The 57,671-nt window shown below is 43.9% G+C and carries 50 protein-coding genes and 1 tRNA gene (2 of these 51 only partly in view); 20 read left to right on the top strand and 31 right to left on the bottom strand.

What is annotated here, in order from left to right; all coding sequences use genetic code 11:
• Positions 1-634, bottom strand: the 5' portion of a protein-coding gene (locus NQ544_RS11105; RefSeq protein WP_006848083.1) for an endonuclease/exonuclease/phosphatase family protein. 464 nt of this gene lie to the left of the window's left edge; the window shows 634 of its 1,098 coding nt (coding positions 1-634); it begins with the start codon at positions 632-634; its stop codon lies beyond the left edge, outside the window.
• 6 nt (positions 635-640) lie between these two features.
• Complete coding sequence (locus NQ544_RS11110) at positions 641-1,579, bottom strand: rhomboid family intramembrane serine protease (RefSeq protein ID WP_006848084.1); 939 nt, start codon at positions 1,577-1,579, stop codon at positions 641-643.
• 228 nt (positions 1,580-1,807) lie between these two features.
• Here NQ544_RS11110 and NQ544_RS11115 point away from each other — a divergent pair, with 228 nt between their 5' ends.
• A complete protein-coding gene (locus NQ544_RS11115) occupies positions 1,808-2,083 on the top strand; it encodes an HU family DNA-binding protein (protein ID WP_006848085.1) in 276 nt (91 codons plus the stop codon).
• A gap of 107 nt (positions 2,084-2,190) precedes the next feature.
• Here the strand turns inward: NQ544_RS11115 and NQ544_RS11120 are convergent, their stop codons facing one another.
• The 9 genes from NQ544_RS11120 to xerA all read right to left on the bottom strand — a co-directional run bounded on the left by NQ544_RS11120 (position 2,191) and on the right by xerA (position 9,584).
• Positions 2,191-2,994 carry a gluconate 5-dehydrogenase gene (locus tag NQ544_RS11120; RefSeq protein ID WP_006848086.1) on the bottom strand — a complete coding sequence of 268 codons (804 nt, stop codon included), beginning with the start codon at positions 2,992-2,994 and terminating at the stop codon, positions 2,191-2,193.
• A 238-nt stretch (positions 2,995-3,232) separates the two neighbouring features.
• Positions 3,233-3,303: transfer RNA gene (locus NQ544_RS11125), tRNA-Gln, on the bottom strand.
• 66 nt (positions 3,304-3,369) lie between these two features.
• On the bottom strand, positions 3,370-4,671 hold the full coding sequence (gene tyrS / locus NQ544_RS11130) for a tyrosine--tRNA ligase (protein ID WP_006848087.1): 1,302 nt from the start codon (positions 4,669-4,671) through the stop codon (positions 3,370-3,372).
• A gap of 63 nt (positions 4,672-4,734) precedes the next feature.
• Entirely contained in the window at positions 4,735-4,986 is a 252-nt protein-coding gene (gene yidD / locus NQ544_RS11135) for a membrane protein insertion efficiency factor YidD (protein ID WP_040553354.1), read from the bottom strand.
• The gene (rnpA, locus tag NQ544_RS11140; protein ID WP_006848089.1) at positions 4,986-5,429 is read right to left on the bottom strand and encodes a ribonuclease P protein component; all 444 of its coding nucleotides are present in this window, start codon (positions 5,427-5,429) and stop codon (positions 4,986-4,988) included. The genes yidD and rnpA overlap by 1 nt, the downstream gene beginning before the upstream one ends.
• Positions 5,430-5,450: 21 nt before the next feature.
• A complete protein-coding gene (locus NQ544_RS11145) occupies positions 5,451-6,200 on the bottom strand; it encodes a uroporphyrinogen-III synthase (RefSeq protein ID WP_006848090.1) in 750 nt (249 codons plus the stop codon).
• Between the two features lie 6 nt (positions 6,201-6,206).
• Complete coding sequence (locus tag NQ544_RS11150) at positions 6,207-7,232, bottom strand: DUF4271 domain-containing protein (protein WP_006848091.1); 1,026 nt, start codon at positions 7,230-7,232, stop codon at positions 6,207-6,209.
• Between the two features lie 3 nt (positions 7,233-7,235).
• A complete protein-coding gene (metK, locus tag NQ544_RS11155) occupies positions 7,236-8,510 on the bottom strand; it encodes a methionine adenosyltransferase (RefSeq protein WP_006848092.1) in 1,275 nt (424 codons plus the stop codon).
• Between the two features lie 117 nt (positions 8,511-8,627).
• On the bottom strand, positions 8,628-9,584 hold the full coding sequence (gene xerA, locus NQ544_RS11160) for a site-specific tyrosine recombinase/integron integrase (RefSeq protein WP_006848093.1): 957 nt from the start codon (positions 9,582-9,584) through the stop codon (positions 8,628-8,630).
• Between the two features lie 124 nt (positions 9,585-9,708).
• Here xerA and aroQ point away from each other — a divergent pair, with 124 nt between their 5' ends.
• On the top strand, positions 9,709-10,143 hold the full coding sequence (aroQ, locus tag NQ544_RS11165) for a type II 3-dehydroquinate dehydratase (protein WP_006848094.1): 435 nt from the start codon (positions 9,709-9,711) through the stop codon (positions 10,141-10,143).
• 29 nt (positions 10,144-10,172) lie between these two features.
• Positions 10,173-10,811 carry an O-methyltransferase gene (locus tag NQ544_RS11170; RefSeq protein ID WP_006848095.1) on the top strand — a complete coding sequence of 213 codons (639 nt, stop codon included), beginning with the start codon at positions 10,173-10,175 and terminating at the stop codon, positions 10,809-10,811.
• Positions 10,812-10,908: 97 nt separating this feature from the next.
• Here NQ544_RS11170 and NQ544_RS11175 read toward each other — a convergent pair whose 3' ends face one another.
• The 11 genes from NQ544_RS11175 to pckA all read right to left on the bottom strand — a co-directional run bounded on the left by NQ544_RS11175 (position 10,909) and on the right by pckA (position 22,470).
• A complete protein-coding gene (locus NQ544_RS11175; protein WP_006848096.1) occupies positions 10,909-12,138 on the bottom strand; it encodes an FtsX-like permease family protein in 1,230 nt (409 codons plus the stop codon).
• 86 nt (positions 12,139-12,224) lie between these two features.
• Positions 12,225-12,560, bottom strand: a complete 336-nt coding sequence (gene rbfA / locus NQ544_RS11180) for a 30S ribosome-binding factor RbfA (protein WP_006848097.1) — start codon at positions 12,558-12,560, stop codon at positions 12,225-12,227.
• A 31-nt stretch (positions 12,561-12,591) separates the two neighbouring features.
• On the bottom strand, positions 12,592-13,428 hold the full coding sequence (gene murI, locus NQ544_RS11185) for a glutamate racemase (protein ID WP_006848098.1): 837 nt from the start codon (positions 13,426-13,428) through the stop codon (positions 12,592-12,594).
• Positions 13,425-13,979, bottom strand: coding sequence for an OmpH/Skp family outer membrane protein (locus NQ544_RS11190; RefSeq protein ID WP_006848099.1), 555 nt, complete (start codon positions 13,977-13,979; stop codon positions 13,425-13,427). Before NQ544_RS11190 ends, murI begins: the two co-directional genes overlap by 4 nt.
• 114 nt (positions 13,980-14,093) lie before the next feature.
• Positions 14,094-14,579 (bottom strand): OmpH/Skp family outer membrane protein, encoded by a 486-nt coding sequence (locus tag NQ544_RS11195; RefSeq protein WP_006848100.1) that lies wholly within the window; start codon positions 14,577-14,579, stop codon positions 14,094-14,096.
• A gap of 92 nt (positions 14,580-14,671) precedes the next feature.
• Positions 14,672-15,184: an OmpH/Skp family outer membrane protein gene (locus NQ544_RS11200; RefSeq protein ID WP_022121518.1), complete on the bottom strand. Its 513-nt coding sequence runs from the start codon at positions 15,182-15,184 to the stop codon at positions 14,672-14,674.
• Between the two features lie 11 nt (positions 15,185-15,195).
• Positions 15,196-17,832, bottom strand: a complete 2,637-nt coding sequence (locus tag NQ544_RS11205) for a BamA/OMP85 family outer membrane protein (protein WP_006848102.1) — start codon at positions 17,830-17,832, stop codon at positions 15,196-15,198.
• A 51-nt stretch (positions 17,833-17,883) separates the two neighbouring features.
• Entirely contained in the window at positions 17,884-18,636 is a 753-nt protein-coding gene (locus tag NQ544_RS11210) for an isoprenyl transferase (RefSeq protein ID WP_006848103.1), read from the bottom strand.
• Positions 18,633-19,349: a type IX secretion system protein PorG gene (porG, locus tag NQ544_RS11215; RefSeq protein WP_082231245.1), complete on the bottom strand. Its 717-nt coding sequence runs from the start codon at positions 19,347-19,349 to the stop codon at positions 18,633-18,635. The genes NQ544_RS11210 and porG overlap by 4 nt, the downstream gene beginning before the upstream one ends.
• Positions 19,304-20,668 carry a DUF6242 domain-containing protein gene (locus tag NQ544_RS11220; protein ID WP_006848105.1) on the bottom strand — a complete coding sequence of 455 codons (1,365 nt, stop codon included), beginning with the start codon at positions 20,666-20,668 and terminating at the stop codon, positions 19,304-19,306. Before NQ544_RS11220 ends, porG begins: the two co-directional genes overlap by 46 nt.
• 200 nt (positions 20,669-20,868) lie before the next feature.
• Positions 20,869-22,470, bottom strand: a complete 1,602-nt coding sequence (gene pckA / locus NQ544_RS11225; RefSeq protein WP_006848106.1) for a phosphoenolpyruvate carboxykinase (ATP) — start codon at positions 22,468-22,470, stop codon at positions 20,869-20,871.
• 359 nt (positions 22,471-22,829) lie between these two features.
• Here pckA and upp point away from each other — a divergent pair, with 359 nt between their 5' ends.
• Entirely contained in the window at positions 22,830-23,489 is a 660-nt protein-coding gene (gene upp / locus NQ544_RS11230) for a uracil phosphoribosyltransferase (RefSeq protein ID WP_006848107.1), read from the top strand.
• A 747-nt stretch (positions 23,490-24,236) separates the two neighbouring features.
• On the opposite strand, the gene NQ544_RS11235 is transcribed toward upp, so the two are convergent.
• Positions 24,237-25,898, bottom strand: coding sequence for a nucleoside kinase (locus NQ544_RS11235; protein WP_006848109.1), 1,662 nt, complete (start codon positions 25,896-25,898; stop codon positions 24,237-24,239).
• Positions 25,899-26,069: 171 nt separating this feature from the next.
• Between NQ544_RS11235 and NQ544_RS11240 the strand changes: the two genes are divergently transcribed.
• Both NQ544_RS11240 and NQ544_RS11245 read left to right on the top strand, forming a co-directional pair.
• A complete protein-coding gene (locus tag NQ544_RS11240; protein ID WP_006848110.1) occupies positions 26,070-27,779 on the top strand; it encodes a Na/Pi cotransporter family protein in 1,710 nt (569 codons plus the stop codon).
• A 358-nt stretch (positions 27,780-28,137) separates the two neighbouring features.
• Positions 28,138-29,391, top strand: coding sequence for an ATP-binding protein (locus NQ544_RS11245; RefSeq protein WP_006848112.1), 1,254 nt, complete (start codon positions 28,138-28,140; stop codon positions 29,389-29,391).
• 83 nt (positions 29,392-29,474) lie between these two features.
• Here the strand turns inward: NQ544_RS11245 and NQ544_RS11250 are convergent, their stop codons facing one another.
• A complete protein-coding gene (locus NQ544_RS11250; RefSeq protein WP_006848113.1) occupies positions 29,475-30,047 on the bottom strand; it encodes a hypothetical protein in 573 nt (190 codons plus the stop codon).
• Between the two features lie 361 nt (positions 30,048-30,408).
• Positions 30,409-31,677: a serine/threonine protein kinase gene (locus NQ544_RS11255; RefSeq protein ID WP_006848115.1), complete on the bottom strand. Its 1,269-nt coding sequence runs from the start codon at positions 31,675-31,677 to the stop codon at positions 30,409-30,411.
• 125 nt (positions 31,678-31,802) lie between these two features.
• Between NQ544_RS11255 and NQ544_RS11260 the strand changes: the two genes are divergently transcribed.
• The 8 genes from NQ544_RS11260 to NQ544_RS11295 all read left to right on the top strand — a co-directional run bounded on the left by NQ544_RS11260 (position 31,803) and on the right by NQ544_RS11295 (position 41,876).
• A complete protein-coding gene (locus tag NQ544_RS11260; RefSeq protein WP_006848116.1) occupies positions 31,803-32,798 on the top strand; it encodes an NAD-dependent epimerase/dehydratase family protein in 996 nt (331 codons plus the stop codon).
• Between the two features lie 154 nt (positions 32,799-32,952).
• Positions 32,953-33,894, top strand: coding sequence for a phosphatase PAP2 family protein (locus tag NQ544_RS11265; RefSeq protein ID WP_050758628.1), 942 nt, complete (start codon positions 32,953-32,955; stop codon positions 33,892-33,894).
• A 53-nt stretch (positions 33,895-33,947) separates the two neighbouring features.
• Positions 33,948-35,282 carry a tRNA (N6-isopentenyl adenosine(37)-C2)-methylthiotransferase MiaB gene (gene miaB, locus NQ544_RS11270; RefSeq protein ID WP_006848118.1) on the top strand — a complete coding sequence of 445 codons (1,335 nt, stop codon included), beginning with the start codon at positions 33,948-33,950 and terminating at the stop codon, positions 35,280-35,282.
• A 124-nt stretch (positions 35,283-35,406) separates the two neighbouring features.
• Positions 35,407-37,260, top strand: coding sequence for an ABC transporter ATP-binding protein (locus NQ544_RS11275; protein ID WP_006848119.1), 1,854 nt, complete (start codon positions 35,407-35,409; stop codon positions 37,258-37,260).
• 41 nt (positions 37,261-37,301) lie between these two features.
• On the top strand, positions 37,302-38,225 hold the full coding sequence (locus NQ544_RS11280) for a lysophospholipid acyltransferase family protein (protein WP_006848120.1): 924 nt from the start codon (positions 37,302-37,304) through the stop codon (positions 38,223-38,225).
• 51 nt (positions 38,226-38,276) lie between these two features.
• Positions 38,277-40,001 (top strand): ATP-binding protein, encoded by a 1,725-nt coding sequence (locus NQ544_RS11285; RefSeq protein ID WP_006848121.1) that lies wholly within the window; start codon positions 38,277-38,279, stop codon positions 39,999-40,001.
• 22 nt (positions 40,002-40,023) lie between these two features.
• Positions 40,024-40,779 carry a lipopolysaccharide kinase InaA family protein gene (locus tag NQ544_RS11290; protein WP_006848122.1) on the top strand — a complete coding sequence of 252 codons (756 nt, stop codon included), beginning with the start codon at positions 40,024-40,026 and terminating at the stop codon, positions 40,777-40,779.
• Positions 40,780-40,820: 41 nt separating this feature from the next.
• Positions 40,821-41,876: a glycosyltransferase gene (locus NQ544_RS11295; protein WP_006848123.1), complete on the top strand. Its 1,056-nt coding sequence runs from the start codon at positions 40,821-40,823 to the stop codon at positions 41,874-41,876.
• Here NQ544_RS11295 and NQ544_RS11300 read toward each other — a convergent pair.
• A complete protein-coding gene (locus NQ544_RS11300; RefSeq protein WP_006848124.1) occupies positions 41,869-42,846 on the bottom strand; it encodes a glycosyl transferase family 90 in 978 nt (325 codons plus the stop codon). The genes NQ544_RS11295 and NQ544_RS11300 overlap by 8 nt on opposite strands.
• A 455-nt stretch (positions 42,847-43,301) precedes the next feature.
• Between NQ544_RS11300 and NQ544_RS11305 the strand changes: the two genes are divergently transcribed.
• Positions 43,302-44,357, top strand: coding sequence for a glycosyltransferase family 4 protein (locus tag NQ544_RS11305; RefSeq protein WP_006848125.1), 1,056 nt, complete (start codon positions 43,302-43,304; stop codon positions 44,355-44,357).
• Between the two features lie 50 nt (positions 44,358-44,407).
• Here NQ544_RS11305 and NQ544_RS11310 read toward each other — a convergent pair whose 3' ends face one another.
• Positions 44,408-45,109, bottom strand: coding sequence for a glycosyltransferase family 32 protein (locus NQ544_RS11310; RefSeq protein WP_006848126.1), 702 nt, complete (start codon positions 45,107-45,109; stop codon positions 44,408-44,410).
• 246 nt (positions 45,110-45,355) lie between these two features.
• On the opposite strand from NQ544_RS11310, the gene NQ544_RS11315 reads away from it, so the two are divergent.
• Positions 45,356-46,996 (top strand): DUF6056 family protein, encoded by a 1,641-nt coding sequence (locus NQ544_RS11315; RefSeq protein ID WP_006848129.1) that lies wholly within the window; start codon positions 45,356-45,358, stop codon positions 46,994-46,996.
• Between the two features lie 120 nt (positions 46,997-47,116).
• Here the strand turns inward: NQ544_RS11315 and NQ544_RS11320 are convergent, their stop codons facing one another.
• Together NQ544_RS11320 and NQ544_RS11325 are read right to left on the bottom strand one after the other, a co-directional pair.
• Positions 47,117-47,869: a lipopolysaccharide kinase InaA family protein gene (locus NQ544_RS11320; protein ID WP_006848130.1), complete on the bottom strand. Its 753-nt coding sequence runs from the start codon at positions 47,867-47,869 to the stop codon at positions 47,117-47,119.
• Positions 47,870-47,924: 55 nt separating this feature from the next.
• Positions 47,925-49,073, bottom strand: coding sequence for an AAA family ATPase (locus NQ544_RS11325; protein WP_006848131.1), 1,149 nt, complete (start codon positions 49,071-49,073; stop codon positions 47,925-47,927).
• 697 nt (positions 49,074-49,770) lie between these two features.
• On the opposite strand from NQ544_RS11325, the gene NQ544_RS11330 reads away from it, so the two are divergent.
• A complete protein-coding gene (locus tag NQ544_RS11330) occupies positions 49,771-51,069 on the top strand; it encodes a hypothetical protein (RefSeq protein WP_006848132.1) in 1,299 nt (432 codons plus the stop codon).
• A gap of 88 nt (positions 51,070-51,157) precedes the next feature.
• On the opposite strand, the gene NQ544_RS11335 is transcribed toward NQ544_RS11330, so the two are convergent.
• A complete protein-coding gene (locus NQ544_RS11335; protein ID WP_006848133.1) occupies positions 51,158-52,303 on the bottom strand; it encodes an AAA family ATPase in 1,146 nt (381 codons plus the stop codon).
• A 226-nt stretch (positions 52,304-52,529) separates the two neighbouring features.
• Between NQ544_RS11335 and NQ544_RS11340 the strand changes: the two genes are divergently transcribed.
• On the top strand, positions 52,530-52,802 hold the full coding sequence (locus tag NQ544_RS11340; RefSeq protein ID WP_228023654.1) for a hypothetical protein: 273 nt from the start codon (positions 52,530-52,532) through the stop codon (positions 52,800-52,802).
• Positions 52,803-52,808: 6 nt separating this feature from the next.
• Entirely contained in the window at positions 52,809-54,350 is a 1,542-nt protein-coding gene (locus NQ544_RS11345; RefSeq protein WP_006848135.1) for an LTA synthase family protein, read from the top strand.
• 149 nt (positions 54,351-54,499) lie between these two features.
• On the opposite strand, the gene NQ544_RS11350 is transcribed toward NQ544_RS11345, so the two are convergent.
• Positions 54,500-55,252, bottom strand: coding sequence for a transposase (locus tag NQ544_RS11350; protein WP_006848136.1), 753 nt, complete (start codon positions 55,250-55,252; stop codon positions 54,500-54,502).
• Positions 55,253-55,435: 183 nt separating this feature from the next.
• Here NQ544_RS11350 and NQ544_RS11355 point away from each other — a divergent pair, with 183 nt between their 5' ends.
• On the top strand, positions 55,436-57,671 hold the 5' portion of the coding sequence (locus NQ544_RS11355) for a TonB-dependent receptor (RefSeq protein WP_006848137.1). It continues 173 nt past the right edge of the window; 2,236 of the gene's 2,409 nt are visible here — the first part of the coding sequence; the start codon lies at positions 55,436-55,438; its stop codon lies beyond the right edge, outside the window.

The following is a 57,671-nucleotide window of genomic DNA, read 5'->3' on the forward strand; positions in this document are numbered from 1 at the left end:
TGAGAAGGACCTCTCTATCTTTCACTTTCAGACGATACGCTACACTCATATTTCCTTTCGATTCATAAGGAATTCGCTCTTTCGAAAGAATGGGGTATTTACTGAGCAACATAAGACAATTTCCGCCATTCACGTGCATCGTTGTATCCTGATAAGCATACATAGGCTTGAGCATACTATCTATCTGTTCAATATTCCGGGAAGTAGGACATGCTTCCTGCAGACAAACAATATCAGCATCCTGCTCCTGCAGATAAGCAATACAGATATTAGTTCCTTCGGCATCCTCTGTCTGTGCACCAAAATTCCAGGTATTATATGATAGAACTTTGATACAACCTTTTGGAGTTTCGCCAGAAAAGTTGATTGGCATATACTTGCGGACAGGAACAAAACAGATCAAGAAGCCTAAGAATGGAATAATGGCATACTTAGACCGGAAGAGCAACCAGAAAAGCAAAAAACCTAAGTTAACTATAAGAAAAACCGGGAAAAGTAAGCCAAGATTAGCCAATGCGGCGAACTTTTCCGGCTGAAAAAAGTCAGAAAAGCCCACCAGCAACATGATGATGATAGTTGCCACATTAGCACCAGCTACCATCTTATATGTAAATTCCTTAAATCCTTTAAACATTGTTTCCTACTTATTACTCTGATCAAAGAGCATCTGCTTTTCACTCTGAGTCAAGCTATCATAACCGCTTTTCCTTATCTTATCCAAGATTCTATCTATCTCTTCCTGAGATACGACCTTTTCATTGGTCTTACATTCAGCATCCTGTTCATAAGTCTGATTATAAGATTCATTCTTGGTATAAGTAAAATGCGTTCTACCTGCCCGACGCTTTCCACCGAACATACCTTTCAACTTATCGAATGCATCAGCAGAATTAGACTGATAGTAACCATTACCAATCTGCTTACGCCAATAACGGATCAGGAAGAATCCAAAGACCATACCTCCCAAATGGGCAATATGAGCCACACCGTCATCAGAGAGAGAGAATGTTGAAACCAATTCAATGACAGCATAGCCTATCACGAAGAATTTAGCTTTAATAGGAACTGGCAACGGGAAAATGAAGAGACGCTCGTTTGGATAAATCATACCAAAGGCAAGCAATATGGCATAAATAGCTCCTGAAGCACCCACGGTAGTCCATAGGTTCAGATATTGCTCCATTGTTATTCTGGCACCATTAACACTAACATAATCATAAGCTGCCATATCCTTTGCCACATAGGTAATATACTGTGCAGCTTCCTGGAACAAACCTGCTCCCACTCCACACACTATGTAATAAAAAAGGAATTTCTTTGGTCCCCAAACTCTTTCAACCACACAGCCAAACATCCATAAGGCAAACATATTAAAGAGAATATGCTGGAAACCACCATGCATAAACATGTAGGTAACTAACTGATAAATATGGAAATCGGATGCCAGGAAGAAATGAAGCCCAAACATATCTGTCAGGCCAGAACCGCCACCCATACTCTTGTCCATCAGCATGCATGCCAGGAATGCTACTACATTCACTATCAGCAAATTCTTTGTTACAATTGGAATATTGCGCATAACTTTATTTCTATAAACAGTTTAATAATCTGACTAATATTTGCATTTTGGCGACAAAATTACGAAAAATATCCGTGAAAACACCAAAAAATAGACTTATTACACTTAAATTTCAATAATTTCATCACTTTTCTGCTTTTTTTATTTGAACTTTCACAAGAAAAAGCTATATTTGTAAACGAATTCAACTAAGAAACAACAATATTATTCATTTAATAACGAAAAATTATGAACAAGACAGAATTGATTGACAAGATTGCAGCAGGTGCTGAGATTACAAAGGCACAGGCTAAGGCCGCTCTTGAAGCTACAACAAACGCATTGAAGGAAGCCCTCATTGCAGGTGACAAGATCCAGTTGGTAGGTTTCGGTACATTCAGCATTAACGAGCGTCCTGCTCGTGAGGGTATCAATCCAGCTACTAAGGAGAAGATCCAGATTGCAGCTAAAAAGGTTGCTAAGTTCAAGGCTGGTGCTGAGCTTGCAGATGCAATCAACAAATAATTGTAAAGATTATTTTAATTACAAATATAGGGCAGTCCTTTATGGCTGCCCTATATTTTTTTATTCTATTCAAGTTTATTCAAATTTAAATCTTCATGTTTGATCCTTTATTTTGGCTGCTTTCCGATATATGCCAAGATACCACCATCTACGTAGAGAATGTGACCATTCACTGCATTAGAAGCATCTGAAGCCAAGAAAACAGCAGGACCTGCCAACTCTTCGGGTTCCAACCAGCGACCTGCAGGAGTCTTTGCACAGATAAAGCTGTCGAATGGATGACGGCTACCATCAGCCTGACGCTCACGGAGAGGTGCTGTCTGAGAAGTTGCGATGTAACCAGGGCCCAAGCCATTGCACTGGATGTTGTACTCACCATACTCTGAGCAGATGTTACGTGTCAACATCTTCAAGCCACCCTTGGCAGCTGCGTATGCAGAAATTGTCTCGCGGCCCAGCTCGCTCATCATAGAACAGATGTTGATAATCTTACCATGACCCTTCTTGATCATACCAGGGATAACTGCCTTAGATACGATGAAAGGTGCAGTGAGGTCAATGTCAATAACCTGCTTAAAGTCATCTACAGACATCTCTGTCATAGGAATACGCTTGATAATACCTGCGTTGTTTACCAAAATATCAATAACACCAAGTTCCTTCTCGATGTCAGCTACCATGTTTTTCACCTGTTCCTCATCTGTTACATCACAGATATAACCCTTTGCCTCAATACCCTTTGCTTTGTAATCTGCAAGAGCCTGATCCATGTGGTGCTGGCTGCGGCAATTGAAAGCAATCTTAGCACCAGCCTTGGCATAAGCCTCAGCAATAGCGAAACCGATACCGTATGCGGCACCTGTTACGAGGGCAACCTTACCCTCCAATGAGAATAGTTTGTTAAAGTCCATACTTTTATTTTTTATAAATTGTTTGATTTGTTACGAGGGCAAAGATACAAAATAATTTTGAATATCACCCTAAATCAATACGAAAGATGCACCCTTTTTACTTATTTTCTCATTTTATTGCCTACTTTTCATCAAAATTGACCTATAATAGATGCAAAGAGCTTGTTGTATCCGAACTTTATTATAAACAAAATAACCCTCCAAATCCGCAAAGACTTGAAGGGTTATTTATGACCTGTTGTCCCAGGCGGATTCGAACCACCACTGACAGAACCAAAAACTGTAGTGCTACCATTACACCATAGGACAAGCAAATCGAATGCAAAGGTAGTGGATTTTTTCTCCACTACCAAATATTTTCAATACTTTTAACGATTACTTAACGGTAATCAAGAAGTAGTTCTTCTTACCTTTCTGAACCAAAAGATACTTACCGTCAATCAGGTCATCAGCAGTTACAACCTGATCGAAAGCAGCGAGTTTCTCCTTGTTGAGTGAAACGCCACCACCCTTAACGAGCTTGCGCATCTCGCTCTTGCTTGGGAAAATCTGCATGCCCTCCTGATTGAAGAGATCTACAGCAGTTCCACCGAGCAGGTTCTTGTCGAGGTCGTAGTGAGGAACATTAGCGAATACATCATTCAATGTAGCCTCATCGAGCTGCGCCAAGTTCTCCTTGGTTGCCTTACCGAAGAGGATGTTGCTGGCTGCGATAGCCATATCCAAATCCTCCTGAGAATGAACCATTATGGTAACCTCCTCAGCCAAACGCTTCTGAAGTACACGGCGGCCTGGGTCCTGCTTGTGCTCCTCTACGAGAGCATCAATAGTCTCCTTATCGAGGTCGGTAAAGATCTTGATATACTTCTCTGCGTCGTCATCGCTTACGTTCAACCAGAACTGGTAGAAAGCGTAAGGAGTAGTGCGGTTACGGTCCAACCAGATGTTACCGCTCTCTGTCTTACCGAACTTCTTACCGTCTGCCTTGGTAATCAATGGGCAAGTGAGGCAGAAGCACTCTGCATCGTTACCCAATGTACGGTGAATCAGCTCAGTACCGGTAGTCATGTTACCCCACTGGTCGTTACCACCCAACTGGAGACGAACACCATACTTCTCATACTGATAGAGGAAGTCGTAGCCCTGGAGCAACTGATAGGTGAACTCAGTGAAAGACAAGCCGTCGCGAGCCTCACCGTTCAAGCGCTTCTGCACGCTATCCTTCGCCATCATGTAGTTTACAGTGATATGCTTACCAACCACACGAGCGAAATCGAGGAAGGTGAAGTCCTTCATCCAGTCGTAGTTGTTCACCAACTCTGCCTTGTTAGGCTCATTGCCATCGAAGTCGAGGAACTTAGATACCTGCTTCTTGATAGCTTCCTGGTTATGATAGAGAGTCTCTGAATCGAGAAGATTGCGCTCCTGGCTCTTGCCAGAAGGGTCGCCAATCATACCCGTGGCACCGCCGACGAGGAGATAAGGCTTATGGCCACAACGCTGCAAGTGGCGCAACATCATGATACCACAAAGGTGACCGATGTGCAGAGAGTCTGCAGTAGGGTCGGTTCCGAGATAGGCAGACACCATGTGGGTGTTGAGATATTCCTCAGTACCTGGCATTATCTGCGCCAGCATACCACGCCATTTCAATTCTTCAACAAAATTTTTTGCCATAGAATATGATTTTTTATTATATTATATAATATGTATAAGGGGCCCAACAATACAGTCGGAAACTTACGGTACGGGATCATAACCCGAACCACCCCAAGGATTGCATCTTAAGATGCGCCAAACAGCCAAAGCCAGTCCCTTAAAGGGACCATGCTTCAGGATGGCTTGTCTCGCATACTCTGAGCAAGTGGGCTGAAAGCGACAGGAAGGTGGCGTATAAGGAGTAATACACTTCTGATAAAACAATATCGGCAGTATAAGAATCCATACCAACACCTTTCTCATGCCATGTGCTATCATAAAGAGAATCTTCATCATAAACTGCTCTCTTTCATAACTGTTTCAGATTGCATCTCCTTGATATTATCAACCAATCTTTCCAAAAGTTTAGTCATTTTGGTTGAAACCAGCTTTGAAGGCTGCAATTGTTCTGTTTGCCAAACAAAAGCCACAAGCAATTGTTTTCCAACATAATTCTGCATACAAGTCTCCAGCTCTTGTTTTTGATAACGAAAAGCTTCACGTATCTGTCGCTTTACCCGATTGCGTTTTACTGCGTGCTTAAAATAACGCTTTGATACACTGATAAGAACTTGAACAGAAGGGGCTTGCTCATCTTTCTTGTCAACAAGAAGAAACACCATTCTCATTGGCCATGCCGTCATTGCTTTAGCACCACCTCCAAAGAGCTGTTCTATAAGTGTCAGTTTACATAGATGCTCTTTCTTTCCGAATGTTTTATTTCTGTCTGTTGACATATCTATTCTATTAAATATTTCCTATTTATTATGACGTTTCAGATAATCTGCCAAGGCACCTGTCATAGATGGAAAAGCTTTATTAGGAGCCTCCAGATCAAGGCGTAAGCCCTCTTCTTCAACCGTTTTTGCTGTAGCAGGACCAAAAGCGCCAACAGCGATATTCCCTTGTTCAAAATTAGGGAAATTCTTCTTCAGAGCCTTTACACCTGTTGGGCTAAAGAAAAGCATCATATCATAATCGAAGTTCTTGATTTCCTCTTCTGAGAAATCATTGCTTACAGTACGATACATTACACATTCTGTATGATTGAGTTTTTTCTCATCAAGCAAGTTGGCAATATCATCATTATGAACACTGCTTAATGGTACCAGATATTTCTCGGTTTTATGTCGAGCCATCTGTCCCATCAACCCATCAATTTTACCTGTATCACCAAAGAACACCTTACGCTTGCGATACTGAACATACTTTTGGATGTAGAGAGCGATAGTCTCTATCACACAGAAATATTTCATATCTTCAGGAATTGTGATACGCATCTCCTTAGCTAATTTAAAGTAGTTGTCTACTGCATGACGAGATGTAAATACGACAGCAGTATAGTCAAGCAAATTTATTTTCTGCTGACGGAATTCTTTAGAAGAGAGTCCCTCTACCTTAAAGAATGGACGGAACACGCATTCTACTCCATATTGAGCCTGGATATCGAAGTAAGGAGACTTCTCACTTGCAGGTTTTGGCTGAGAAACTAAAATTTTCTTTATCATTTTGTCTTAAAAGTTTATTTTCAAATAATGACTGATTAACACAAGTCCACCCCAAAGAGCGAACAAGGGTATCACTTCAAGGGCACAAAAGTACAAAAATATTTGCAGAAACACGCCATTTCTTCTAAAAAAGATAATGTAAGCCTTCAAAAAAGCCAATAATTTAACTAATCCAAGGATAGTCAACGTGTATATCACTGCTATTTGCAATGGAAAATCGAAATACGACAAAAGCATCACCATCGGGAACAAGGCCACTCCTTGACATGATATAAGGAACAAGTATGCCTTGAGCCATTGTACATTTTTTTTCTTTTCAAAGAATAGCCAACCAGAAATCACATAGAGGAACGCCTTCAACAAGAAATAGCCCCCCATACAACCAGCATATATACTGATTACCTGATATTGGTCTACGATAAACGTATCGCTGATAGATGCTTTCGAATAAATGAAATACCCGATTGCCAGCAAAAGACAGGTCTGCAACACGAAGAAGAACTGGTATCTTACTTCAGAACTGGTCTCCGTCACCTCTGTTGTACCGATGCGTGGAGTACGGAAGAAGGTTTTTGCCTGGCGTATAACAAAATGCTTAGATTTAGAGAATGCTATACAAGCCAAGAGAAAACAGACCAACAGCAATGAAGTAATAAAGCTATCACCAGCTACCGTATAGGGAACAGGATCACCTGCCACCCCTAAGCGTCCACCCTTTAATTCCGGATGAAACAGAGAATCTTTTGAAAAGAATGACTCACGATAATATTGTGGCAAACTTACATCCCTAAAACTCTTACCTGCCTTATGTCCTGGCAAGTGTAATGTATCCGGCATCTCGCTCCAATGAATCTCACTGGGCTTGATATGTGCCCTAATCATGGAGTCCTGCTGAGCTGGCGTTGCATTCTTAGGCAGCCAGCTCAACACCTCTTTGGGTGTGAGCTGGCTGCTATGTTGCCTGAGCACTTGCTGTTGCGATTCAGCCTCAAGTGCGGCATCTGTCTGTATCGAATCTGCCTGTTGCACCATTCCTTAAAGTCCGAAAACTTTCTTGATTTCGTCTACCTTATCTAATTTTTCCCATGTAAAGAGTTCTACCTTCACAGTTTTAGCCTCATGATATCGGCTGGTGAAGGTTTTCTCTACTATCTCATTCTTACGTCCCATGTGTCCATATGCCGCAGTTTCCTGGAACATTGGCTGGCGCAATTTCAACTGGCGCTCGATTGCTTTAGGACGAAGATCAAACATTTCTGCAATTTTCTTTGCAATCTCGCCGTCAGTCATATTCACATGGCTTCTACCGTAAGTATTTACATAGATACTAACCGGTTCTGCCACACCGATAGCATAACTTACCTGAACCAACATTTCATCTGCAACGCCGGCAGCAACCATATTCTTTGCAATATAACGGGCAGCATAAGCAGCCGAACGGTCAACCTTACTGCTATCCTTTCCTGAGAAAGCACCACCACCATGAGCGCCCTTACCTCCATAAGTATCTACAATGATCTTACGACCGGTAAGCCCTGTATCTCCATGAGGACCACCAATCACGAACTTACCTGTAGGGTTTACGAAGTACTTGATGTCATCATTGAAGAGAGCCAACACCTTATCACTCAGGTGAGTCTTTACTCTTGGAATCAGGATATTGATTACATCCTCACGAATCTTTGCCAGCATAGCATCATCATCGTCCTCACCATTTGCCTTCTTGATGAAATCATCATGCTGGGTAGAAACTACGATGGTATCGATGCGCTGTGGGATATTATCGTCTGAGTATTCGATAGTTACCTGGCTCTTAGAGTCAGGACGGAGATAAGTCATCACCTTGCCCTCCTTGCGGATATCTGCAAGTACACGCATGATGAGCTGAGCCAAGTCGAGTGATACCGGCATATAATTTTCGGTTTCCGTTGTAGCATAACCGAACATCATACCCTGGTCGCCTGCACCCTGATTCTCATCCTCCTCACGACTTACACCGCGGTTAATATCATCGCTCTGTTCATGAATAGCAGTAAGCACACCACAAGAGTCGCCGTCAAACTGATATTCGCTCTTGGTATAACCGATTTTCTTGATAGTCTTGCGGGCAATGGTCTGCAAATCAACATAAACGTTAGAGCGAACCTCACCCATGATTACTACCTGACCAGTAGTACAAAAGGTTTCGATGGCGCAATGAGCGTGGTCATCGTAAGCCAAAAACTGGTCAAGCAATGCATCTGAAATCTGATCAGCCACTTTATCTGGATGTCCTTCAGAAACTGATTCTGATGAAAAAAAATATGCCATATTTTCTTACTTTATTTCTATTAATTATTGATATTCATTATTTTGCGGCTGCAAAGTTACTCATATTTTTTCAGATTTTGTCATATTCCTATATAAAAAACGTCAATTCCTTGTGCTTTATCTGTTATTCGGGCATCTTTTGTCTGTTTTATCAGAATCAAGCACTTGGTTTTCTTCACTATATTTGATATTTCGAGGATGATGTTCCAAGATAGCTCTGCGCAAATCTGAAGTTTCAAGATGAGTATAAATCTCTGTGGTTCCAATATCTTCATGCCCCAACAAGGCCTGAATTACCCTCAGATCGGCTCCACCTTTCAACAAGGCTGTAGCAAAACTATGGCGTAAAGTATGAGGAGAAATGGTTTTCTTGATTCCTGCATCATAAGCCGCATTTTTTATCATGATAAGTATCATATTGCGTGTGAGATGAGCACCTCTACGATTCAAGAAGACATAGTCTTCCTCACCTGGCTTGATTGTCATCAGATTCCGGTCTATATACCAAAGATTGATTTCTTTCAGAGCCTTACCAGAAATAGGAACGATGCGTTCCTTGTTACCTTTACCTATGACCCTAATAAACTTTTCTTCTTCAAACACATCGCTTTTCTTTAGATTCACAAGTTCCGAAACGCGAAGGCCACAGGAGAACAGGATTTCTATAATCGCCTTATTACGCTGTCCCTCCCATTTTTCCAAATCGATAGCCGCTTCAAGCATGTCAACCTCTTCTACAGATAAATACTCCGGCAAATGCTTTCCTATTTGGGGAGAAACCAGCAATTCGGTCGGATCGTCTTTTATATAATCATCAAGCACCAGATACCGGTAGAAAGAACGGATTCCGCTCAAAATCCGAGCTTGTGAACGAGCAGAAACACCACGATCATGCAAACTTGCAGAAAAATTCTCCAAGTCTTCCAATTTCATTTCCGTCAGCACCAAATTGTTCTTATCAGCATACTCCAAGAGAAAATTCAAGTCATGGTAATAGGCATCCAACGTATTTTTGGAGAAATTACGCCCCAACTTGAGGTATCTCATATAGTTCTTTATAATTTCATTCCTCATTTTTTGTCTGTTTCCTTAATTTATTGTATCTTTGCATCGTCTTTGCATAAGACAGGAGAGTACAAAAGATCTCTGCCGCAAAGATACGAAAAAAATATGGATTACGATTAAAAATCAAGTAAATATGAAGATACAAATTATTAATGGTCCAAACTTGAACCTTCTTGGTGTAAGAGAACCCGGTATTTATGGTAGCAATTCTTTCGAGAGTTATCTGCCTAAGCTGAAAGCGAAATTCCCTGATATTGAGATAGAGTACTTTCAGAGCAACATTGAAGGCGAGTTAATCAACAAGCTGCAGGAAGTAGGTTTTTCCTATGATGGTGTAGTACTCAATGCTGGCGCCTATACTCATACCAGCATCGCCTTGCAGGATTGTATTCGCAGTTTGAAATGCCCTTGCGTTGAAGTACACATCTCTAATGTGCATAAACGTGAAGAGTTCCGCCATCATTCATATATTTCCTGTGCTTGCCTGGGCGTAATCTGCGGTTTCGGTCTGGCTTCTTACGAACTTGCCATTTCAGGAATCTTAGCACAGAAAGAAACAGAAGAGTAAGATTTCCGTTACTCTAAATCTATCAGATTATGACAGAGACTGAACTCATAGACAAATATATCTGCCAGCATATAGAGCCTGAAGGCGATTATCTGTATCGTCTTTACCGCGCCACCAATATACATACTATCCATGGACGTATGGCTAGCGGCCATATTCAGGGCAGACTTCTCAAGATGCTTGTAGAGATGATTCGCCCGAAGAATATTCTGGAAGTAGGCACATTTAGTGGATATAGTGCTATCTGCCTGGCCCAGGGATTGCAGGAAGGTGGAAAACTCTACACTTTCGAAATCAATGATGAGATGGAAGATTTTACCCGTCCCTGGATAGAAGGTTCGAATGTTGCCGACAAGATTGACTTCCGCATCGGTGATGCCAACATAGAAGCGCCCCAACTAGGCGTAAAATTCGATATGGCTTTTGTTGATGGCGATAAGCGTACCTATATAGAAACGTATGAAATGGTTATGAGCATCCTGAACCCTGGAGGCTACATCCTTGCAGACAATACTCTTTGGGATGGTCACGTCATCGATCCTGCCTACGACCGAGACCACCAGACTCAAGGCATTCGGGCTTTCAATGATTTAATAGCAAAAGATCCTAGGGTAGAGGTTGTTATCTTACCACTACGCGATGGTCTTACACTCATCAGGAAAAAATAAAAAATCAATTAGAACAAGAAATGGCATGAATCCCCCATGAAAGATTCATGCCATTTCTTTTAGTATATGCACCCAAGTATAAGAAATTATGTAGGTTTTAACTCAACAGCCTTTTACTCAGCGCTCTTACTGGATACCATACAGCAAGCCAACCTACAGCAATTACAGTAACGAAGATAATGGCAACATCTGAGTAATGGACACTTACCGGATAAGCATCAACAATAAAGGAGCCTTCAGAATCTCCCAGACGTACAAATCCATATTGCTGCTGCAAAAAGCAGAGGAGCAAGCCCAATCCAATACCGATAACAGCACCTATCACAGCTATCATTCTACCTTCAAAAAGAAATACTCTGGTAATCTGCTTATCGTTAGCTCCAAGATTACGAAGAGTCACTACATCATTTTTCTTATCAATAATAAGCATAGAAAGCGACCCGATGATATTGAAACATGCAACAACTAAGATAAAGGTCAGGAAGATATAAGCAATCATCTTCTCTATCGACATAATTTTAAAGGTATCTTCCTGTTGTTCAAATCTGTCAAGCACTTTATATTTATTACCAGCTATCTGCTGCATCTCAGCCTTTACAGCATCCAGATTGCTACCTGGTTTCAAGCGTAATTCCAAATCAGAGAGCATACCTTGCTGTCCAAAGAGATTACGGGCAAATGAAATAGAAGTGATGATGTAGTTTTTATCATACTTAGCCTGTTTGACGGCAAAAAGTACGCCAGGAGAGTTGAGCGAGTCAACAACAAAGCCATCACCTGGGTTAGTCATATCCAGCTGTCCTTCCTTTTTAGGAGCATAGATTTTCAGGAAACCATCCCATTGTGCTCCTATGCCTAAATTCTGGGCAAGACGGATACCTACTGTTCCATATTCCAGATTGGCAGCATGCAAGGAGAAGGAGCCATCACCATATAAAATATCTGTAATATGAGAAAGTTCTGCAAAATTATCATCTACACCCTTGATTTTCACCATAGCCTGATGATCATTATAGATTGCAAGAGCTTGATCTTCTACGGTTTCTGTTGCAACATCTACCTGCGGCAAAAGACGAATCTTAGTAAGAATAGGATCATCTGCAGGTGCAGTCTTTCCCTCAACAGGCACAACCTTGAGTTGTGGGTCAAAACTCGTAAAGAGTGAAGCTACCAGGTCATGGAAGCCGTTAAAAACACTCAGAACGATGACCAGAGCCATCGTAGCTACCGCCACTCCTATTACAGAAATAGAACTGATGACGTTGATGACGTGCGTACTTTTCTTTGAGAAAAGATACCTGCGAGCTATAAAGAATGGGAAATTCATAATTCTATCTTACCTTATTTATATAACAGTATAGGGAGTCAAGAATTGCCGTCTTAACTCCCTTGTCTTTTTACTTCCTTACTCTTTTACTTTTTCAAGAGTTCATCAATGTGCTCCAAATAATCGAGACTATCATCAAGGAAGAAACGGAGTTCAGGAATAATACGTAACTGGTTTCTCACTTTTTTACCCAAGTCGAAACGGATCGTCTTCTCATTTGCATTGATATTCTTCAAAATCTCCTCTCCTTTTTCAGAAGGGAACACACTCAAGTAAGCAGTACAGATACTGAGATCTGGACTTACTCTAACCTTAGTAACACTTACCATCACACCATGCATCATGCGGGTTTGTGACTGGAAGATAAGACTCAACTCCTTCTGGAGAAGTCTTGATATACGGTTTTGTCTTGTTTCTTGCATAACTATTAACTATAAATTATTAACTATAATACTATTCAAGATCTACATGTGTAACCTCCACCTGTTCATGAAGGAAAATCTGTGCAGATTCCTTGAATTTATCCTCACTCTCTGTTGTGAGATATCGGCAAGAGCCTGTTTTGGTTATCATCTGTTCCATCTGCGGATGGCGGTTCAGATAATCTTTCAGACTGTTTGCTACATATTGTCCTTGCGGAACCACTCTTACGCCATCAGGAAGATTCTTCACAATGCTGCTCATAAGAAGCGGATAATGCGTGCAACCCAAAATAATGGTATCAATATCAGCGTCCTTCAGCATCAGCTGGTCGATGCGTTTCTTTACGAAATAATCAGCTCCCGGACTATCTGCTTCATTGGCTTCCACGATGGCAGCCCAAAGCGGACAAGCCACGCCACTCACCTGAATCTCTGGCCAAAGTTTCGAAATTTCCATATTATAACTTTGGCTTTTAATAGTACCTTCTGTAGCCAGAAGTCCCACGTGATTACTCTTGGTAATAGTACCAATTACTTCGGCAGTAGGGCGGATAATACCCAGAACTCTTCTGCTGGGATCCAACTCAGGAATATCGCGCTGCTGCAAAGAACGTAGTGCTTTAGCCGAAGCCGTATTACATCCCAGGATAACGAGATGACACCCCATAGAGAAAAGTTTAAGCACAGCCTGGCGTGTGAACTTATAAACCACCTCAAACGAACGCGAGCCATAAGGAGCACGAGCGTTATCACCCAAGTACATATAATCATACTGAGGCATCGTCTGGCGCAACCCATGCAGGATGGTCAGTCCGCCATAACCAGAATCAAAGACACCGATTGGTCCGGGATTAGAAGGCAACATCATTTCAAAGTCTCCTCCAGCAAAGCTGTAATATCCTCCCCCATCTCTTCGTTGAGATAAGGAGCTGCATTATTGTCCGTATTGATGATAAAGGCAAAGCCCTTCTGCTTGCCAATCTTTTTAGCTTCCTCGTTTATTTTTGCTTTGAGCGGAGCATAAGCATCATTCTCTGCTTGCTGCAACAGGCGGGTAGCCTCAGCCTTGAAGGCAATATTTTTCTCCATCAATTCACGCAATTCAGCCTGACGTTTCTCCAGGATTGTCTTGGCATAAGTGCGCTGTCCATCAAGAAATTCCTCATACTTAGCATTAAACTCTGTTTCTACACGTTTCGTTTCTGCATCGTATTTCTCACGGAGTTCATCCATATTATGCTTGGCTATAGCGTAACCAGGCATAGTATGAAAAACCTTATCAAAACTAAAGTAGCCAAAATGCAAAGGAGCAGATACAGCAATCTGTTGTTGCTGAACCTTTGCTGCAGGCGTTGTATGCTGGGCTGAAACAGTCAAAGAGATGAGAGCAAAAGCCAGAAATAAGAGATTCTTTTTCATGATGAGTGATACCGTTTATGATGAATACCTTATAAATACCTCGTTATTGAAAATGAGAAATAAGGGCAAGCACTTCTGCCTGCCCTCAATCTATATTCTTTTTATTTGCCTTGATTACTTAATCTTAGCCTGTACTTCCTTAGTAACGTCTACTACGTTAGTACCTGTATATACAGCTGCACCATCCTCGAAGATGAAGGTGTAGTTGCCAGCCTTGCCTACAGCCTCGATAGCTGTACGTACCTTTGCTACGATAGGCTGCATGAGTTCGCTGCTCTTCTTCTGCAACTCCTGCTGACCATCCTGGTAAGCCTGCTGAATTTTCTGCTGGAGAGTCTGCAACTCAGTTTCCTTCTGCTGCTTTGCTGTAGCGTTCATTGTGCTGGAACCCTTCTGATACTCGTCAGCCTTACGCTGGAACTCATCCTGCATAGACTTCAAGTCATTCTCCTTCTGCTTCTGGAGAGCTTCCATCTCGCCATTAGCCTTAGCTACATCTGGCAAAGACTGCATAATCTGCTGAGTATTTACTTTACCAAACTTCTGAGCCATCATAGTCATTGGTGCACAGAGCATCAACATTAAAATAAGCTTTTTCATTGTTCTATTCTTTTTAATTATTAATTTCTAAATGAAGTTTTCATGCCGCCAACCATTGGCACATGCACTTACCGGCTGCAAATATACAATTATTATTTGGAATAACCTAATTTTTGGAGCACTTCGTTGCTAATATCTATCTTAGGAGAGCCAAAGATGATGCCGCTGTTGCTAGCTCTATCGAGAACAAGCGAATATCCGCGCAGGTCTGAAATCTCTTTTACGGCTGTATAAATCTCTTCCTGAATAGGTCCCATCAATGCCTCACGCATCTTATAAAGGTCGCCCTCTGCACCAAAATATTTTTTCTTCAAATCGCTAGCCTCCTTCTCTTTCTGCATGATGGCATCCTGCTTAGCCTTCTTCTGCTCCTGGGAAAGGAACACTACCTCGTTCTGATAGTTCTTATACATGGTGCTTGCCTCTGTGTTAAGAGCTTCTACCTCAGCCTGCCATTTGCGGCTTACCTGATTCAGCTGCTCGTTAGCACGCTCATAAGCGGGTACATTCTTCAAGATGTACTCCATATCTATCAATGCATATTTCTGTGCATGTGCTGAGATGGCTGCTACAGCCATCATCAGCATCAATACTATTTTCTTCATAAAACCCATTTTTAGAATTCCTGACCTAAGATGAAGTGGAACTGGCTTCCACCCTTCTTATATGAGCTACCATTCCATACTGTATCGAAACCGTAAGCCCAGTCAATACCCATCAGACCAACCATAGGCAAGAAGATACGTACACCGACACCGGCACTACGTTTCATGCTGAATGGGTTGAACTTCTTGGTTTCATACCAGGCGTTACCAGCCTCTACGAAGGTCAAACCGTAAATGGTTGTGTTACCTAAGAGGAATGGATAGCGAAGCTCCAATGAGAAGCGGTCGTATGCATAAGCATAGTAACCGGTTGTAGGACTGTAAGATACAGAACCATTCTCATAACCGCGGAGTCCGATTGTTTCCTCACCATAATATGATGAGTATCCACTCATACCGTCACCACCCACATAGTAGGTCTCGAACGGACTCTTCTTATACTTGTTATAAGAACCGAGCAAACCGAGTTCTACACGGGTCATCAATACGAAGCACTTCTGACCCTCTGTGAGTGCAGTATAAGTCTTTGCCTTGAACTTCCACTTATGGTATTCAATCCATCTGTACTTCTCCTGCTGCTCTGCAGAATAGGTTGGCGACTTAGAATCCTTGGCAAGATTCTTGTAGTCCTTGTTGTCGAACGCACTCCATGGTGGAGTAAGGTTGACACTTGCCTCAAACTCAGAACCACGACGTGGGAAGAGTTGGTTATCGGTTGATGTTCGGTTCAATGCGATGGTCAAGTTCAAGTTGTTCGCATTACCGTTGGTCATCAACATATAGCTCCAGTTCTTCATCATGTAGCGCTGGTAAGCCAACTGTACAGACAAGGTGAAGTAATCATCCGGCCAACGGAGGCGCTTACCCCAACCGAGGCTTACACCCACCATCTGGATATACTTGTCTGGATCGTAATAATTCTCGTAGTTATTATAGTAACTGGAACCATAACCATACATATAGCTGTAATAGTTGTTCATGTAAGCACTATTGTAATAGTTGCTTGACACGTCGGTACTCTTACTGTAGTATGCACCTACGCTGAACTGGATAGGGCGCTTGCCGCCAAACCAGTTGGTAGAGTAGCTTACGTTATAGCTCTGGTAGTAGGTACCATTGGTCTGTGCACCGATACTCAGCACCTCACCATCACCGATAGGCATGATACCACGATGCTCCTTGTTCTTGTTGAAGAGGTTTGCCATAGAGAAGTTGTTGAGCTTCAAGCCCACACGTCCGATGACACCCGTCTGACCCCAACCGAGCGAGAACTCAATCTGGTCGTTACTCTTCTGCTCCAGGTTCCAGTTTACATCAACCGTACCATCTTCAGGATTAGGCTTTACATCCGGGCTAACCTTCTCAGGATCAAAGTGTCCCATAGAAGCAAGTTCACGAGCCGAACGCATCAGAGCATCCTTAGAGAAAAGGTCGCCTGGCTTGGTACGAAGTTCACGGCGCACTACGTTTTCGTAAAGACGGGTATTACCATTGATACGTACATGGCTCAGATAAGCTTGAGGTCCCTCTGTTACGCGCATCTCCAAATCGATAGAATCGCCATCAATATTGATTTCAGTCGGTTCGATACGAGAGAACACATAACCATTATTATAGTAGAGGTTAGAAACAGCGTCATCATCTTCATTCAGGCGCTTACCCAATATCTTCTGGTTATATACATCGCCCTTCTTCATGCCGAGCAATGCTTCGAGATAAGCTGAAGAGTAAACGGTATTACCTGCCCAGGAGATGTTACGGATATAGTATTTCTTACCTTCATCTACCTTGATGTAGATATTAACGTGCTTCTCATCGAAGTTGCTCACGCTATCTTCCAGAATCTGAGCATCACGGAAACCATACTCATTATATTTGTCGATGAGTTTCTGCTTATCTTCCTTCCATCTCTCAGGAGTAAACTTCTTCGACTTGAAGAAAGAGGCGAACTTACCAGCCTCATGCGTCTTGGCAAAAGCACCCTTCGAGAAGAGTCCACCCTTAATCTTGCGGTCAGAAAGCTGTTCGTTTCCATCGATTGTTATCTGATGTACCTTGATTTTTTCTTTCTTGTCAACAACAACATCCAGGATTACCTGTCCCTTGTTGGCAATATCATCGCGCTGGTTAATCTGGATATCAGCGTTCTTGAAACCCTTATCATCGAAATACTTCTTGGCGAGAATCTTGGCACGGTCGAGCATATTCGGAGTTACCTGAGTGCCCTTTACCATACCCAACTTCTGCTCCATATCTTCACGCTCGCTCTTCTTCAAACCAACATAGTTGATATTAGAGATACGTGGACGAACCGCAAGATAGATATGGAGATAAAGCTTCTCACCTACAATAGAGTCGGCAGCGATAGTCACCTTCGAGAAGAGTCCATGTTTCCAGTAGCGCTTTACGGCATTGGTAATCTCGTCGCCAGGCACAGTAATCTCATCGCCCACACTGAGGCCTGAGATACCTGTGAGAACATAGTCTTCGTAGCCCTCAACACCCGAAACATTGATACCACCAATCTTAAGGGTGCGAGGTGTACCAGCATACGAGATGTCAGGGTTTACGATTTTATCTTGTGCCTGAATCTGCATGCATGCCATTACGCCGAACAGCAGGATGAAAATCTTTTTAAATCTATTCATTTATACCTTATTATATATAATATGATTTTTCTATGCTTGTATGAGGTTTTCCTATTTCTCCTCCTCTTCCACCTGTGCCTCGGTTTTTCCAAATCGACGTTGGCGGTTCTGATAACTTGCTATTGCCTTATGCAGATCTTCTTCATTGAAGTCAGGCCAGAAGGTATCACAGAAATACAACTCAGAATAAGCTATCTGCCAAAGAAGATAGTTGCTGATACGGAGTTCACCTCCTGTACGTATCAGAAGTTCAGGATCTGGCATGAAACTGGTCTCAAGATGCTTCTCGAAGTTCTCCTCTGTCAGTTTATCCTCTATCTGCTCATAGGTTGAACCTGACTCGAGCGCTTCTTTTACCATTTTCTTTGTAGCATTCAGGATTTCCCAACGTGAAGAATAGCTCAATGCCACTACCATAGTCATCGAATCGTTCTTCGCAGTATGGTCCATGGTCTCCTGAAGCTTGTCCTGTACCTGTTGTGGCAGGCGTTTCAAATCGCCTATCACACGGAAGCGGACATTATTCTTCATGAAGATTTCATCTTCGAGCGAAGTCAGTACCAGTCCCATCAAGGCAGCAACCTCATCGGCCGGACGGTTCCAATTCTCTGTAGAGAAAGTATAGAGGGTGAGATATTTTACCCCCAACCTGGTACACTCCGATGTAATTCGGCGCACGGTTTCTACTCCAGCCTGATGGCCGTAGCTACGCTCCTTGCCCCGTACTGTTGCCCAGCGACCATTGCCATCCATAATGATAGCAATGTGCTCAGGAATCCTGTTCATATCTAAGTTGTCCATCATTCTTCTTTATTACAAGTTTTACATTTTGCACTGAAACTATAGGTCACCGAAACGGCTATGGTAGAATAGCAGTCGGTATTCTTGAAAATGCCACTGCTCTTTACCCGGTAAGGGTCTTTCACACCATCCAGTTCATCGCTGAGCGAGAAATGGAAAGTCCAGGCCAGTCCCAAGTTCAACCTTTCGTTTACTTTATATTTTGCGCCGATGCCTAAAGGCACGTTGGCTGTAAATACATTTTTTTCGTTACCTTTTACATAGGTTGCTCCCAGACCACCCAGTATATAAGGAACCAGGCGCTGGGCTCCGCGATAGTCTCTGCCTGTTCCGTAAGGCCAGAAGTTGTACTCAAACACCAGATTCATATCCACCAGCGTATGATTGAAACTATAGGGATTCTCCGCATAATCAGGATAGAAAGTATCCACATTTGCCGAAGAACCTTTTATTTTTCCAAAGCCCACGCTCAGTTTCAAGTCCTTGTAGGGGTCGAAATTATATCTTCCCACCAGGAAACCGGCAGGTTGCATGTCGCCAAGCACATTTCCGTTAAAGTCGCCTTCATAGGTCATTACTCCCACACCGACGCCTATCTCCATGCGATATTGCGGATCGTCCTGTGCACGAACCGCCATACAGCCCAGAGTTAAGAAGGCAAGCAGGATGATTAATCTTCCTTGCTCCAGCCATCTATATTGAAACGTCCTCTCCATACGTATCCGTTTCTGATAATCCAATAATAATGTTGCTTGTCACGGCAGAAAGCGAAACGACCTTCATCAGCAAACTTAGCAGGCAGAACAACCATCTTATCCTGCTTCCAAGTCAATCCGGCATCCTGGCTCTTATACCATTTGCCGTTACTGCCTAAAGCCACGAAGCCTGTATCGGCAGCACAGGTAATTATCTGATCCAGCCAAGGCATCTTTCCACTTTTATTGTTTTCGATTTCCAGATAGTTCCACTGTCCGTCTTCATTTGCATCATAGTCAACCGTGCGCAACCATGTGGTAGCAACCGTATCATTCAAAGCCTTGTCGCGAGTACCCAGCAGCATTACGTTCTCTACATCCTTAGCAGAGAGTACGCCAGCCACATTCATTGAGATATTCTGTGTTGGCAAATAGGCTTTATCTGTATCAAGTTTCTCCTGCTCCCAGCTGACACCCTTGTCTTTTGAAACAGAGATACCTGCAGCAGTATTATAAGCATAGAGATTCTTGCTGCTTGCACCAATGAGCTGCTTGACATCTGCATTTTCAGAAACCAATGCCCATGTTTCTGCATCGGCAGAAGCATAGACCTTGCCGCCATCTGAGATATAGAGTTTGCCATCCAGCGCTACTGCACTCTGATAAGCGCCACTACTTAAGCCTACGTTCATCGTAATAGATGACCAGGCGCTGCCATCATTGATGGCTGACTTCAGCACCTGAGTACCCTCGGCAGTCTTGCCGAATACATAGATGTCATCACCACAAGCTACAGCCTTCAAATCAGAGAATGCTGCCAACTGACTGTTGTTCTGAGCCAGCTCATGCCACTTAAACTCATAAGGCAGCTCCTTATGTACGTTTACGTCAACCTTATACTCGGCATAGGCAGAGTAGTCGCTGCTGTAAACTCTAATAAAGCGACGCTTTGAGAAGTTGATGGAATCAGAGCTTGAATAGTATGCTGCGACAGAATCAGGCTTGTTGATATCCATCAGGAGAATAGGGCTGCTATTCTTGCTGCTGATAGTAGCCAATATGGCAGTATCCCTCACCCCACAAGGCAAGGAATCTACATTATAAATCCAGCGTTGTGCCTGATCTATGTAAAATTTATAGTCAGAGCCCTTCACATTAGCCTTGAGCAAGGTATCTTTACCTGCCTTCGTTTTGGTATATCTGTCAAGACTACCCAACGAAAAAGCAGTGATGGCTGTATCATGTGTATATTCTACTGTTGTTTCATCGCTGCTCAAGCAAGAAGAGAGCGAGAGCGTAGCTGTAATCAGCGCTATGAAAGCAAAAAACTTCCTTTTCATTCTATCCTATTTTATTTTTAGCTGCAAATTTACTGAGAATTCTTTAAAAACTCGACCTTTTCTCCTTATTATTATGCAAATTATTCATTTTAGGCGCATTTTTTAAGTTTTTTAGTGATTTCGAGGCATAAAAAAGAAGAAATCCCGCTTCTTTTGCAAGAAACGGGATTCCATATTTAGTATAAATTCGAAGTGTCGAATTAGAGCTGTGGACCAGCAGCAACGAGAGCCTTACCAGCCTCATTGTTTGTATACTTAGCGAAGTTCTTGATGAAACGAGCAGCCAAATCCTTAGCCTTCTCCTCCCACTGAGAAGCCTCAGCGTATGTATCACGTGGATCCAAGATCTCAGTAGCTACACCTGGCAACTCTGTTGGAACCTTGAAGTCGAACATAGGGATCTGCTTTGTAGGAGCCTTGTCGATGTCACCGTTCAGGATAGCGTCGATGATACCACGTGTATCGCGGATAGAGATACGCTTGCCAGTACCATTCCAACCTGTGTTAACGAGATATGCCTTAGCGTTGTTCTTGTTCATCTTCTTAACCAACTCCTGAGCGTACTTTGTTGGGTGCAACTCCAAGAATGCCTGACCGAAGCAAGCAGAGAATGTTGGAGTAGGCTCTGTGATACCGCGCTCTGTACCTGCCAACTTAGCTGTGAAGCCAGAGAGGAAGTAGTACTGAGTCTGCTCTGGAGTCAGGATAGATACTGGAGGCAATACACCAAATGCATCAGCTGAAAGGAAGATAACCTGCTTAGCAGCTGGAGCAGAAGAACCTGGCTGGATGTTGTTGATGTGGAAGATTGGGTAAGAAACACGAGTGTTCTCAGTTACGCTCTTATCAGCGAAATCAATCTTACCATCAGCAGCTACAGTTACGTTCTCGAGGAGAGCGTTGCGCTTGATAGCGTTGTAGATATCTGGCTCAGACTCCTTGTCAAGGTTGATAACCTTAGCGTAGCAACCACCTTCGAAGTTGAACACACCATTGTCATCCCATCCGTGCTCATCGTCACCGATCAACTTACGCTTAGGGTCTGTAGACAATGTAGTCTTACCTGTACCAGAAAGACCGAAGAAGATAGCTGTATTCTCACCGTTCATATCGCAGTTAGCAGAGCAGTGCATAGAAGCCATACCCTTCAATGGCAAGAAGTAGTTCATCATAGAGAACATACCCTTCTTCATCTCACCACCATACCATGTGTTGATGATAACCTGCTCCTTAGATGTTACGTTGAAAGCAACGCAAGTCTCAGAGTTCAAGCCGAGTTCCTTGTAGTTCTCAACCTTAGCCTTAGAAGCGTTGTAAACAACGAAGTCTGGCTCGAATGCCTCGAGCTCCTCAGCTGTAGGACGGATGAACATGTTTGTTACGAAGTGAGCCTGCCAAGCAACCTCAACGATGAAACGAACAGCCATACGAGTATCCTTGTTAGCACCGCAGAAACCATCTACTACATAGAGGTTCTTGTTGCAGAGCTCCTTAACAGCGAGATCCTTCACTGTACCCCAAACCTCCTCAGACATTGGGTGGTTATCATTCTTATATTCATCAGTAGTCCACCATACAGTGTCCTTTGAGTTCTCATCCATTACGATGTACTTATCCTTAGGTGAACGGCCTGTGTAGATACCAGTCATTACGTTAACTGCACCTAATTCTGTCTGCTGACCAACTTCATAACCTTCGAGACCAGCCTTTGTCTCCTCCTCGAACAACTTCTCGTAAGAAGGATTGTGAGCGATTACTGTAGCACCAGTAATGCCATACTTTGTCAAATCTAACTTTGCCATTTTACTTTAAATGTATTTAAGTTGTGAAATATTTGTTCGTTTCCTAAATCGCCGCAAAGTTACGAAAAATATGTTTTATAGCAAAGATTCTCATGCATAAAAAATGAATTTTAAAATCTTTTTAGGTTAAAGAAATTAAAAACGAAAGATTTCATCTGATATTTGCCACGTTGACTTTGCAAAAAATCTCTGCTTGGAGAAAAATAAGCAGAGATTTACACCTATTCATATATAAGAGGATATTTGAAGGAAAAATAAGATAGTAACATGTTCTTTCATTCCTCCAGAGAGAAAATAATTGCCCAAACATTTTGCCGTTTCCTAGATTTGTTTTATCTTTGCAGAAAAACTACAGCTATATGAAGATAAATAATCTGAGCGAGCACAACTGCATCATCAACCGCTATCTGGCTGAGATGCGTGACTGCGATTATCAAAAGAACCGATTGCTCTTCCGCAACAACATTATGAGAATCGGTGAGTATGAAGCCTTTGAAATATCAAAGACTCTTAATTACGAAAAGACTGAGGTGACTACACCGCTCGGTGTGGCCCAGGTTAATCTTCCTACCGAAAAGATTGTCATCGGTACGATCTTCCGTGCCGGACTTCCTTTCCACGAAGGTTTCCTCAATATTTTCGACCACTCTGGCAATGCCTTTGTGAGTGCTTATCGCGAGTATACCAACAAGGAGCATACTGAGGTGGGCGTACATATCGAATACCTCGCCACACCTGATCTTACTGATAAGGTGCTCATCATTGCCGACCCTATGCTTGCCACAGGTATCAGTATGGAGATGGGTATGAAGGCTTTCCTCACCAAGGGCAATCCTAAACATATCCACATTGCCTGTGTTCTCGCTGCACCTGAGGGCATTGAGCACGTCAAGAAGACCTTCCCAGAGGACAAGACTACTATCTGGTGTGCCTCTATTGATGAGGGCTTGAACGAGCATAAGTATATCGTGCCAGGCTTCGGCGACGCCGGCGACTTGTGCTATGGCAGCAAGCTCTAAGCCGCAGGCTTTATAAATTCGTACGCTTTATAAAAAGTATAGCAACTCTACTCCAAAATACTCTTCACTCTTCACCTTTCGGCCCGAAACCCCTGTGTTTATCGGCATTCCGAGGGGTGAAGAGTTATTTGTATCTCTTCACCCTCTCTTCACCACTCTTCACCGACAGACATAAAAAAGACTGGAATCTCTTTAGTATGGTCAAGAACGGGCTGAAGGCCCAAAAGCTCCTAGCCCAGGGCATCGCCCTGGGTATAATAGCAATCAGCAAGGCGCCCTGTAAGGGCAAAAGCTTTATGTTTTGCCTGGAGTTTTAAAGCTTTTGCCCTTACAGGGCGACAGGGTTGCGTCCGTAATTACCCAGGGCGATGCCCTGGGCTAGGAGTTTCTGCCCCTTCAGGGCGTGTGGGGCAAAACTTAAGAAAGTTCAATTTAAAAGAGGTACAAGACCGCTGCGACCGAAGGTGAAGAGTGGTGAAGAGTGGGTGAAGAGTGCCCGAACACTCTTCACCCCTCGGAATGCCCATAAACACTAGGGATTCGGAGCATTTGGTGAAGAGTGAAGAGATTTTCGTCTATCGCCCCGAAAAGCGAACCAGACCCCTAAAAGAAAATCAGATAAACCCATTTCCGAGGACTGTTAAAGACAAACAGCCGACTAGCGGATAAGGCGCTAGTCGGCTGTCCGGCTTCTGCCAGTTGGCTGTCCTACTCAAACAGCCAACTTATCTCCGAAAGATAAAACCTTTAATAATGGAACGAGCTTCCCCCCAGGAACTCTCGCAGAAGCGAAGTAGGCGGCAGATTGTTATAAGGTATACCCTTGAAATATTTCAGGAACTTAAGCAACCGGTAAGCCTCAGCATATTCCTCGCAATTCTCCGGAACCTGCTGCAGCAGCGGCTCTGCCTGCGTCTTAATCACAGCCAGCTCATAAAGCATCGCCGTATTGAGCATCGCATCGGCATTCTCCTGGAACGGGAATATCCACTTGTTCTCACCTGCCCTTACCGAAGGCCAGCGATGAATGGTTTCCTGGGCAGAGACACCCCGATACTTGTAATCGCGGATGATGCGGCGAAGCAAACGGTTGTCTGTTGTCGGGATATAATTGTGATTGTCCAGAAGAATCGTGGTCAGCGCCGAAGCATATACTCTGAATATCTGCTCCTGCGGGATGTGGGCCGTCAGCTCTGGGTTCAATGCATGAATGCCCTCTACCACCAGCACATTGTTATCGTTCATCTTCAGCTTGTTGCCGCTCTTTTTACTCTTTCCGCTCTGGAAATCATACTTCGGCAATTCTACCTCCTCACCACGGAAGAGGGCGTTGAACTGCTCGTTGATCAAATCGAGATCCAGGGCATAGATGCTCTCATAATCATATTCGCCCGAAGCATCCTTCGGCGTTTTCTCCCTATCTACGAAATAATCATCGAGCGAAATCTGGAGCGGTTTCAATCCGTTTACGGCAAGCTGTATGCTCAGGCGCTTGCACGAAGTGGTCTTGCCCGAAGAAGAAGGACCTGCCAGCAGCACCAGTTTCACGCCCTTGCGGCTGGCAATCTCCTCAGCAATCTTGGCAATCTTCTTCTCCTGCAGCGCCTCGCTGATATTGATGATGCCGGTAGAATAATTGGCATCTATCGCCTGGTTAAAATCGCCTACAGTCCTGATGCCCAGGATACTCTGCCAGCGATGATGCTCCTTGAATATCTCAAACATCTTGTCCTGCCGGGTCATTTCGCCCAGCACATCCGGGTTCTTGAGCGAAGGAATGCGCAGGAGCATGCCATCATAATATTTCTCCAGCCCGAAGAGATAGAGCTGCGAGGTATTGGTGAGCAGCGTGCCGTAGTAATAATCTACATAATCACCTATTTTATAATAGGTAGTATAGATAGCGCCCGATGTCTTGAGCAGTTTCACCTTCTCAACATCCCCTTTCTCCTGGAACAGCGCAACAGCCTCTTCGGTAGGCACGGTGAAGCGGCGTATCGGCATTCTGGCATCGATAATCTCCTGCATGCGACGGCGGATGATGTTCACATCTTCATCAACAACAGGTCTGCCCAGGCGGATATCTACGTAGAAACCATTCGATACGGGGATATCAATCACCACATCTGTAGCAGGATAAATGTCCTGTACCGCCTTGCAGAGAACAAAGAAGAGGGTACGGGTATATGTACGCGAACCGGATGAAGAAGTCATATCAAGGAATTCTACATCTTTAGAATTATAAACACGATAATGCATGCCTTCAACCTTGTTATTTACCCTTGCAGACACCGGTCCGTGGGTCATTTTGAGGTCAAATGCTGAAAAAATATCAAAAAGTGTGCTTCCGATTTCTACTTTCTGAGATTTTTTATTATTTTTGCAACGGATTTGAATTACTTGTTTCATTTGTATTAAAACTATGTTACAAAATTAAACTAATCTACTCGCTCTCGAAGCCCCCGAAGGTGCTTTTTGAGCATCGGCTTACTCTTTTTAGAAGAGAGACGCCTACAGAGTGTAAAGTTACGAAGAAATTCGGAAACTTGATGTATTTGACAACATTAATTAAGTTATTATATGTCGATTTGGATATTTTTTAAGCTTATTGGAGCACTCGCCCTACTGATGTTCGGTATGAAGACCATGAGCGACAGTTTGCAGAAGATGGCAGGACCACAGCTCCGCCATGTGTTAGGAACCATGACCACCAATCGTTTGACGGGCATCCTCTCGGGTATGCTCATCACCGCAGCGGTGCAGTCTTCTACAGCCACAACGGTGATGACCGTATCATTCGTTAATGCTGGTCTCCTTACTCTAGCCCAGGCTATCTCCGTTATCATGGGCGCCAACATCGGAACCACGCTCACCGCATGGATCATGAGTGCCGGTTTCTCGTTTAACATCACAGATTTTGTATGGCCGGCATTCTTCATCGCCATCATCCTGATTTACAGCAAGAAACGAAAGATTATCGGCGACTTCATCTTCGGTATATCCTTTATGTTTCTCGGTTTGGGTACTTTACGCCAAACCGGTATCGACATGGATCTGGCTCATAATCAGCCGGTTCTTGAATTCTTTGCAAGTTTCGATCCTCACAGTTTCCAGACTACCATCACCTTCCTGATTATCGGTAGTATACTCACTATGTGCGTGCAGAGTTCGGCAGCCGTCATGGCGATTACGATGATACTCTGCTCTACCGGCGTATTGCCTATCTATCAGGGTATTGCGCTTGTGATGGGTGAGAATATCGGTACAACCGTAACCTCCAACGTGGCAGCGCTCACCGCCAACACCCAGGCCCGGAGAGCGGCGATGGCGCACATGGTATTCAACATCTTTGGTGTGCTTTGGATACTCTGCGTATTCCGCCCGTTCATCCATCTGGTTTGCGGCTGGGTAGGTTATGACGACATGATGGAGAAGACCGATCCTCATTTCGTAGCCAATGCCGCCAAGCTATCCTTTGTGCTTGCCGCCTTCCATACCACCTTTAACCTATCCAACACCTTTATCCTGGTTTGGTTCATTCCACAGATAGAGAAGCTGGTATGCAAGATTATCCGTCCTAAGAAGAATACCGATGAAGACGATTTCCGCCTGCGCTTTATCCAGAGCGGTATCATGAAGACACCGGAAATCTCTGTCTTGGAGGCACAGAAGGAAATCCATTGTTTTGCCGAGCGCATCCAGCGCATGTTCGGCATGGTGAAGACGCTTCTTGGCGAGACCAATGAAGAAAAGTTTGTAAAACTCTATAGCCGCATCGAGAAATACGAGGGCATCTCTGACAGCATGGAGATAGAGATTGCCAAGTATCTCGACCAGGTGAGCGATTCTCATCTTTCTGACGAGACCAAGGCAAAGATTCGTGCCATGCTCCGTGAGATTTCTGAAATCGAGAGTATCGGTGACAGCTGCTTCAACATCGCACGCACGCTGAACCGCCGTTTCAAGGGCAAGGAAGACTTCATCACTTCACAGTATGAGCACATGCATCAGATGATGGAACTTACCGACAATGCCCTTACCCAGATGAACATCACCCTCGTAGGTCATAAGGGAGACAACGATGCCAACCTCTCTTTCAACATCGAGAACGAGATCAACAACTATCGCAATCAGTTGAAGAGCCAGAACATCAACGATGTAAACAACCATCTCTATACCTACGCCATCGGTACCATGTATATGGACATCATCCAGGAATGCGAGAAACTCGGCGACTACGTGGTGAACGTAGTGGAGGCCCGCATGGGTGTAAGACAGCATGAGGCATAATACCTCTTTATATATATATATATATCATCAAAAGCTTCAAACCGTCGTTGCGGTTTGAAGATTTTGATGAGTTTATCGGTTTCTTTGATACAAAGCCCGAATAATATAGTAAATCTGCAATTAACTTGGTTGGCAAGGGTCTATATGCCACGATGAAAAAGTGGCGTATAGACCCTTTTTGAGAATCAAGGATGACGAAGAATGACACTACACGCCATGAAAAAGCTTTATTAATAGATTTTATTCGGTATCAGCGAAAAGAAACAAAACATTTTATTCGTTGCTACCGAATAAAAAATACCGTTTTTATTTTGTGGTATCGAATAAATTTTGTACTTTTGCCGCAAAAAGTAAGTATATGGAAAAGGAATTGTTTCGAGCGATAATAGCTGAGAACCAGGAATATATAGGTCGTATTCCTTTGGTACAGCGTCCTCTAGACCTAGAGGAGTATGGCAATTATGTGTTTGTTGGAGTCAGGCAAGCAGGAAAATCCTATTTGCTATACCAGAGAATTCAGCAATTGCTGGCACATGGAATTGAGATAGAAAATATAGTATATATCAACTTTGACGATGAACGCTTGCAAGGAATGTCGGTAACAGACTTCGACCTTATATTGCAAGCCTATCATAGCATGTATGAGAGTCAGCCCATCTTCTTCTTTGATGAGATACAGAATGTGGAAGGGTGGGCAAACTTTGCACGCCGTCTTGCCAACCAAAAATATCGCATCTATATAACTGGCAGCAATGCCAAAATGCTAAGCCGTGACATAGAGACTGTTTTGGGAGGAAGATATCTGGATATCAGCGTATTTCCATATAGCTTTTCAGAATATCTGAAAGCTGTAGGAGTGTTGCTTTCAAAGAATTGGCAATATGGACGAAAAGCAAATGAACTGCAGCGCCACTTCCGAACCTACTTCGACTGGGGTGGGTTCCCTGAGCTTGTACATTTTCAAGAAAAGAGAGTATGGTTAAACAGCTTGTATAATCGTATTTTCTTTAATGACCTGGTGGTTCGTCACAAGATAAAAAACGAGGATGCCTTACGCCTATGTGTAAGAAGATTGGCAGAAAGCGTGAAACAGCCCTGCTCCTTGAACCGTTTGAGCAATCTGATAAAAGCAACCGGTACTTCATGTAGCCCATCAACAGTAATGGAGTATGTTCGCTATCTACAGGAATCATGCTTATTGATTTCTATCGATAATTATGTCTCCAAGTTCGTGGAGAAAGAAACAATTAAAAAACATTATTTTGTAGATAATGGGCTGCTGCATCTCTTCATCAGCAATCCGAATACCTCTTTACTGGAGAATCTTTGCGCAATTACATTGTATAAGAAATACGGCAAGGGCTTATACTATTACAATAAAAACATAGAGGTGGATTTCCATGTGCCTGATGAGGGACTGGCTGTGCAAGCGAGCTATCAGATGAGCGACGGAGAAACCATAGAGCGGGAAGTGAAAGCATTAGTAGCCTTGCATGGTTTGTATCCTCTGAAGCGAGCCATGATAATCACCTACGAGGATGAAGGAGAGATTGTGCGTGATGGACTCAAGATAGAAATAAGACCGGCATGGAAATGGGTGTTGGAAGGTTAGCAGAAGAAACGACAAGGGGCTATATGCCACGATGAAAAAGTGGCGTATAGACCCTTGATTATATGGTGAAAGAACCGTACAGTTTATCCTTCAAGAACATTCCACTTGATGCCTCCATTCTGTCCTGCCACATAGTTGCAGAGAGGAATGCCGGGATGGGTCAGGTTGGAAAGATAAAGAGGCTCATCAGCCACAAACTGGTGGCAGGTAAACGTATCCCCGGCAGCCAGTTTGCTGTTCAGCGATTCCATCACCTTGAAATTGTCATTTCCCAGATACTTGATGGTAAGAATACGGCCGGGCTCCCAGGTCAGTCTAACCAGATCATTTACGACAAGAGCATCAGCAATCAGCTTGCTCTTGATAAAGAATCGGCTGGAAGCAACAGCATCCTTACTCTCTACGAACGCTTTCCAGCTGGGATATCCCACCATGCGGGAGAGCAATTCCAGATTGAACCTGCTCGGCTTGCAGGAACATGCCACATATCCCCACAGACGCTTCAGCGTGCTCACCGAAACCGTTTCCTGGGTATAACCCTCTATCTGTCGGGAAAGGAAATCAAAATCCCTTGGTGAAACAATCTTTCGTCCCACCAGCGTTTCGACCTCATTCTTGAGTCTATCAAAATCTTCTTTTTTATAATCTTCCATCATTATATATTCATCTATTTGCTTTTTACAGATTGCAAAGATAAGCAATATTTGCCGTTTTTCCCACAAAAAATGTACCTTTTATTGCAATAAACTGAAATTGAACCGTTTTGAACCAATCCACTTTCGTTCTTTTTATGTATTTTTGAAGCCAGAAAGTAAAGATTGATTTGGGAGATAAAATAAAATCTGAAAGCGTATTTATAGTCATTTGAATCATTTTCTATGAACCCAGGATATTAGAGCAGGACAGATATAACATCCCTGCGGTCTGAGATTCTATATGAATCTCAAACCATATCCTTTTAACAAAGAAATGGCATCCCCTCAAAAACAGGGAGTGCCATTTTTAATTTTATCGTTGTCATTTCTCAAACTCCACAATATAAGTAAAGCGCCCCCACGGAGAACGGCAATAAGCATCTTTGCTACCCTTAGGAACATAGAGAACAATCTTCCTAAAACTAAGAGCCTCAAAGATATCATCCATCGTCACCTTCCAAATTGCATTTCCCAACCTAGGTGGCGTCTTGCTACGGAAATATATACTCTCCAGATTAGGACTGCCGTCAAAGACATGTTTCATCACGTGCAACTTGGGATTATCTGGCATCACGACCCGCTTCAGGAAAGGATGCACAGCAAAAGCACTATCCTCCAACTCATCTACACGATAACTCACACCCTGATATTTCACGGTAGCTGGTATCTCGATGACAGAATCCCGGTCATTGGCAGCACTTACTGTAACCAAACCGCCACCCCACGACTTATATTCCAGGTTGCCAACAGTAAACTGAGCAACCACATCGTATAGTATCTCTGGCTTTACCACCTTATTATATAAAACAATACCTGATGTGCCCAAAACTAAAAAAGCGAGAAGACAGTTTAAAGCTATTAGGCGACGATGAAGCGACTGAATATGCATCCTTAAAGCTAACACATTAGGATACCGATACTCTAAAGGAAGAAAACATCTCTTGACAGCCCAACGGCAAGACCATCCCAGCCGCATCTCCTTCAAGATGACTCCCAGGCTGTAGATATCATTGCGCACATCAGGCACACTCTCCTCCTGCTGCTCAGGCGAAACATACCCTTCGGTACCGGCAGGGCTCTTCAGAATGGTATAGCTATCGGCATCAGAGAGCCCGAAATCAATCAACTTGATCGTACCTCCGTTACGGGCTATCATGATATTGGCAGGTTTCAGGTCGCGATGCACAATCTGCTGATTGTGCACATACTCCATCACCTGCAAAAGCTGGCGGGCTATCTGCCTGCGTTCAAAACCGGAATGCCCTTGGGTGAGCCATTCTTCAAGCGTCACACCATCTATCCATTCCATCACGATACATCTGCCGTATCCCTCAACTTCCTCCAACCCTTCAACCTTCACAATACCGGGATGGTCAAGGCGGGCTAGGATGTCGTATTCCTTCTGCTGAAGCTGCAGGAAGATAGAATCATAACACACATCAGGCTTCAACGATTTCAATATCCACCACTGACCGTTGCGCTTGGCACGGAGCAGGACATTAAAACCGCTGGTAGAGAGCTCGGAGATTTCCGTGAATCTATCCGAAACTGCATCTACAGGAGACAATATAAAACCTGATACTTGCGTCATAAGTGCAAAGATAATACTTTTTGTGAAGAAACAGAAGAATTTAAAATAATTTTTGCATAACAATATGGATAACTCATGAAAAAATAGTATCTTTGCACCCAAAATTGCAATTTTATTAATAATTAATGAAGATTCTAGTAACGGGTGCGTCGGGCTTTATCGGCAGCTACATCGTGGAAGAGGCCTTAAGACAGGGCATGGAAACCTGGGCGGCAGTACGCCCTACCAGTTCCAGAAAGTATCTGCAAGACGAGCGCATCCATTTTATCAATCTCAATCTTTCTTCAGAGGAAGAGTTGGAGAAAGAACTCGCCCCGCACGAGTTCGACTATATAGTGCATGCAGCCGGCGCAACGAAGTGCCTGCATGCAGAGGACTTTTATAAGGTAAACACAGAGGGAACCAAGCATCTGGTGAACGTCCTTCTGCGCCTCCAGATGCCTATCAGGCGATTTGTCTTTGTCAGTTCGCTCAGCATCTTTGGAGCCATCCGCGAAGAGCAGCCTTATCAGGAAATCTCAGAACATGATACTCCTAAGCCTAATACAGCATACGGAAAGAGTAAGCTGGAGGCAGAACGCTATCTGGACAGCATCGGCAATAACTTCCCTTATATCATCCTCCGCCCTACAGGAGTTTACGGTCCTAGGGAGAAAGATTATTTTCTCATGGCGCAGAGCATCAAGCAGCATGTTGACTTTGCTGTAGGATTCAAGCGCCAGGACATCACCTTTGTATATGTACAGGACGTAGTACAGGCTGTATTCCTGGCTCTGGATCATGGAATGAACGGCAGGAAATACTTCCTCAGCGATGGAGAAGTATATCAGTCGGCCGCTTTCAGCGACCTGATAAAAAAGGAGTTAGGCAATCCTTGGATACTACGCATCAAGGCACCTGTCTGGGTATTGCGCATCGTAACCTTCTTCGGAGAGTATCTCGGAAGGATGACGGGCAAGATGTCGGCCCTGAACAATGACAAGTACAACATTCTGAAACAGCGCAACTGGCGATGTGATATTGAGCCAGCCATGGATGAACTGGGCTATCATCCTCATTATCCACTGGAAAGAGGTGTGAAGCTCGCCATCAAGTGGTACAAGGATAACGGATGGCTGTAAACTAGTTAATAGTTAAAAGTTAATAGTTGATAGTTGATAACGGCTACACCGTATAGCGAGATTGCCCTATAAACTGTAAACTATAAATTATAAACTAATAAGAAGCGTGATAAAAGATTATTTCAAGATAGACAAGAACCCGAAGAAGGGACTGATGACACTGGAATGGGTCATGCTGGGATATATGGCAATCACCATTATCACCATGCTCTTTACCTACACAAAACTCGTAAACCCGGAAGCTATGCTCTGGGGACGACTGAGAGTGCTCGTCATGACCATCGCTCTTTGGGCAGTATACCGCATGATACCTTGCCGCATCACCAAGATGGTGCGCATCATTGCCCAGATGGCTTTGCTTGCCTGGTGGTATCCCGACACCTACGAAATCAACCGCATGTTCCCCAACCTCGACCATATCTTTGCAGGTTGGGAGCAGGATCTTTTCGGATGTCAGCCCGCCCTGCTCTTTGCCAAAGCCCTGCCTTGGGCTGTAGTAAGCGAACTGATGTCGATGGGCTACTTTATGTATTATCCGATGATTGCATTGGTTTCATTCTATTATTTCTTCTGTAGATATTATGAGGCTGAAAGAGCTGCATTCGTCATGCTCACCAGTTTCTTTATCTACTATCTCATCTACATCTATGTACCGGTAGTGGGTCCGACCTTCTACTTTGATGCAGTAGGGATATCAGAAATAACCAAAGGCATCTTCCCGGCTTTGGGCGATTACTTCAACACCCATACTAACTGCCTGCCGACACCGGGCTACACCAATGGAATCTTCTACCAGCTTGTAGAGGATGCCAAGAACGCCGGCGAGCGTCCTACTGCCGCTTTCCCAAGTTCGCATGTGGGCGTGAGCACCATCTGCATGCTCCTGGTCTGGCATACCGGCAACCGAAAACTGCTATACGTGATGCTGCCATTCTACATCTTCCTGTGTCTGGCTACCGTATATATTCAGGCGCATTATCTCATCGATGCCATCGCCGGCCTCATCTCTGCCGTTGTCATCTATTTTGTATTGATGGCAGTATCGAAGGGAATGATAGAGCATCATACTCCTTCTTCGCGACTGAGATTCAGATAGTTACATATTTTAATTACAATAACATTATAAACGAATAGAATTCATCTAGAACAATGAAGAAACTATTTATTGAGACTTATGGCTGCCAGATGAACGTGGCAGACAGTGAGGTAGTTGCCTCTGTGATGCAGATGGCTGGCTACGAAATCTGTGAGAAAGAAGAAGAGGCTGATGCCATCTTCCTGAACACCTGCAGTATCCGCGAGAATGCAGAGAACAAGATTTATCATCGCCTCGACACCCTCCATGCTGAGCAGAAGAAGGGAAGAAAGGTGATTCTCGGCGTTTTGGGCTGCATGGCTGAGCGCGTGAAGGATGACCTCATCCAGAACCACTATGCCAATCTCGTTTGCGGACCAGACAGCTATCTCAACCTGCCGGATATGATTGCGCAGTGTGAGATGGGTACCAATGCCATCAACATCGAACTCTCTAAGACTGAGACTTACCGCGACATCGTTCCTCAGCGCATCGGTGGCAACAGAGTGAGCGGTTTCGTAAGCATCATGCGTGGTTGCAACAACTTCTGCCACTACTGCATCGTGCCTTATACCCGTGGACGTGAACGCAGCCGCGATGCTGAGAGCATCCTACGTGAGGTTCGCGATTTGCAGCAGCGTGGCTTCAAGGAAGTTACCCTGCTTGGACAGAATGTAAACAGTTATGGTCTCTCGCCATCGGGCAAGCGCGAGGAAGGCAGTCTTTCCTTCGCAGAACTCCTCCACATGGTAGCCCAGGCTGTACCGGATATGCGAGTACGCTTCACCACCTCTAACCCAGAGGATATGACCGAGGACATCCTCCACGCCATTGCCGAAGAACCAAACCTCTGCAAACACATCCACTTCCCTGCACAGAGCGGAAGCAACAAGATTTTGAAGCTGATGAACCGCAAATATACCCGTGAGGAGTATCTGCAGCGCATCGCCGACATCAAGCGCATCATTCCGGGCTGTGGCATCACCACCGACATCTTCGTAGGTTATCACGACGAGACCGAGGAAGACCATCAGGAAACTCTCTCGCTGGTAAAGGAAGTAGGCTTCGACAGCGCCTTCATGTTCAAGTATTCAGAGCGCCCGGGCACCTATGCCGCCAAGCATCTGCCAGACAACGTTTCTGAGGAAACCAAGATAGCCCGCCTCAACGAACTTATCAAGTTGCAGACCGAGGTGAGTGCCGAGCAGAACAAGAAGGATGAGGGCAAGGTATTCACCATCCTCATCGAGAACTTCAGCAAGCGTAGCCGCGAGCAGATGATGGGTCGAACAGAACAGAACAAGGCGGTTGTCATCGATAAGGGCAACCACCACATCGGAGAGTTCGTGAAGGTTCGCATCACCGGTTCTACCTCTGCTACTCTCTTCGGAGAAGAAGTAAAGGAGTAAACCCAAACTCTTCAGAACAGCTTTTTCTGAATAAAAAGACTCTTCTGAAAGAAAAAACAGAATATAAACAAGAAAAACCGCCAAAAGTTTGGCGATTTTCTTAAAAAGCACTATATTTGCACCTATGAAGGAATTCTTGCAAATTTTACGCCGATTCGTCCCTCCATACAAGAAGTATCTGGGACTGTCAATCCTGTTCAATATCCTGTCTGCGGTATTGAACATCTTTTCGTTTGCAGCTTTGATACCAATCCTGCAAATCCTGTTCCAAGTAGATGGTGGTATCCGTGTCAACGAGTATATGCACTGGAATGGAGATTGGGGTAGCATCAAGGAGGTTGCAACCAATAACCTGTATTATTATATTCAGGAGTTTATTGTTGTCCATAGTGCATCAACAGCCCTTTTGGTCATCGGCATATTCCTAGCCTTCATGACATTCCTCAAGACGGGAGCCTATTTCCTCTCGTCAGCCACCATCATACCTATCCGTACAGGTATCGTAAGAGACATCCGCAACCAGATTTACCAGAAGATAAACAGTCTCTCGCTCGGTTTCTTCAGCGAAGAGCGCAAGGGAGATATCATTGCCCGCATGAGCGGTGATGTGCAGGAAGTGGAGAACAGCATCATGTCGTCGCTCGACATGCTCTTCAAGAACCCTATCCTGATCCTCTTCTATTTCGTTACGCTGATCTGCATCAGCTGGCAGCTCACCCTCTTCACCATCCTCTTTGTACCACCTTTCGGCTGGTTCATGGGAGTAGTGGGCAAGAAACTGAAGGCACACAGTATCGAGGCACAGGCACTTTGGAGCGACACGATGAGTATGGTAGAAGAAACGCTGGGCGGCCTGCGCATCATCAAGGCTTTCTGTGCAGAAGAAAAGATGAACAAGCGTTTCAATCAGGTTAACAGCAGCTACCGCGACAACATCATGCGTGTAAATATCCGCCAGCAGATGGCACACCCGATGAGTGAGTTCCTGGGAACCATCCTCATCGTAGTGGTATTGTGGTTTGGCGGTATCCTGGTTCTGGATTACGGAAGAATCGACGGTCCTACTATCATCTTCTATCTCGTGATGCTCTACAGCATCATCAACCCGCTGAAGGAATTCTCCAAAGCGAGTTACAATATCCCAAAGGGATTGGCAAGTATGGAGCGTATCGACAAGATTCTGCAGGCTGAGGTGGAAATCAAGGATAAGGAGAACCCTGAGCATATCAGCAGCTTCGAACATCAGATAGAGTTCCGCCACGTTTCCTTCGCCTATACCGACCGAAAGAGCGCCGAACTGGTTTATGTATTAAAGGATATCAATCTCGTGATACCAAAAGGCAAGACTGTTGCACTTGTTGGTCAGAGCGGTAGCGGTAAGAGTACGATGGTAGATTTGATTCCTCGTTACTATGATGTACAGGAAGGCGAGGTGCTGATTGACGGCATTAATGTGAAAGACCTTGCCGTACATGACCTTCGCATGCTGATAGGAAATGTAAACCAGGAGGCTATCCTCTTCAATGCAAGCTTCAAGGATAACATCCGATTCGGCAAGACCGATGCTACGGATGAGGAAATAGCCAATGCAGCTAAGATAGCCAATGCTTACGAGTTCATTACCAAGTCGGAGCATGGTTTCGATACAAATATCGGTGACCGAGGCGGCAGACTTTCCGGTGGCCAGCGCCAGCGTGTCAGCATCGCCCGTGCCATCCTCAAGAATCCTCCTATCCTCATCCTCGATGAGGCAACATCAGCCCTCGATACCGAGAGCGAGCGCCTGGTTCAGGATGCCTTGGAGAAACTGATGAAAACCCGTACCACCGTGGCTGTGGCTCACCGATTGAGTACCATCAAGCATGCCGATGAAATCTGCGTATTGCACGAGGGTAAGATTGTGGAGCGCGGTACCCACGATGAACTGATTGGAAAAGACGGATATTACAAGAAGTTGCATGATATGCAGCAGGTGTAATTGAGTAAAGAGTTAATTGTTAAGAATTTATAGTTTTACAGATGGTTAAGATTGTTTATGCATTCTTTTATGCAATATCGCTGCTGCCTTTCAGGCTGCTCTATTGCATTGCCGATTTCGAGTACTTCATGATGTATCGCGTCATCAAGTACCGCAGGGGTATTGTGCGTAAGAATCTCACCAGCTCTTTTCCTGAGAAATCAGAAGAAGAGATTATCGACATCGAGAAGAAGTTCTATCGCTGGTTCAGCGATTACTTCTTCGAGGCTGTCAAACTGCTCAGCATCAGTGACAAGGAGTTGCACCAGCGATTTCAGGTCATCAACAGCGAGGAAGTGGAGCAATGTTTCCTGGAAGGTCAGAACGTGGCAGCTATCCTGGGCCATTACTGCAACTGGGAGTGGCTTTCGTGCGTGGGCATCGAACTGCCCAAGTCACGCAAGATAGGCCTCATCTATCACCCTCTGCGTAACCATGCCTTCGACGAGCTCTTCAAGCGCATCCGTTCTCACGAGGAGAATGGCGTGGTGGTGCCCAAGAAAGAAATCCTCCGCTATCTGGTGGATTACAAGCGCAAGGGCATCATGAGCATCTTCGGCTACATCAGCGACCAGGGTCCCAAGTGGGAGAACATCCACCTGTGGCTTCCTTTCCTCAACCATCCCGAAACCCCAGTGTTTACGGGTGGCGAGAGAATCATGAGAAAGATGAACGATGCCGTGTTCTATGTAGAGATGTCCCGCCCTAAGCGCGGCTACTACACGGCAACCTACAAACTCATCACCCGCAATCCGAACTCCCTGCCGGAGCACGAGATTACTCGTCGCTTCTTTCAGATGCTAGAAGAAACCATCCGCAAGAATCCACCTTATTATTTATGGACGCATAACAGATGGAAGCGAACCAGGGAGGAGTTTGATAAGCGATATGAGGTGGTGAAGGGGAAAGTTGTACCGAGAGAATAGAGTTGTTCCAAGAGAAATAGAGTTTATCTTAATAATAGAAAGGGTTACAAGATGATAGAAGCAAAAAGAGTACCTTATGGAGTCTCTGATTTCCTGAGAGTTATCAGAGAAAATCAGTATTACGTAGATAAGACTATGTATATTCCGTTGTTGGAGGCTCAACCCGACAACCTGATATTCATTCGCCCTCGCCGCTTCGGCAAGAGCCTGTTCCTCAGTATGCTCGAAGCTTACTATGACTGCAAGATAAAAGACCAGTTCCAGGAAATCTTCGGAGGTCTCTGGATTGGCAGTCAGCCTACCCCTCTACAGGGTAAGTATCAGGTACTGACACTCGATTTCTCACAAGTAGGAGGAAACATCGACAATCTGGAGGAACGCTTCAATTCGTATTGCAATATCTGCTTTGACGCTTTCATCAACAGATATGCACAATTCTATGATGAAGCAACCAGAAAGACCGTTCTTGCAGAGGATGTAGCATCCAACAAGCTTGCTACTATCCAAAAATACGCAAAAGAACACAATTATCAGCTTTATCTCATCATCGATGAATACGACAACTTCACCAACACCGTGCTCAATGAACAGGGTGAAAAAGTGTATTATGCGATGACGCATGCCAGCGGTTTCTACCGCGACTACTTCAAGAAGTTCAAGGGTTCATTCGCCAAGATATTCATGATGGGTGTAAGTCCTGTAACACTAGACGATGTTACCAGCGGCTTCAACATCGGCTGGCATATCTCAACCAAGCCTGAGTTTGACAAGATGCTGGGCTTCAGCACAGAAGATGTACGAGCCATGTTTACCCGTTATCGCGATGCGGGACAGATTCCGGCAGATAGCGATATCGAGGCAATGATAGAAGAGATTAAGCCGTGGTATGACAATTATTGCTTCTCAGAGGCATGCTTAAACAGTAAGGTCAGGGTTTTCAATTGTGATATGGTGTTATATTATCTCCGTAATTACATGGACGATGGTAAAGCCCCTAAGCAGATGATAGACCCAAACACGAAGACCGACTACAACAAGATGAAGCGACTGCTCCAGCTCGACAAGCTAGACGGCAACCGCAAGGGCATCATCCGCAGGATTACGGAGGAAGGCAGCATCGTATCAAATCTATACGAAACCTTCCCAACCAGCGAAATTGTGAAGCCGGAATACTTCCCAAGCCTACTGTTCTATTACGGCATGCTTACCATCAAGGATACTTTCGGCGACCAGTTGCTCCTGGGAATCCCGAACAACAACGTCCGCCGTCAATATTATGGCTATCTGCAGGAGCAATATCAGGAAATCAACCATATCAACCTGAATGAGTTTGGTTATATGCTCACCTGCATGGCGTTCTATGGAAAATGGGAAGATGTCTTGGGCTTTATGTCGAAGGCTTACGCCGAAGTGGCATCAGTAAGAGATGGCATCGAAGCCGAGCGCAACCTGCAAGGTTTCTTCATGGCATATCTCTACCTGAGCAGCTATTACATTACGGCTCCCGAACTTGAGTTGAATCACGGCTATTGTGATTTCTTCCTCTTGCCCGACCTGACCCACTATCCTACCAAGCATAGCTATATCATCGAACTGAAGATGTTGCCAGCCAAGGATTTTGAGGCAAAAGCCGAGGCACAATGGCAGGAAGCAGTAGAACAGATCAATCGTTATGCCGCAGCACCAAGAATAGAAGTCTTGCGCCAAGGCACGACATTGCATAAAATCATCATCCAGTTTGCTGGATGGGAAATGAAACGAATGGAAGAAGTATAAACATTCATATTTAACTATAAGAATGAGAAAGATTAAGATAAATCCTAAATACGAATATCTGAGAGCCTTTATCGAGAGCATCCCTGATATTTTCGAGAAGGAAGGTCGTGAGATATATAATAAGCGCAACCTCATCAAGGTGCTAACAGCACCAGATGGAACACAGGTTAACGTAAAGCGCTTTCATATACCACATGGTCTCAACAAATTCATCTATTCTTGGAATATCAGGAAGCCAAAAGGTCAACGAGCATTCGAATATCCTATGATTCTGAAAAGAAAAGGTATAAATACTCCTGAACCTTTAGCCCTCATAGAAGATCGTAACTTTCTGAATCTCTTAGGATATAGCTATCTAATCACCATCCAGTGTGACTATGGTCATACCCTCTATGAGATGGCAGATGCTAAGCCAAAAGAATATCAATACGTGGCAAAAGCTTTAGCCCATTTCGCTGCAGACATTCATCTGCATGAAATCCTCCATAAAGACTTTACGCCAGGCAATATTCTCTGGAAACAAGATAACGAAGGCTTCCATGTCATGTTGGTAGATATCAACAGAATGGAATTCGGACCTGTAAGCGAGAAGAAAGGGCTGTATAATCTTAGAAGATTCTGGGGACCTAAAGAATTCACCCGTATTCTGGTTAGCGAATACGCCTTGCTACGCAACATAGATACCGACGAGGCTGTAGCCTATGTAATGAAAGTACGAGCTAAGTTTTGGACTAAATATGGAAAAAAGCATGATATTCCATTTCAGTTAGAATTATAGTTCAAATTCATCTTTGTACAACATTTTAAGAATTAAAGGATATGAAACAAAAGAGATTATGTTATATCAGCCGCGATTACTATAATCAAACAAGCGCAGGCAATAAAGCAAAAACAGATACAGAAGAAACACTTGTAGAGATGGGAGCCATTAATCTTGGTCTTCATCGCACAATCAAAAATAGCAAAATATTTGCATTTTTCCGCAATCTTGCAGGTATTATACGTGCTTGCATATTGCTAAAAAAAGGAGATATTCTTTTCTTGCAATATCCCATCAAGAAATATTTTACATTTATCTGTACTGTTGCAAGATTTAAAGGTGCAAAAACGATCTCGCTCATCCACGATATTGGTTCTATAAGAACCCATCGCCTTACAACACAGCAAGAAGTCAAACGCTTATCACATAGTGATTACATACTTGCAACCAATAACAAGATGAAAGAGTGGCTTATCAGTAACAATTTCCAAAAACCGATTGAAGGTTTAGGACTATGGGACTATAGATCACCATATTTCAATAAAAATAGTCATCCTATTTGCAACCCAGGCAATATTAGCATTGTTTATGCCGGAGCCATTCATGTTAGAAAAAACCCTTTCCTTATTCAACTCTCAAAGAAATTAAAAACATGGAATCTCATAATCTATGGGAAAAAAGAGGAATTAACAGGATGGGCAAATAATCCATTAATCACTTTTAAGGGCTTTGTACAGCCCGACGAATTCATTCGTACCGTAAAAGCTGATTTTGGACTGGTATGGGATGGAGATTCCTTAGATACATGCTCTGGCATATTTGGCGAATATCTTAAATGGAACACTCCACACAAAGTATCATTTTACCTCAGAGCAGGCTTGCCTATTATCATATGGAAACAAGCTGCAGTAACTCCTATTCTCGAAAAAGCAGGAGTATGCATTGCGATAAATACTCTTTCCGAATTGGAACAAAAATTAAATGAGCTATCTTCAGACGAGCTTAGCAAAATGAAAGAAAATACCAAACGCCTGGCAGAAAGATTAAACCAAGGATTCTTCCTTCGCCAAGCGCTTGATAATTATCTGTCCGTAATCTACGGAATGATTACTTAAGCAAATTAAAATACTTATCAAGGACTAAAAACGAGATGATTTCTTCTCGTTTTTTGTCCTTGAATTGCTTAACATACTCATGAGCATGTTCTATAATTTTCTGAGCTTCTTTAGGGTGAGCGGAATAATAATCCATCTTTTCCTCCAAGTCAGACAAATCCGGTTTTACTTCTATGTAATGATAATCAGGCTTGAGAGTACCCTCCATAAACCAAGTTTCACAAGTTGGTTGCGGCATAATTGCAATAGAATTTGAGGACATGATCCATTTCAAATTGCTTGCAACATCATTACCTTCCAAAGCCATAACATACTTATATCTTAAATGATCATAAATAGAGATTTTTTCGCCTTTCCATTCAGGCTTTATTAAATCTATTGTACGAATATCAAAACGAGGATTGCCAAAGTATTGCTCAAAAAAATTCAAACGAATATCCTTTCCTGCTATCTTGCCTCTGAAAATGGCCTTATCTTCCTTATCTGCAAAGGAGATATTATCTTTTATAAAGATAAAATGGCGGACCTTATCCATTTTCAACAAAACAGAATTAGAATTATTCTCAGACAATGGGCGACTTTTTACAATCGTTGGAATATCTTCTACATAAACTATGTCACCTTCTAAAAGATTCCATTTATTATTATTATCGAAAGCTCTAGCATATTCCATTGTATCCAAGAAATAAACTTTTTGCTGAGTCATCTTCTGATCTTTTATACAGACAGCTTTTTTATCCCATTGCTCCTTGTTCAAATTCAAGCTATCAGCAGTCAATTTATTGTAATAATTCACTCTTTGCAGAATGTATTCATAATCATCCCTAGACTTGGCCTTTACTAAAATGCGATTTTTACGCCAACGTAGATAAAACTCTGGTATATGTAGGTTTACAAAGCCCTTAATATAATACCAAGGTTTACTGTTCTTTCCACTATGAAATTTATACTTTAATTTCTGAATATTCATCTTAATCTTTATTACAGCAACACTATAGTTTAGTACTAATATTATTACCTATGCAACGAAAAGCCGTTTAGGACTTAGTCATATCAGAAATTCCATCTATCTTAGTGTTGCTATTAAAAAACAAACAAAACTCTGAATGACGCGGCAAAGATACAAATAAAAAATGAGAATCTTCTATTCTTATAGTTTTTTTTTATTCATAGGACTCTTTGAAATCCTTTTAGTTCCAAATAACAGACGCCTATGTCACTAGCAACACTTAAGGCATCATCAACTATAGCATAAAAGGGAAAGTGACCCAAACGTATAATATAGCTTTATCTTAATTCTACCTTAGAAATCGAAGGCAAAATCAACAATTATATCCCAACAAAAACAAATTTTCCAACTTTTTAATCTACAACTAAATAATTATATGTAACTTTGCAGCCAAAATAACATATAAAAAATATATAATGAAGAATATATTAATAGACTTTACACGATTAGCGGAAAAGTGCGGCTTTGGTGAAATCGCAGACAACTACAGCCAGCAGCTCATCAGCATTTCCGACATACAGGATATGCACTTCATCTTTCTTGTAAAGGAGAAGCACAAGGGATTTGCCGGAAACAACGTGGATTATGTATCAGTGGAACATCTGGCACATGATTTAAGAAAGCTCAACAAGAAAATTGATTTGTGGCATTCCACAGACCAATTGTTCATCAAGCGCAAACACAAAAAGGGGATGAAGAACATCCTGACTATCCATGACCTCAACTTCCTGCACGAAAAGAAAGGCATCCATCGCCTGAAAACTCTCTGGAAGATGAAATGGCATATCAGACGTTCTGACTATATCACCGTCATTTCAGAATATGTAAAAGATGACCTGCTAAATCATATCAATATTGGGAATAAGCCTTTGGATGTGATTTACAATGGCATCAAAGACACGGATCTGGAGCTGCAAACTAAGCCAGAGTTCATCAAAAACGACCAAAAGTTCTTCTTTACTATCGGTCAGACCAGAGCCAAGAAAAACTTCAAGACATTGATTCCTATGATGAAATATCTTCCAGAATACAAGCTCTATATTTGCGGAAGTCCAGACAAAAGGCATTATTACGAATTACTAAAAATTAAAGAAGGATGCGGTACCGAGAATGTGATATTTACTGGCGAAATCAGTAATGCCGAAAAGAACTGGATGTATGCCCACTGTGAAGCCTTTCTCTTCCCTAGCCTTTTAGAGGGATTCGGACTCCCGGTACTGGAAGCCATGAGATTCAACGCCAAGGTCTTCTCTTCCAGATTCACCAGTCTGCCAGAGGTATGTAAGAACCATGCCACCTATTTCGACTCCTATGTTCCGGAAGAGATGGCGGCTACCGTAAAGGCTGGTATCGCCCAATGGAGCAAAGACTCGGAAGAGGCAAAAGCTGCCAGGGAATATTCGCTAGGCTATACTTACAGCAAATATACCCAAACCTACATCAACCTGTATAAGAAGATGTTAGGCATATAAGATATATGACATGACATATAAGATATGGCATATAGTGAGATATGCCCTTCTCACTTTTTGAAAAGGGCATATCTTACTACATGCCATAAATGCTTGATCTTAATCTCGATGAATCGTCCCAGTTTTCTCTTTCGCCAACTACCCGCAACGCGATGCACTCCTATCGTCTCGCTATCCACCGGATAATGATTGTTGGGAGCAACAAGATGCGTAGGATAAACCGTCAAGCCAGGCATCACCTGCTTTTCGTCCTTCATCTGCCATCCGAAAGACTTCGCCACAGCCGACATCGTATAAGGTGAAATCGTATCATTGAAAGAGCCATCCGGATTCTTGAAATGGCGGTTCTGATAATATTCAAACATCTTCTGGCAGAACGCATTGCCTGCTGTACCCATAAAGAAGGCTGCCTGCAATCCAAACTCTTCCTTATCCTTCTCATTAAAAGTTGCAAAGCCATCCTCCGGAAGAATCTCATCAAAGCGACGATGCAGATAGATATCGCTATCCATATAAATACCACCTTCTTTGTAAACGGCATAGAATCGCACAACATCGGCAGCAAAGGCCCACTTTCGGGCATCCAGAGCCTCCTCAATAAAATCACATCCTATAGACTTAGCCGCAGCATAATCCCACACTTTAACAACATAGTCGGGCATCAAGCGCTTCCATGTATCCAAACAAACCTTTATCTCTACAGGATAAGGGTCATTACTAAACCAGCAAAGGTGAATGAGTTTTGGTGTCATCTCTATTATTCTCTTTTTCTGCAAAGGTACGAAAAACTATCCAAAGAGCAAAAAAAAATCCAGAAATATTTGTGATACTTAATTATGTTTAGTACCTTTGCACCTATACACAATATAAGCTTTAACATTTATTGTTTATCTTGCATGCAAGATTATGGCAATAAGGATGTTATAATATATAGAAAGTAAGAAGTAAAGAAAGAACAAGAAGTAAAAAGAAAATAATATAAAAGGATAAAAGCAGTTATGAATAAGAAGCAATTGAAAATTGTAACAGGAGTAGCTATTGCAGTTCTAATCATATCCATCATTCCCATGTTATGGATAAGCCAGTATCTTCATCCAGTTGCGGATGATTATGTCTTCGGTGCAGAAGTATATAAGATTTGGAATGAGACCCATTCATTTCCGGCTTGCGTTCAGACAGCCTGGAATGTAGCTATGACGATGTATCATACATGGCAGGGCACCTATTCCGCCTGCTTCCTCATGGCTTTACAGCCGGGAGCATTTGGCGCCTACTGGATTGTCCCTATCCTTCTTGCATCAAGTCTCATCATGTCAACCTATGCGTTGCTATACTTGATTATGAGGAAGTTGCTGCATACCACCCGAATAGAGTTCCTGCTAGTATCCTCTGTTTTTTCTCTCATCAACTTGCAGTTTGTTTATTCTGCATACGATGCTTTCTATTGGTATAACGGGGCCATGTACTACACCCTATACTTCAGCATGTCGCTATGCCTGGCATCCTTGCTGATAGCCTACCATTTATCCGGAAAAATCCGAAAGTGTTTTGTTGGCATCCTGGCTGTGCTCCTCACTATTTTCATTGCCGGAGGTAATTTTGTATCAGGCTTTGGAACTGCTGCCATACTTTTCATCGCCATTGCCATCACTTACCTGGAGCAGAAGAAGTTGCCAAAGTTTCTCACCTGCATTCTGTTGGTTTATCTGGCTGCCTTCTCTTTCAGTATTCTGGCACCAGGAAACGCATTCCGCGAGTTGGCCGTGAAAGAATCGCACCCTAACATTATAGCTGCCATCGGAATTACCCTTAGCAAAAGCATTGGCTTTATCGTCGACAGATTCATCAGCCTGATGTCATTGACCTTTGTTACTCTGATTCCTATCGTAAACAGATTGGCTCGCAAGTCACAGTTCAAGTTTTCACATCCGTGGCTCTGCCTCATCATTACATTGGGCATATACTGTTCCTTCTTCTTTCCACATTGCTATGCCATGGGATACGAGGGGCCAAACAGAGTGAAGAATATCTATGCCTATGCCTTGTTCTGGTTCATACTCACCAATATGTTCTACCTCTCAGGTGCCATGGCACGAAAGGCGGAGGTCCAGGCTCCTCTAAGTTCTGCCATATATCAGTTTATTGATGCTGCCAGAAATAAATACAACAAGACACTCCAATATTCATATATCTATGCCATCATCATTTATGCGCTGGTTGTCGTTGTTAAACCATCTACCTCTAATCGCACCCTCAGCCTCCTGGTAAAAGGCAAGATACAGGCAAGTGATAGGGAGATGAAAGAAAGAGAGGAGATTCTGAGCTCATACAGCAATGCCGTTGTGGAATTGAAACCTCTGATTACAAAACTTCCTTCCGATACGCATTATGATGCATTGCCGGATCCGGGATATTGGGTAAACCAGGCCATTGCCTTATATTATGGCAAACAGGAGGTTTTTACCACATCTAGCTATAATATAAATAATGAGAACATATATCTCATGAAACATTACAAGAAGGATGTTGGCCCTAGAAACCTGAAATATAAAAATTTCAGAGAACAGAGGAATAATTCAATAAATCTCACCCAACAAACGAAAAAGCATCCGGAAGGCTCCATCGCTTTGTTGAAATAACCCCATCCTTGCTGATTATATTTTTACCATATATATAATAAGATGAAAGCCTTACCTTCTTACCCATAAGTAAAGAAGATAAGGCTTTTATCTTTGCTTTCTATTATTGATTTGAAGATTTCATAATTCCAGCTTAAACTTAATAGGATGCTTCTTGCCATAGCGGGTCCAGAACTTGGCGCGTTCCTTCATCACATAATCCACAGCCTCATCCACGCTGTAATCTCTTACCTTGGCATATTCAGAGACCAGGATTCGGATAAATTCCTTAGGTCCCCAGAACTTTCGGAGATTATAGAGTCCTTCCTTGATGCTGATTTCTCCAAACTTCATGCGGTTGATATCCACGATGATGAAATGGAAGCCTTCATCATCCTGCTTCCACAGCACATTGCCCGGCGTGAAATCCTTATGCAGAATTTTCTTGTTGTGCATATCTGCGGCAAAACGTGCCAACGCCTTAGCCAGCTTTTCGTAGGTACCAGGGGCTGCATCACCCACTTCGTAAAGGGTATGCAGGTTATCACACTGCAGGGTGATGAGATAGGTATATCCCAGGAGTCTGATGGCATTACGCTCTTCGATGAGCGCAATAGGCGCAGGGGTTCCGATGCCTTTCTTCTCCAATATCATCGGATATTCAAAAGCACGCTCCCCCTTAGGTTTTCTGATGCCTAGGGAATAAATCAGACTGTTAGGTCCCTTTGGCACATGATAGCGCTTTACATTAATCACTGTTCCATCAGGAGCCTCCATCACCTTAATGAGATTGCGACCCGTGTAAATCACACGTCCTTCCTTCTCGAACACATCCGGGATGCGTTCGATAAAACTTCTCATCTCTTCGTATTTTGGGTTTATCTTTATCTTCATTTCTTTACAGTACTTTTATATTTTTGCCTAGGATGCTTTGGAACTCCAGGGAGCATCATTTCCAAACTCTTCTCTTGAGCCACAACGCCAAAATGGGGTCACTCATTTCCAGATGCTTAGGAGCAGGAATCGTAATCAGATCTTTCACCATCAAGGACTTCTTGAGGCGGGTTACATTGGCAGCAGTACCCAGACGATAGGTTTCCAATATCGCCGTCTGGGTGAAACCGGTATGTACTCCATTAGTGATGGCATGCAGGAAATTCATCTGATAGGCTGAAAGGTCTTCGGTTTGCTGGATAAACAAGGGCTCGCAGGCATCCAGCAACCGGTCTATTCCATATTTCAAGTCCTCTTCTGTAGCTACAGAATCATCCTGTACTCGCAACCATACAAACCATGCCAACTGCTGTACATAAGAAGAATATCTGTCTGTTACCAGACAGATTTCACGAGCCAGCTCTTCAGAAATATGCTTGCCGGTAGATTCAAAACGCTGACAGATATACTCCACCCAGTCTTTCTCGCTAATTTTATTCAGATAGAAGAAATCACCAAAGCGATAGAATGGGTAACTGGCATTCTGGAACATCTGTTCCATCATGTGTTTCTTGCTTCCATAAAGGCAGTAAGATACATGGTTCTGTAATTGCCATACGCTACGGAGTTTCTTCTGGAAAGTCAAGGAATCTGGAAAACCACCTATCTGCTGAAATTCATCGATACAGACTACTATATGACAACCTTTTGACCGAGCTATCATTTCCGGAAGTCTCAAAACCTCTTCTGTTGTATTGTTACCTGCATTATACTCCAAAGCCAAAGAGAAATCAGTCAAAGGATCTTGCCCAATACTGATTTTCGGAACGAAACGGCTCAAGAACACCTTGGCATTCTCCATCCATTCTTCCCATTTTGAAGAAGTAGCCCGAACCACAGCTGTGGCAAAAGCATTGATAAAATCATTCTCTGAGCGACAACCAAAGGCATCTATACGAGCTATCCTGATGTCTTCGCTCTCTACAAGCGAACACACCTTATCCACCAATGAAGTCTTACCCATACGACGAGGTGAAATCAATATCGTATTCACTCCATACGTAAAGTTCGCCTTCAGGCGTTCTGTTTCCTCTCTTCGGTCGGTGAAGGAATCTCCCTCCACACGAACACCGAATACAAACGGAGCTTCTTTACTTTTTCTCATAATCACTACCTTATTATATAATTATATACTAATGTAATTTGCATGTAAGCTCCACACGCCCTGGGCTAGGAGCTTTTCTTCTGCAAAGAAAATGCAAACGAGCGCAATGAAAGCTGGCTTTCAAATTGCCGAGTGCAGCTTTTCTTCTGCAAAGATAGCAAAAAAAAACAAATTAAACAAGGTTGTTTTAAACAAAGTTGTTTAAAACTAGCATTTTTATTACGAATTAACTAATAGTCAATGGATTACGGGTAAGACACCAAAGAATTTAACGGGAATATTTTTAAAACACGGACAAATTGAATTTGTCCGGATGGTTGTCCGGCAGGCTTATAAGTACCAGGAAAACAATACGTTATGGCACTCCGGACAATTTGTCCGGACAAATTCAATTTGTCCGTGTTATTTTTTTATGAGAAAGGAAGAAGAAGAAAAAGGGGATTACGGATTGAGACGAGAACCTGTTATCCGAGAAGCTATAACCTGGCACCCGAGAAACTATGATTTAGCACATAAGAACCTATGTTTTCCGACCCACAAAACTATGACTTAGATTTTTTAACACAATTTGCTCCAAATGGCTGCTGAATTTCGGACCTTATCACACACTCAAATTTGGCGGTTACAAAAGATAGTCGTATTTTTGCCCTCGTTTACCGGATATTCCGACAAGCTAACTTTTAAACATTAAATAATTATGGAGAATGAAAATTTAAGAAACATAGAGAACCTTTTAGCCGCTAAGGCAAGTACACAGCCTCTTTACGAATTCCCTGTAGACCAGCTTCCACTCGGTCTCCGCGACTCGCTCTCTGGCGTAGCCGCAGAGGCACGCGTGCCTGCCCTCTTCTCAGCCCTCCCTATTGCCGCAACCTATGCTGACCGTCTGAAGGCGAAGTATTGCGATGGCAGCGAGACTCCGATGGCACTCATGTCTATCATCATCGGCGAGCAGGCATCAGGTAAGGGCGTATGCCGCCGCATCGAGAACATCTGGGCGAAGAAGATGGATAAGGACGATGAGAAACCACGTGAAGACGAAGCCTGGTACCAGCAGCACAAGGGCAAGAAGGGTGTAGTAGATCCGAAGCCTTGCATCCGTCACATTGGCGATACTATCTCGAAGTCGGCATTGATGCGTCGTCAGCTCTGTGCCGACGGCCACACCATGTATATGTTCAGCGAGGAGCTCGGTTCGATGAAGAGCGTATGGAAGGTGTTCGGCGACTACTTCCGTAAGGCGTTCGACCAGAGCGAGGTGGGTCAAGACTACATCACAGCCACCAGCGGCGTAACCCACGCCCAGCTCAACTTCTCCGGCTGCTGCACCCAGAACATCTTCCAGAAGTTCTTTACCGATGATAACATCGAGGATGGTTCATCTTCCCGCATGATGCTCGCCAAGATGCCCGATACCTCCTTCGCACCCCTCAACCAGCACCACGGCTATACCGAGGAGGAGCAGGCCAACATCCTCAAGGCGGTAACTCTCCTTGAACGTAGTCACGGCGTAATGGAGCTGCCCCGTATGTGCGAGGAGTTCTGCCAGTGGCTCGAAGCAAAGAGACAGCTTGCCCTGGCGAATGCCGACCGTGTGATGGATGTATATCGTCGCCGTTCCGCCGTCATCGGCTTCCGTTGTGGCGTCATCTTCTACATCCTGGAACAGACCGGAGAGGAGACAGATGCCTGCATCCGTTTTGCCAAGGCTGTGGCCGACTACGTGCTCGCCATGCAGATGGAGATGTTTGGCTTGCGTCTCGACAAGCAGCAGCAGGACAACGAGGCTATCCCTGTCTATAAGTCTCGAAACACCCTGCTCTTTGCCCAGCTCCCTGAGCAGTTCACCCTCTTCGATGCCAGCCGTGAGCGTGGCGACGGAGCCAGTCGTGAAACCATCCGTAAGATGATAAGCCGCTGGACCAAGCGTGGTCTCTGCAAGAAGCTGAAAGGTGGCGACACCGAGATCTGGCAGAAGCTTACCCTCTCGGCATAAAGCATCTTGAATCTCCTAAAACAGTTAATCCCCCATCACGCAGCCAAAGCGTGGTGGGGGATTACTGTTTATATAGTTTTTCAATATTTTATTGAAGTAAGATGTTGCAGTATTCTCGTTTGAACCACAGTTCGAAGACGGGGTCAACCATCTTGAAACCATCGCCCGATTTCTCTATGAAGTCTCTTTCTACAAGAGTCTTTTTGTTCTTGGTGATGGTCCGTGGAGCACCGAGTCCATATTCTGCTACTACCTGTTGGGCATTGAAATGAGTCTCTCCCATGCAGACGGCACGCAGGAATGCTATTTGTGAGGCAGGCATGCCATCAATATCGGTAATGAACATATCGGAATTGGTATCCAGAAGCTTGGTGAGCTGTGACTGATAGATTTCCTCTGTCACCACTGTTGCCGTACGTGTCCAGATGAGAAAGCAGAATTGCTGCATATACCAGGAATGGCATTGCATGGTATTGCAGATTCGCTCTATCATATCATCGCTGATAGACTTGCCGTGATTGTAGAAACTGTCGTGAATAAAAGGTTTCCAGTATTCCTTGGCTATCTTCTTCAAGGTCATCATCTGTCCAAAACGATAGAATGGATTCTTCGAGTTGCCGAATATATCCATCATCATGTGGCGTTTACTGCCATAGAGACAGTAGGTCGTACTGTGTTGTCCTTGCCACACCGAACGCATGGTTCCTTCCAGGCGCTTCCAGTCGGGCAGGTTTGCCAATTGTTGGAACTCATCAATACACACGATGACATGGATGCCTTTTGCCTTGGCAATCTTTTCTGGTAGATTGAGAATTTCCTCGGCACTTTCCTTCAAAGGTTTGAAGTTTAGATTTATTTCTACGGCATTCACCGGGTCGCTATTGATGGTAAGGCTTGGAGATATGGATTGGACGAACTTTACGATGTCGGCCCATCTCTTTTCCATCGTGGAAGAAACTCCTTGGAGTATTGCACTTACAAACTTGTTGTAGAACTCTTCCTCGGAGAAAATCTTGAAGGCATCCAGATAGCATACTCTTATGTCCTTCTGCTCTTGCTTCAGCTCTTCCATTGCTGCTTTGACAAGTGAAGACTTGCCCCATCGTCTTGGAGAAATCAGCATCACGTTGATGCCTCCTCCAAGAAAAGTCTTGAGGTCTTTTCTATCTTCGATTCTATCTATGAAATATTCATTTTCTGCGATAGAACCATATTCAAATGGTATCTTGTTCATATGCTTAAAGTCTTGATTCTCTGCAAAGTTACAAAATTATACCCAAAGGTATTATACCCTAGGGTATAATTTATGAAACTTTATATTTTATCGCCATCAGAAACAGTTAATTCTCCATCACGCAGCCAAAGCGTGATGGGGGATTTCTATTTTTTAGTAAAGATTAATAAACAAATTAGCCAGTATCTCACAAAATATCAATACCTTTGTACCCATGAAACAGATTATGAAGAAATTATTTCCACATACTTTGTGGAACAGAGATACAACTTCTCTATTGGGATGTGCAGCCAGTAAATTTATCGTATTCGATATCATCTGGTGCCTGCAGACTACTTTCACCTCTTTTTCCCTGCCAGAGGTGTATGTCAATTCCCTATTGGCAGCTCTGCTGTTCATCCTCCCATTTATGCTTACCGGTAAGAAATGGCTAGAATATCTCGTGCTCTTTTTTCTAGACGGACTGCTCATCAGCAACCTGATGTATTGCCGTACCTAAAACTCGATGATACCTCTGGAAAGTTATCTGCTGGCTAGCAATCTGAGCGATTTTACGGCGAGTGTGATTGACTCGATGAGATGGATAGATGCCTTACTCCCGCTATCTACACTTATCTGCATCTATTCTCTTCATAAGAGAAAGAACCGAGGAGCAGAAGCGTCTGGAAGAGAGCGAGGAGCTTACGCCCTGCGAATCAAGCAATATGCCTTAACCACACTTGCAGCATTCCTGCTTTCTGTTATTTTAATCTTTGCTAAAGGAGGACCAGAAAAGGCATTCTATAACTTGGATAATGCCAACATGTACACCTGCAAAGTGCCAATGTACACCATCTTTGGCAATTTGATACACGAAGCGAACCAACAAAAAACGGTATTTACCCCTAAGATAAAAGCAGAAATTGATAACTGGATGAAACATCAACCAGCCTATCAGCCACTCGCTGACAGTATCGCCAGGAAGAAAACCCTAGTAGTCATCTTCTGCGAATCGCTAGAAAGTTGGGAAATCAACCGAAAGGTAGAAGGTAAGGAAATCACTCCAAACCTGAACCGTTACATCGCCGACAGTCATACTCTCTATGCTCCACACGTTCTCACTCAGGTGAAAGGCGGACGCAGCATAGACGGACAGCTTCTGGTAAGCACAGGTCTGTTGCCGCTGATGAGCGGATGCTACGCTATGCAATTTCCTTTTACCCACTATCCTTCATTGGTTAAGGCGATGAAGGAAGAGCATCCCGACCTGAGTTCTTATCTGATGACGGTGGACAAGCCTATCACCTGGAACCAGTCTGTGGTGGCAGAAAGCTTCGGCATCAGCCAGATGTTCTTCAACGACCAGTGGGTGAACGATGAGAAAGTGGGCAGCCGCAAGAAACTGGGCGATGTATCCTTCATGAAGCAGATTGTGGCAAAGCTCAAGAAAGGCGGAATCATGAAGAAGGGAAAAAGTAATTATCTGCAGATTGTAACTTACTCCGGTCACAACCCATTCATCCTGCCCGACAACCTGAAGCGCATTCATTTTAAAGGCGATTATCCGGAAAAGATGCGCGACTTCATGATCATGGCCAACTATACCGACCACGGTTTGGGCATCCTCCTCGACTATCTGAAGAGTCGCCCGGACTACAAGGATATGATGATTGTGATAATTGGCGACCACGAAGGTCTTGCTGCCGACCGCAAACCTATCTGCGAATCGCCAGCCGCCAAAGGCATCGTAAGCGACAAGCAGTTTACTCCTTTCATAGTTGTAAACGCTCCTGTAGGTGGAATATATAATAAGGTGATGGGACAGGTTGACCAATATCCTACCATCCTCAACCTGATGCATCTGGATCACTACAAATGGAAAGGTATGGGGCAGAGCATCTTTGATCCTCGCAAATATCCTGCTGCTGTAGGTTCAGATAATATGAACGTAGAAACGACAGGTAATGTACCGGAAAAGGAAATCAAGCGACTCACCCAAGCCCATCGCATCTCGGATTTTCTGATTCGTTACGACAAAATTATAAAACCTCAAATCCGCAACCTATAGGGTTTCGTGGGAATTTACTTGTAAAACGACAAAAATTCTTTTATTGTACATATTCCTTGGGCATAACAGAAACGTCGTAAACACAAAATTCCCTTACCCCATAAAGCGACTTGAGGTAATACGCCGGTTTAACCAGAAAAGCATGGCCTTTAACCAAAGTCTGTCTTGAACAGGTTGGCATAAGCATAGTTGTCTGAATAAATGTTCAATACATGCCTACGTGACGTCTTAATCCATTTTGCAGGAACAGAGATGAACTTGAACACAAAGGTCTTGATTCTGCTGGTGGCACGCAATCCAAATTCATGGGTTTTCAATCTCTGCATAATAGCTTTGTAGAAGTTTCTGATGAGAGCTGTCATAAGCAGGAATACAGTATTCTGTGCCATGAACGATTTTGGCAACCGATTCCAGCCAAAGCCATTGTTCATGTCATCGAAGATGCGTTCCTTGCCACCACGAAGATTGTAGAATTCCACAATGTCTCTTGCACTCGACTTGTAATCGTTAGTCAGTATACATCTGTAGGTATATTCGCCTTCCCAAATGTCAAGGTCTCCCTCTATTCGCCTTTGTCTCTGTATGACAAGACGATACGGTTTTCCTTTCCATTTCTCAACAAGGATAGAATTCAACTCAAACTCAATACCGTTGATTTCAGTTGGATGAAGAGACAAATGGTTCATCAGGTGAGTTGTAACATCCTCAATACATGAGCCGCCACAAAGATATACGCACATCAGAGAGCGTAGAATTTCGCTATATTGATAACCAAACATAGTGCATCTCAATCCCAAGGTGGAATCTATGGTTTGAGCTAAAAGAGCATCAAATTGCTCCATAATAGAAAAAATTCCTCCAAAAGGAGTGAGTTTCTCAGATTTTATTTGTATCTTTGCCATGTCTTGTTACGATTTACGCTTGTTTTGAATTGCAACACTAAGATAAGTGAAAAATCTGACATGGCAAAATCCTGAGTAACTTTTTGTTGCTCAGGAACTTATAAATAAAGTTAAATCAAAGTATTGCGGAATTAAGGGTAAATACAATATTTTATAATTTCACATACAAAAGAAATAAACGATATGAGACATTCACAGACACAACGAATTAAGGTGGTAATCAATATAACCCACCTTAAAAAATCAATGCTTGCGGCCTTTGTTGCACTCTCCGTCGCAACTGCGAACGCACAAACCATCAAAGGCGTTGTGACAGACGCTGACAACGGGGAGCCCATCATCGGCGCAACGATCAAGGTGAAGGAGACATCGAAAGCTGCCGTGACAGATATGAACGGCAAATATTCGATAACAGGTCTCACAACAGGCCGTTACACCATTGAAGCTTCGTACATAGGTTACCAGCCAGCCGTCATCCCCGAGATTCTCGTTACGGAGGGCAAGGAGGTGGTCATCAATGTCCCCATAAGCGAGAGCTCGAACGAGCTGGGAGAAGTAGTGGTGAAGCCTCGCATCAGCAAGGAAGGCGCTGTGAACAAGATGGCTCTTGTCGGGGCGAGGATGCTCAGCATGGAAGAGGCAAGCCGATATGCAGGAGGATACAGCGACCCGGCGCGCCTCGTCACAGCCTTTGCCGGTGTGGCTGGCAACAGCAACGACAACGGCGTGTCGGTGCACGGCAATGCGCCGCAGGCCATGCAGTGGCGACTTGAGGGCGTGGAGATCTTCAGCCCGAACCACTTCACCGACGCCTTCAACATGGGCACAGGAATCGTCAGCGCACTCAACTCCAATGTTCTCGACAACTCCGACTTCCACCTCGGAGCCTTCACAGCCGAGTACAGCAATGCCCTCTCAGGCGTGTTTGACATGAGAATGCGCGCAGGCGACAACGACAGCTACCACCATGCGCTCCAGATAGGCACGCTGGGCCTCGAAGGCACATCGGAAGGCCCCATAAGCAAGAAGACAGGAGCATCCTACCTCGTCAACTACCGCTACTCCGTCACCACCATCGCCCGTGAGATAGGACTCCTCTCCCTCGACGGCGACCAGGCCGACTTCCAGGACTTCAACTTCAAGCTCAACTTCCCGACAAAGAAGGCTGGCACATTCTCCGTCTTCGGAGTAGGACTGAAGGACAAGTACTGGCTCGAGCTCGAAGACCCCTCAAAGTGGGAGAGCATGTATGACCAGGAGTACACGGTCAGCAATCAGACAATGCTCGCTGGCGGCGTCAACCACAAGGCGTACCTCGGCAAGAACTGGAACATCAACAGCACCATAGCAGCCTCCTACTTCAAGAACGATGGAGACCAGAGCTACTATGACGGACAGCCCAACCAGGCCAACAAGCTCGGCAACTGCCTGCCCTACATAAGGATGCGCCAGAACAACTCGCAGTTTACAGCCACAACGAATGTGCAGAAGCGTTTCAGCCCTAAGTTCCAGTCCAAGATTGGTGCCACATACACAGAGTACTTCTTCGACATCGACCTCAAGATGGCCCCAAAGGTAGGAGCCGCCATGCCTGCACAATCAATCTATACAGCCGACAGCCACACTGGCCTGTTCAACGCCTATATAGCCAACTCGTGGAACATGAGCCGCTGGCTTACCTTCACCTTTGGTCTGAATACCCAGTATTTCCGCCTCAACGACGACGTGTCAGTTGAGCCACGTGCAGCCTTCCAGTGGAATCCGGACGAGAAGAACCAGTTCTCTGTGGGTTACGGCATGCACAGCAAGACAGAGAAGATGGACACATACTTTGTCTATGACCAAAATGAGGGCTTTGTAAACAAGGACCTCAAACTGAGCAAGGCTCACCACATCATCGGCTCGTACATCCACCGATTCAACGACCAGCTCAACCTACGCGTGGAGGCATACTACCAGAGCCTCTTCGACCTTCCCGTGACTGAAGACGGCAGCTACTGCACCATCAACCGCCGCTATTATTACGAGGAGCGCGAGCTCGTGAGCAAAGGCAAGGGACGCAACTATGGCATAGACGTCGCACTGGAGCAATACATGCACAAGGGTTACTACTGGATGGTGGACGGTTCGCTCTACAAGTCAGAGTACAAGGGTGGCGACAATATATGGCGCGACTCACGCTACAACCGTACCTTCATGGTTAAGGTGCTCGGCGGTAAGGAATGGATGCTCGGCAAGAGAAAGCAGAACGTGCTGAGTGTCAACGGCAAAGTCACCCTGCAAGGCGGTCAGAGATACACTCCTGCCGATGTGACGGCAAGCCAACAGAACTACGAGGCTGGCAGACCAGATGTCGTGTACGACGAGACAAAGGCTTTCTCTGAGCAGTACGACCCTGCATGCATCGTAGACTTCACCA

Source organism: Segatella copri DSM 18205 (assembly GCF_025151535.1).
Lineage (GTDB): Bacteria > Bacteroidota > Bacteroidia > Bacteroidales > Bacteroidaceae > Prevotella > Prevotella copri.

Bases quoted from the DNA above. Each gene is read 5' to 3' on its own strand.
- NQ544_RS11210 (WP_006848103.1), bottom strand. From the start codon at position 18,636: ATGATGGACAACTTAGATATGAACAGGATTCCTGAGCACATTGCTATC.
- NQ544_RS11285 (WP_006848121.1), top strand. From the start codon at position 38,277: ATGATAGAAGCAAAAAGAGTACCTTATGGAGTCTCTGATTTCCTGAGA.
- NQ544_RS11175 (WP_006848096.1), bottom strand. From the start codon at position 12,138: ATGAATTTCCCATTCTTTATAGCTCGCAGGTATCTTTTCTCAAAGAAA.
- NQ544_RS11335 (WP_006848133.1), bottom strand. From the start codon at position 52,303: ATGAACAAGATACCATTTGAATATGGTTCTATCGCAGAAAATGAATAT.
- NQ544_RS11330 (WP_006848132.1), top strand. From the start codon at position 49,771: ATGGAGAATGAAAATTTAAGAAACATAGAGAACCTTTTAGCCGCTAAG.
- NQ544_RS11325 (WP_006848131.1), bottom strand. From the start codon at position 49,073: ATGAGAAAAAGTAAAGAAGCTCCGTTTGTATTCGGTGTTCGTGTGGAG.
- murI (WP_006848098.1), bottom strand. From the start codon at position 13,428: ATGATGTTGCCTTCTAATCCCGGACCAATCGGTGTCTTTGATTCTGGT.
- porG (WP_082231245.1), bottom strand. From the start codon at position 19,349: ATGGAGAGGACGTTTCAATATAGATGGCTGGAGCAAGGAAGATTAATC.
- rnpA (WP_006848089.1), bottom strand. From the start codon at position 5,429: ATGTCAACAGACAGAAATAAAACATTCGGAAAGAAAGAGCATCTATGT.
- pckA (WP_006848106.1), bottom strand. From the start codon at position 22,470: ATGGCAAAGTTAGATTTGACAAAGTATGGCATTACTGGTGCTACAGTA.
- NQ544_RS11235 (WP_006848109.1), bottom strand. From the start codon at position 25,898: ATGAAACAAGTAATTCAAATCCGTTGCAAAAATAATAAAAAATCTCAG.
- NQ544_RS11345 (WP_006848135.1), top strand. From the start codon at position 52,809: ATGATACCTCTGGAAAGTTATCTGCTGGCTAGCAATCTGAGCGATTTT.
- NQ544_RS11320 (WP_006848130.1), bottom strand. From the start codon at position 47,869: ATGAAGATAAAGATAAACCCAAAATACGAAGAGATGAGAAGTTTTATC.
- NQ544_RS11300 (WP_006848124.1), bottom strand. From the start codon at position 42,846: ATGAATATTCAGAAATTAAAGTATAAATTTCATAGTGGAAAGAACAGT.
- NQ544_RS11205 (WP_006848102.1), bottom strand. From the start codon at position 17,832: ATGAATAGATTTAAAAAGATTTTCATCCTGCTGTTCGGCGTAATGGCA.
- NQ544_RS11310 (WP_006848126.1), bottom strand. From the start codon at position 45,109: ATGACACCAAAACTCATTCACCTTTGCTGGTTTAGTAATGACCCTTAT.
- NQ544_RS11245 (WP_006848112.1), top strand. From the start codon at position 28,138: ATGGAAAAGGAATTGTTTCGAGCGATAATAGCTGAGAACCAGGAATAT.
- NQ544_RS11265 (WP_050758628.1), top strand. From the start codon at position 32,953: ATGACACTGGAATGGGTCATGCTGGGATATATGGCAATCACCATTATC.
- NQ544_RS11190 (WP_006848099.1), bottom strand. From the start codon at position 13,979: ATGAAAAAGAATCTCTTATTTCTGGCTTTTGCTCTCATCTCTTTGACT.
- NQ544_RS11200 (WP_022121518.1), bottom strand. From the start codon at position 15,184: ATGAAGAAAATAGTATTGATGCTGATGATGGCTGTAGCAGCCATCTCA.
- upp (WP_006848107.1), top strand. From the start codon at position 22,830: ATGAAGATAAATAATCTGAGCGAGCACAACTGCATCATCAACCGCTAT.
- NQ544_RS11255 (WP_006848115.1), bottom strand. From the start codon at position 31,677: ATGACGCAAGTATCAGGTTTTATATTGTCTCCTGTAGATGCAGTTTCG.
- NQ544_RS11115 (WP_006848085.1), top strand. From the start codon at position 1,808: ATGAACAAGACAGAATTGATTGACAAGATTGCAGCAGGTGCTGAGATT.
- NQ544_RS11340 (WP_228023654.1), top strand. From the start codon at position 52,530: ATGAAGAAATTATTTCCACATACTTTGTGGAACAGAGATACAACTTCT.
- NQ544_RS11260 (WP_006848116.1), top strand. From the start codon at position 31,803: ATGAAGATTCTAGTAACGGGTGCGTCGGGCTTTATCGGCAGCTACATC.
- NQ544_RS11220 (WP_006848105.1), bottom strand. From the start codon at position 20,668: ATGAAAAGGAAGTTTTTTGCTTTCATAGCGCTGATTACAGCTACGCTC.
- NQ544_RS11250 (WP_006848113.1), bottom strand. From the start codon at position 30,047: ATGATGGAAGATTATAAAAAAGAAGATTTTGATAGACTCAAGAATGAG.
- rbfA (WP_006848097.1), bottom strand. From the start codon at position 12,560: ATGCAAGAAACAAGACAAAACCGTATATCAAGACTTCTCCAGAAGGAG.
- yidD (WP_040553354.1), bottom strand. From the start codon at position 4,986: ATGAAGATTCTCTTTATGATAGCACATGGCATGAGAAAGGTGTTGGTA.
- NQ544_RS11170 (WP_006848095.1), top strand. From the start codon at position 10,173: ATGACAGAGACTGAACTCATAGACAAATATATCTGCCAGCATATAGAG.
- tyrS (WP_006848087.1), bottom strand. From the start codon at position 4,671: ATGGCAAAAAATTTTGTTGAAGAATTGAAATGGCGTGGTATGCTGGCG.
- metK (WP_006848092.1), bottom strand. From the start codon at position 8,510: ATGGCATATTTTTTTTCATCAGAATCAGTTTCTGAAGGACATCCAGAT.
- NQ544_RS11145 (WP_006848090.1), bottom strand. From the start codon at position 6,200: ATGATAAAGAAAATTTTAGTTTCTCAGCCAAAACCTGCAAGTGAGAAG.
- xerA (WP_006848093.1), bottom strand. From the start codon at position 9,584: ATGAGGAATGAAATTATAAAGAACTATATGAGATACCTCAAGTTGGGG.
- NQ544_RS11350 (WP_006848136.1), bottom strand. From the start codon at position 55,252: ATGGCAAAGATACAAATAAAATCTGAGAAACTCACTCCTTTTGGAGGA.
- miaB (WP_006848118.1), top strand. From the start codon at position 33,948: ATGAAGAAACTATTTATTGAGACTTATGGCTGCCAGATGAACGTGGCA.
- NQ544_RS11275 (WP_006848119.1), top strand. From the start codon at position 35,407: ATGAAGGAATTCTTGCAAATTTTACGCCGATTCGTCCCTCCATACAAG.
- NQ544_RS11195 (WP_006848100.1), bottom strand. From the start codon at position 14,579: ATGAAAAAGCTTATTTTAATGTTGATGCTCTGTGCACCAATGACTATG.
- NQ544_RS11240 (WP_006848110.1), top strand. From the start codon at position 26,070: ATGTCGATTTGGATATTTTTTAAGCTTATTGGAGCACTCGCCCTACTG.
- NQ544_RS11290 (WP_006848122.1), top strand. From the start codon at position 40,024: ATGAGAAAGATTAAGATAAATCCTAAATACGAATATCTGAGAGCCTTT.
- NQ544_RS11305 (WP_006848125.1), top strand. From the start codon at position 43,302: ATGAAGAATATATTAATAGACTTTACACGATTAGCGGAAAAGTGCGGC.
- NQ544_RS11120 (WP_006848086.1), bottom strand. From the start codon at position 2,994: ATGGACTTTAACAAACTATTCTCATTGGAGGGTAAGGTTGCCCTCGTA.
- aroQ (WP_006848094.1), top strand. From the start codon at position 9,709: ATGAAGATACAAATTATTAATGGTCCAAACTTGAACCTTCTTGGTGTA.
- NQ544_RS11150 (WP_006848091.1), bottom strand. From the start codon at position 7,232: ATGGTGCAACAGGCAGATTCGATACAGACAGATGCCGCACTTGAGGCT.
- NQ544_RS11295 (WP_006848123.1), top strand. From the start codon at position 40,821: ATGAAACAAAAGAGATTATGTTATATCAGCCGCGATTACTATAATCAA.
- NQ544_RS11315 (WP_006848129.1), top strand. From the start codon at position 45,356: ATGAATAAGAAGCAATTGAAAATTGTAACAGGAGTAGCTATTGCAGTT.
- NQ544_RS11280 (WP_006848120.1), top strand. From the start codon at position 37,302: ATGGTTAAGATTGTTTATGCATTCTTTTATGCAATATCGCTGCTGCCT.
- NQ544_RS11110 (WP_006848084.1), bottom strand. From the start codon at position 1,579: ATGCGCAATATTCCAATTGTAACAAAGAATTTGCTGATAGTGAATGTA.